The organism is Desulfitobacterium elongatum, from assembly GCF_055378975.1.
The window spans coordinates 4612916-4670586 of record NZ_AP038772.1; the positions used below are offsets into that span (position 1 = coordinate 4612916).

General features: G+C 43.4%; 43 protein-coding genes, 1 tRNA gene, 5 rRNA genes and 1 pseudogene (2 of these 50 running past the window's edge). 9 read left to right on the forward strand and 41 right to left on the reverse strand.

Annotated elements, in window-relative coordinates; all coding sequences use genetic code 11:
- The 18 genes from ACZ42W_RS21715 to ACZ42W_RS21800 all read right to left on the reverse strand — a co-directional run.
- Positions 1-1538, reverse strand: partial view of an ATP-dependent nuclease gene (locus ACZ42W_RS21715; RefSeq protein WP_464167337.1) — the 5' portion only. It extends 232 nt beyond the left edge of the window; the window shows 1538 of its 1770 coding nt (coding positions 1-1538); it begins with the start codon at positions 1536-1538; its stop codon lies beyond the left edge, outside the window.
- An 870-nt stretch (positions 1539-2408) separates the two neighbouring features.
- Positions 2409-4805: a vitamin B12-dependent ribonucleotide reductase gene (locus ACZ42W_RS21720; RefSeq protein WP_464167338.1), complete on the reverse strand. Its 2397-nt coding sequence runs from the start codon at positions 4803-4805 to the stop codon at positions 2409-2411.
- Between the two features lie 271 nt (positions 4806-5076).
- The gene (nrdR, locus tag ACZ42W_RS21725) at positions 5077-5541 is read right to left on the reverse strand and encodes a transcriptional regulator NrdR (RefSeq protein WP_464167339.1); all 465 of its coding nucleotides are present in this window, start codon (positions 5539-5541) and stop codon (positions 5077-5079) included.
- Positions 5542-5815: 274 nt separating this feature from the next.
- A complete protein-coding gene (locus ACZ42W_RS21730; protein WP_464167340.1) occupies positions 5816-6658 on the reverse strand; it encodes a nitrilase family protein in 843 nt (280 codons plus the stop codon).
- A 43-nt stretch (positions 6659-6701) separates the two neighbouring features.
- Positions 6702-7658 (reverse strand): LysR family transcriptional regulator, encoded by a 957-nt coding sequence (locus ACZ42W_RS21735; protein WP_464167341.1) that lies wholly within the window; start codon positions 7656-7658, stop codon positions 6702-6704.
- A 78-nt stretch (positions 7659-7736) separates the two neighbouring features.
- On the reverse strand, positions 7737-8105 hold the full coding sequence (locus ACZ42W_RS21740) for a hypothetical protein (RefSeq protein ID WP_464167342.1): 369 nt from the start codon (positions 8103-8105) through the stop codon (positions 7737-7739).
- 166 nt (positions 8106-8271) lie between these two features.
- Complete coding sequence (locus ACZ42W_RS21745) at positions 8272-9624, reverse strand: YeiH family protein (RefSeq protein WP_464167343.1); 1353 nt, start codon at positions 9622-9624, stop codon at positions 8272-8274.
- Between the two features lie 243 nt (positions 9625-9867).
- Positions 9868-11325, reverse strand: a complete 1458-nt coding sequence (locus tag ACZ42W_RS21750) for a cobyrinate a,c-diamide synthase (protein ID WP_464171134.1) — start codon at positions 11323-11325, stop codon at positions 9868-9870.
- 81 nt (positions 11326-11406) lie between these two features.
- The gene (locus ACZ42W_RS21755) at positions 11407-11724 is read right to left on the reverse strand and encodes a TusE/DsrC/DsvC family sulfur relay protein (protein ID WP_464167344.1); all 318 of its coding nucleotides are present in this window, start codon (positions 11722-11724) and stop codon (positions 11407-11409) included.
- Positions 11725-11771: 47 nt separating this feature from the next.
- Complete coding sequence (dsrK, locus tag ACZ42W_RS21760; RefSeq protein WP_464167345.1) at positions 11772-13112, reverse strand: sulfate reduction electron transfer complex DsrMKJOP subunit DsrK; 1341 nt, start codon at positions 13110-13112, stop codon at positions 11772-11774.
- Positions 13109-13834, reverse strand: a complete 726-nt coding sequence (locus tag ACZ42W_RS21765; RefSeq protein WP_464167346.1) for a respiratory nitrate reductase subunit gamma — start codon at positions 13832-13834, stop codon at positions 13109-13111. Before ACZ42W_RS21765 ends, dsrK (ACZ42W_RS21760) begins: the two co-directional genes overlap by 4 nt.
- 150 nt (positions 13835-13984) lie before the next feature.
- Positions 13985-14206 carry a hypothetical protein gene (locus ACZ42W_RS21770; protein WP_464167347.1) on the reverse strand — a complete coding sequence of 74 codons (222 nt, stop codon included), beginning with the start codon at positions 14204-14206 and terminating at the stop codon, positions 13985-13987.
- Positions 14207-14244: 38 nt separating this feature from the next.
- Entirely contained in the window at positions 14245-15303 is a 1059-nt protein-coding gene (gene dsrB, locus ACZ42W_RS21775; RefSeq protein WP_464167348.1) for a dissimilatory-type sulfite reductase subunit beta, read from the reverse strand.
- A gap of 35 nt (positions 15304-15338) precedes the next feature.
- Entirely contained in the window at positions 15339-16532 is a 1194-nt protein-coding gene (dsrA, locus tag ACZ42W_RS21780; protein ID WP_464167349.1) for a dissimilatory-type sulfite reductase subunit alpha, read from the reverse strand.
- 31 nt (positions 16533-16563) lie between these two features.
- Positions 16564-16752, reverse strand: coding sequence for a 4Fe-4S dicluster domain-containing protein (locus tag ACZ42W_RS21785; RefSeq protein WP_464167350.1), 189 nt, complete (start codon positions 16750-16752; stop codon positions 16564-16566).
- 203 nt (positions 16753-16955) lie between these two features.
- Positions 16956-18650: an FAD-dependent oxidoreductase gene (locus tag ACZ42W_RS21790; protein WP_464167351.1), complete on the reverse strand. Its 1695-nt coding sequence runs from the start codon at positions 18648-18650 to the stop codon at positions 16956-16958.
- Between the two features lie 225 nt (positions 18651-18875).
- On the reverse strand, positions 18876-20486 hold the full coding sequence (dsrK, locus tag ACZ42W_RS21795) for a sulfate reduction electron transfer complex DsrMKJOP subunit DsrK (protein WP_464167352.1): 1611 nt from the start codon (positions 20484-20486) through the stop codon (positions 18876-18878).
- A 79-nt stretch (positions 20487-20565) separates the two neighbouring features.
- Positions 20566-21462: a respiratory nitrate reductase subunit gamma gene (locus ACZ42W_RS21800; RefSeq protein WP_464167353.1), complete on the reverse strand. Its 897-nt coding sequence runs from the start codon at positions 21460-21462 to the stop codon at positions 20566-20568.
- 335 nt (positions 21463-21797) lie between these two features.
- Here ACZ42W_RS21800 and ACZ42W_RS21805 point away from each other — a divergent pair, with 335 nt between their 5' ends.
- The gene (locus tag ACZ42W_RS21805) at positions 21798-21938 is read left to right on the forward strand and encodes a hypothetical protein (RefSeq protein ID WP_464167354.1); all 141 of its coding nucleotides are present in this window, start codon (positions 21798-21800) and stop codon (positions 21936-21938) included.
- 184 nt (positions 21939-22122) lie between these two features.
- On the opposite strand, the gene ACZ42W_RS21810 is transcribed toward ACZ42W_RS21805, so the two are convergent.
- Positions 22123-23127 carry a 4Fe-4S binding protein gene (locus ACZ42W_RS21810; protein ID WP_464167355.1) on the reverse strand — a complete coding sequence of 335 codons (1005 nt, stop codon included), beginning with the start codon at positions 23125-23127 and terminating at the stop codon, positions 22123-22125.
- Positions 23128-23507: 380 nt separating this feature from the next.
- Between ACZ42W_RS21810 and ACZ42W_RS21815 the strand changes: the two genes are divergently transcribed.
- Complete coding sequence (locus ACZ42W_RS21815) at positions 23508-24107, forward strand: sugar O-acetyltransferase (RefSeq protein ID WP_464167356.1); 600 nt, start codon at positions 23508-23510, stop codon at positions 24105-24107.
- Here the strand turns inward: ACZ42W_RS21815 and ACZ42W_RS21820 are convergent.
- From ACZ42W_RS21820 to ACZ42W_RS21855, 8 genes are all read right to left on the reverse strand, one after another.
- Positions 24096-24755 carry a DUF6483 family protein gene (locus tag ACZ42W_RS21820; RefSeq protein WP_464167357.1) on the reverse strand — a complete coding sequence of 220 codons (660 nt, stop codon included), beginning with the start codon at positions 24753-24755 and terminating at the stop codon, positions 24096-24098. The genes ACZ42W_RS21815 and ACZ42W_RS21820 overlap by 12 nt on opposite strands.
- Positions 24756-25612: 857 nt before the next feature.
- Positions 25613-26029 (reverse strand): DUF3795 domain-containing protein, encoded by a 417-nt coding sequence (locus ACZ42W_RS21825; protein WP_464167358.1) that lies wholly within the window; start codon positions 26027-26029, stop codon positions 25613-25615.
- 4 nt (positions 26030-26033) lie between these two features.
- Positions 26034-26417 carry a hypothetical protein gene (locus ACZ42W_RS21830; protein WP_464167359.1) on the reverse strand — a complete coding sequence of 128 codons (384 nt, stop codon included), beginning with the start codon at positions 26415-26417 and terminating at the stop codon, positions 26034-26036.
- A gap of 69 nt (positions 26418-26486) precedes the next feature.
- Positions 26487-27407, reverse strand: coding sequence for a helix-turn-helix transcriptional regulator (locus ACZ42W_RS21835; RefSeq protein ID WP_464167360.1), 921 nt, complete (start codon positions 27405-27407; stop codon positions 26487-26489).
- A gap of 642 nt (positions 27408-28049) precedes the next feature.
- Positions 28050-28166, reverse strand: a 5S ribosomal RNA gene (gene rrf / locus ACZ42W_RS21840).
- Between the two features lie 137 nt (positions 28167-28303).
- Positions 28304-31364, reverse strand: a 23S ribosomal RNA gene (locus tag ACZ42W_RS21845).
- A 118-nt stretch (positions 31365-31482) separates the two neighbouring features.
- Positions 31483-31558: transfer RNA gene (locus tag ACZ42W_RS21850), tRNA-Ala, on the reverse strand.
- A gap of 192 nt (positions 31559-31750) precedes the next feature.
- Positions 31751-33413, reverse strand: a 16S ribosomal RNA gene (locus tag ACZ42W_RS21855).
- The 16S, 23S and 5S rRNA genes sit together here with 1 tRNA gene alongside, the layout of an rRNA operon.
- A gap of 473 nt (positions 33414-33886) precedes the next feature.
- Here ACZ42W_RS21855 and ACZ42W_RS21860 point away from each other — a divergent pair.
- From ACZ42W_RS21860 to ACZ42W_RS21890, 7 genes and pseudogenes are all read left to right on the forward strand, one after another.
- Positions 33887-35488 carry a spore germination protein gene (locus ACZ42W_RS21860; RefSeq protein WP_464167361.1) on the forward strand — a complete coding sequence of 534 codons (1602 nt, stop codon included), beginning with the start codon at positions 33887-33889 and terminating at the stop codon, positions 35486-35488.
- Position 35489: 1 nt separating this feature from the next.
- Positions 35490-36587, forward strand: a complete 1098-nt coding sequence (locus ACZ42W_RS21865) for a GerAB/ArcD/ProY family transporter (RefSeq protein WP_464167362.1) — start codon at positions 35490-35492, stop codon at positions 36585-36587.
- Positions 36584-37771: a Ger(x)C family spore germination protein gene (locus ACZ42W_RS21870; RefSeq protein ID WP_464167363.1), complete on the forward strand. Its 1188-nt coding sequence runs from the start codon at positions 36584-36586 to the stop codon at positions 37769-37771. Before ACZ42W_RS21865 ends, ACZ42W_RS21870 begins: the two co-directional genes overlap by 4 nt.
- Before the next feature lie 4 nt (positions 37772-37775).
- The gene (locus ACZ42W_RS21875) at positions 37776-37985 is read left to right on the forward strand and encodes a hypothetical protein (RefSeq protein ID WP_464167364.1); all 210 of its coding nucleotides are present in this window, start codon (positions 37776-37778) and stop codon (positions 37983-37985) included.
- A gap of 57 nt (positions 37986-38042) precedes the next feature.
- Positions 38043-39140, forward strand: coding sequence for a GerAB/ArcD/ProY family transporter (locus ACZ42W_RS21880; RefSeq protein ID WP_464167365.1), 1098 nt, complete (start codon positions 38043-38045; stop codon positions 39138-39140).
- A complete protein-coding gene (locus ACZ42W_RS21885) occupies positions 39137-40318 on the forward strand; it encodes a Ger(x)C family spore germination protein (RefSeq protein ID WP_464167366.1) in 1182 nt (393 codons plus the stop codon). The genes ACZ42W_RS21880 and ACZ42W_RS21885 overlap by 4 nt, the downstream gene beginning before the upstream one ends.
- Positions 40319-40377: 59 nt before the next feature.
- Positions 40378-40659: pseudogene (locus ACZ42W_RS21890) on the forward strand (DNA polymerase Y family protein); the annotation flags it as partial.
- 363 nt (positions 40660-41022) lie between these two features.
- Here the strand turns inward: ACZ42W_RS21890 and ACZ42W_RS21895 are convergent.
- The 14 genes from ACZ42W_RS21895 to ACZ42W_RS21960 form a co-directional block, all read right to left on the reverse strand.
- Positions 41023-41937, reverse strand: a complete 915-nt coding sequence (locus ACZ42W_RS21895) for a LysR family transcriptional regulator (protein ID WP_464167367.1) — start codon at positions 41935-41937, stop codon at positions 41023-41025.
- Between the two features lie 416 nt (positions 41938-42353).
- Positions 42354-43985, reverse strand: a complete 1632-nt coding sequence (gene fadK / locus ACZ42W_RS21900) for a medium-chain fatty-acid--CoA ligase (RefSeq protein WP_464167368.1) — start codon at positions 43983-43985, stop codon at positions 42354-42356.
- A 78-nt stretch (positions 43986-44063) separates the two neighbouring features.
- Positions 44064-45362 carry an MFS transporter gene (locus tag ACZ42W_RS21905; protein ID WP_464167369.1) on the reverse strand — a complete coding sequence of 433 codons (1299 nt, stop codon included), beginning with the start codon at positions 45360-45362 and terminating at the stop codon, positions 44064-44066.
- A 226-nt stretch (positions 45363-45588) separates the two neighbouring features.
- Positions 45589-46587 carry an electron transfer flavoprotein subunit alpha/FixB family protein gene (locus ACZ42W_RS21910; RefSeq protein ID WP_464167370.1) on the reverse strand — a complete coding sequence of 333 codons (999 nt, stop codon included), beginning with the start codon at positions 46585-46587 and terminating at the stop codon, positions 45589-45591.
- A gap of 14 nt (positions 46588-46601) precedes the next feature.
- On the reverse strand, positions 46602-47390 hold the full coding sequence (locus tag ACZ42W_RS21915) for an electron transfer flavoprotein subunit beta/FixA family protein (RefSeq protein ID WP_464167371.1): 789 nt from the start codon (positions 47388-47390) through the stop codon (positions 46602-46604).
- A 14-nt stretch (positions 47391-47404) separates the two neighbouring features.
- The gene (locus ACZ42W_RS21920) at positions 47405-48538 is read right to left on the reverse strand and encodes an acyl-CoA dehydrogenase family protein (RefSeq protein WP_464167372.1); all 1134 of its coding nucleotides are present in this window, start codon (positions 48536-48538) and stop codon (positions 47405-47407) included.
- 130 nt (positions 48539-48668) lie between these two features.
- Entirely contained in the window at positions 48669-48971 is a 303-nt protein-coding gene (locus tag ACZ42W_RS21925) for a ferredoxin family protein (RefSeq protein WP_464167373.1), read from the reverse strand.
- Positions 48971-50248, reverse strand: coding sequence for an FAD-dependent oxidoreductase (locus tag ACZ42W_RS21930; protein ID WP_464167374.1), 1278 nt, complete (start codon positions 50246-50248; stop codon positions 48971-48973). The genes ACZ42W_RS21925 and ACZ42W_RS21930 overlap by 1 nt, the downstream gene beginning before the upstream one ends.
- Positions 50249-50430: 182 nt before the next feature.
- Positions 50431-51633, reverse strand: coding sequence for a CaiB/BaiF CoA transferase family protein (locus tag ACZ42W_RS21935; RefSeq protein ID WP_464167375.1), 1203 nt, complete (start codon positions 51631-51633; stop codon positions 50431-50433).
- A 124-nt stretch (positions 51634-51757) separates the two neighbouring features.
- Entirely contained in the window at positions 51758-53017 is a 1260-nt protein-coding gene (locus tag ACZ42W_RS21940) for an MFS transporter (RefSeq protein WP_464167376.1), read from the reverse strand.
- Between the two features lie 341 nt (positions 53018-53358).
- Entirely contained in the window at positions 53359-53889 is a 531-nt protein-coding gene (locus tag ACZ42W_RS21945) for a hypothetical protein (RefSeq protein ID WP_464167377.1), read from the reverse strand.
- A 121-nt stretch (positions 53890-54010) separates the two neighbouring features.
- Positions 54011-55195: an acyl-CoA dehydrogenase family protein gene (locus tag ACZ42W_RS21950; protein ID WP_464167378.1), complete on the reverse strand. Its 1185-nt coding sequence runs from the start codon at positions 55193-55195 to the stop codon at positions 54011-54013.
- A 1426-nt stretch (positions 55196-56621) separates the two neighbouring features.
- Positions 56622-56738: ribosomal RNA gene (gene rrf, locus ACZ42W_RS21955) — 5S ribosomal RNA — on the reverse strand.
- 136 nt (positions 56739-56874) lie between these two features.
- Positions 56875-57671, reverse strand: a 23S ribosomal RNA gene (locus ACZ42W_RS21960); it runs 2118 nt beyond the window's last position.

The following is a 57671-nucleotide window of genomic DNA, read 5'->3' on the forward strand; positions in this document are numbered from 1 at the left end:
CTACCTGCAGCAATTGTAGCCGTGTCCAAACCCTTATTATGGAAATAAACTATTTCATTTGAAACCGTCTGACCAAAGACTTGTTCTTTAAAGCTTTCTGTGACTTCCGTCAATATTTCATCGATATTAAAGTCTGGGATAACTGGAATTTTTTCGAACGAATGTCGGACCTTAAGCCTTGCTTTTATGGCTCGGTCTAGGGCACTTGGGATAAGCAAATAGTTTTCAATTTCTTTTCTGGCCAGTACATGACAAAGCGTAATCTGCTTTTCCATTTTTTCACTAAACTCGTTAATTTGTTCGTTACATCTATAATCCCTGTCAAGTAAAGCCCCAATTAATATATTTTCTCCTAATACTCCGCTAAATGCCCATTCTGCATGTAAAATACGATCCCACTGAGAAAAGCCACCAATAGGAACTATGGTGATTTCCCCATCAAAAAGATTTTGATAACCACTAATTGTCGCAAACTTAGAAAGATACTTTTCATCTTTGCCCTCAACAAACAAGACTTTCTTTCCTCTTGCTAATCTTGTTAAATGGATATTTTGAGATGAACCCAAAATGTTTACTGCACGTTGAAGGTCCACAAGGGTAGACAATCTTTGTGCAGATTTTTTTGACTTGTTTATAACCAATACTTCCTTGGGGTCAACTTCGTTAATTATTTCTACTGAGTGAGTCGCTATAAGAACTTTGGGTCCCATCTCTCTTAAGATATCAATGATTTTACGTTGTAAATCTGGATGTAAATATATCTCAGGTTCATCAACGACTAATATGTCGGCCTTCTTGGCCTTCACAATGTGAGTAAGTAGCTGTAACCATATTTGGAAACCGTAGCCGGCCCAAAATACTTCCCTAGATAGTCTATTTTCTAAAAAAAACATATTAAGACTTCTATCCATTATTGATTTTGGTTCCGGAGGGGTAATGCTCATTCCCGGCCAAGTTGACTCCACAAGACCCCTAAATTGTTCAAAATCACTGTCACCAAGGTACCATATGTTTCTAAAAAGTCTTGGTGCTCTATGACTCCTACCCCATCTAGAAACATATCCCTTATCATGAATTTCTTCTTCGTATTCAAGCGGTCCAAGAGTTGGAACAATAGCAAGCTCTAATGGAAATTGGCTTCTAAATGCAGCTGGTGTCTTTACTTGAGTACCCGCCGTATTGAAGTACAGGTAAATAGGCTTGTCCTTATGAAAACCAATATGCAATTTGTTTCCGCCTTCAAAGCGGTAAGTAATTGTTGTAGGATTATCTTCGTAATTAAAGTGGACATTCTCGAGAGCAATTGGAATACTGGACTCTGGGATTATGTAGCCATAGGTTGTTCCAATACCTGGGACCTCCAATAATTGTGGCTTTAATCTAGATGCATATCTATATGCACCGTTTAATATTCGAAACGCATCAAGGATAGTTGATTTACCTGCATTGTTTGTCCCTACTAATACGTTCATCTGTTGTAATGACACAGAAAAATTTTCTAATGATTTAAAATTCTTAAACTGAACTGAAGAAATCATTCTACCTTCTCCTCACATCTAACTGTAAGCCGTTTCACCTAACGTTCCGGATTCCCGACGTCCCACCGCCTTAGATAGCTCTTATCTTAGGCGGGGGGGATGTGGTGCCTGAACCTTCCCCAAACTTTTAACATCTGGCACCCTTGCGGGAATCTATCGTTATGTGCTGTGGTCTAGCTTAAGAGATCCATCTTCCAATATACGGGCTTTGAATCCAAAATCCGAATAAGTTGTAATACCTAAGTTTTAATCCTCCACCACTTAAATAAAAAGTTTTAGAGTCTTTTAGCGAACCCACACGTTATCTAACGATACTGTCGATATTAATGTTCCAATTCGCAGCTGGGTATACCGTAAGTATAAATAATCACCTTCAATATCTGCCTTATTCTGAATTTCAGCTGGTGATAAAATGGTCAAGTTAACCTCTGGTTGATTCGGTATCAATTCAGGAGCAATATTCTCGGTTGAAAATATTATAGGATTCCGTTTCTTTAATATTTTGTAGTCTGGCAATTCCTGCTTAACTAATGCCAAATTTAAACTTCGAGTGATAATTTCATTTTTGGATCGATTTGTAATTGTTGGGAATGCCGTTGCTATCGCTAAATCAAGGAACTCAAGAAAAGCTTTAAAATTAAACAATAAAAAAGAGCCAATAACCGTAAATTTCAGCTATTGGCATAGATGTCGATTAAGTTAATTCCCAAAAACAAGTGATTGACTTTATTATATAGTGACACACTTTATTATTCAGTGGCAAACTTTATTATCCGGTGACAGACTTTATTATCATAAAACATTTATTTGGGCAAAGAAATTAACAACTTTATTTTTTATTTAAGAACTTTATTTTGTAAGAACATTTAATTAACCGCACTTAGAATATCCACAATGCGTACATACGACACAACCACTTTCATGATTGATGGACATACCACACTCTGGGCAGGCATTTTCCTCCGCTACGATGGTACGTGTCTTTTGAATCCCAGAGATTGCAGCACTCTTCGATTGAACGGGTTTTTCTGCTGTATCTTCCTTCTGAGTCTGGGAGAGGACGAGGCCATTCTCCTTCGACTTACCCAATTCCATATGATCTTTAATCACGCGGGCAATCGCATCTGGGCAAGAAGTAACCTTTACCCCTTCACGACGGATACAAGCGGGGCAACGAATCCCTTTCACTTGCTCGATAATTGCATCCACAGATAAACCAGAACGCAGGGCAATAGAGATTAGGCGAGCAGTTGCCTCAGATTGAGAGGAGCAGCCTCCTGCACGTCCAGTATTCGTGAAGACCTCGCAGATTCCTTTCTCATCGGCCATGACGCTGACATATAAGTTACCACAGCCAATCTTGATTTTCTCCGTTACTCCCAAGGTAGTGGTCGGACGTGGACGAGGAATAACGGTATTGACTTCAGGTATGAAGGGAACTTTCGGAGCAATTCCTTCGCTAGCAGGAGCTTGTCCATCGGTTCCTTGAGAAGAAGTGGCTTCTTTGGCCTTTTGGGCAGCCGATGTTCCTGTTGAGAGCACTTGCTCTTCCCGACTTCCATCACGATATACAGTTAAGCCTTTGCAGTTAAGGTCATACGCTAATTCATAGGCCTTGGCAATCTCTTCATGCGTGGCGGAATTTGCAAAGTTAATGGTCTTCGATACCGCGTTATCTGTGTACTTTTGGAAAGCTGCCTGAATCCGAATATGCCATTCTGGCGCTATCTCTTGGGCGGTGACAAATACTTCTTGTACCCAGTTCGGAACTTCTGGGATACCGAGCACTGTGCCTTTATCTGCAATCTTCTTCATGAGCTCGGGGGAGTGGAAGCCGAACTCATCGGCTAGACTTTCAAAAATGGGATTAACCTCGATAAGGGAAGTCCCATCCATTACGGTTTTCGTATATGCAACAGCAAAGAGAGGCTCTACTCCACTTGAGGCACCACAGATCATAGAAATCGTTCCAGTCGGAGCAATGGTGGTCAGGGTTGCATTCCGGAGTTCACGAACACCATCATAGATTGAACCCTTATAGTTCGGGAAGGTACCCCGCTCTTCTGCTAGACGCTGAGACTCCAAGCGAGCCTCTGTCTGAATGAACTTCATGATCTTTTCGGCATACTCGACTGCATCTTCAGAAGCATAGGAGGCTTGAAGAAGAATGAGCATATCAGCAAAACCCATGACTCCAAGTCCGATCTTACGATTTCCTTTGACCATCTCCTCAATCATCGGAAGGGGATAGGTATTCGCTTCGATGACATTATCAAGGAAACGAATCGACATACGGGTAACATAGCTTAGTCGCTCCCAGTTGATAACCGCTTTTCCATCCTTCTCAGTCACCATGAGTTTTAGATTAATGGAGCCTAAGTTACATGCCTCGTTCGGGAGGAGTGGTTGCTCACCACAGGGATTGGTTGCCTCAATCTCTCCAAGTTGTGGGGTTGGGTTATCCCGATTCAGACGCTCGAGGAAGACGATTCCTGGCTCTCCATTTTTCCAAGCATGATCAACGATCATATTAAATACTTCTGGAGCAGAAAGCTTCCCAACGGCTTCTTGCGTATGCGGATCAACCAGGTCGTACTCTCGTCCCTCTTTTACCGCATTCATGAACTCTTCTGTGATTCCGACCGAAATATTAAAGTTGGTGATTTCTTTATTATTTTCTTTACAGGTGATGAACTCCAGAATGTCCGGATGATCCACTCGGAGAATCCCCATGTTGGCACCGCGGCGGGTTCCGCCTTGTTTCACAGCTTCTGTAGCGGCATTAAAAACCTTCATAAAGGAAACCGGTCCGGAAGCTACTCCACCCGTTGAGCGTACTGTGCTATTTTTTGGGCGCAGGCGAGAGAAGCTAAAACCTGTTCCCCCACCGGATTTATGAATAATCGCTGCATACTTAATTGCATCGAAGATTTTTTCCATACTATCTTCCACAGGTAGGACAAAGCAGGCGCTAAGCTGACCAAGGTCACGTCCTGCATTCATCAAGGTCGGGGAGTTCGGCATGAATTCAAGCTTAGCCATCATCTCATAGAACTCTTTCGCTAATTCCTTGACTTCTTTTTTCCCTTTGCCGAATTTCTCTTCCACTTGAGCGATTACGGAGGATACTCTATGAAACATATCTTCCGGGCTCTCGGTTACTTTTCCATTCTCCTGCTTAAGATAGCGTTTCTCCAGGACTACTCTGGCATTTGGTGCAAGGTTGGCTTTAACCCAACTTTTAGGAGCTGATTCTTGGAAACTCAACAAAATCCCCAACTTTCTCTTCTTGTTTCGGAATATTTATCTTAGGCTGCCGACTGATCTCGACATATTATGGCTAACAGCTTGTAGGCACGCTCTTTTTGTCTATTTCATTTTGAAGCAATCCCTAAATTTTTAGAATAGGTCTATAGGCCTATTTTGCACGGGCTAAGGGAGTGAACTACTCTCCAGTGTAATGAAGAGCTTCAAGATTCTAGGCGACAAATGAGGATCCGTCAAACCTGTATATCTTCGGTGTACCCATATTGCCCGCTTAAGAATTTCCCTTTTTTTCAACTAATTCATGAAGTTCCTGTAAGAATCGCTGAATATCTTCAAAATCACGATAGACGGAGGCGAATCTTATGTAGGCCACTTCATCAAGCTTGACGAGTGTATTCATCACTGCTTCACCTATTGCTGTACTTGGAACTTCACGGTCATGACTGTTACGGAGATTTTTCTCAATCTCGTACACGACTTCTTCGATCCGTTCGGTCGAAACTGGGCGCTTTTCACACGCTCTTAAAATCCCTGCCTTAAGTTTGGACCGGGAAAATTCCATCCGCCGTCCATCCTTCTTAACCACAATGAGTGGGGTGTCTTCATACTTTTCAAAGGTTGTGAAGCGCCGAGTACACCGCTCGCATTCTCTTCGTCTTCGGACAGCTGTCCCTTCATCCACTTGGCGGGACTCGATAACTTTAGTATCATCATTCCCACAGAACGGGCAATGCAATTTCTCACCCCCTACATTTAGTGTCTTGTTTATTTTAACCACACTATATGTGGTATGTCAAACTCGTTTTCGTCATTTTTCTGTATTTGCTCTCACCCTATGTCCCTCGTCCCTCCTCTCACTCCCTCGCTTGAAGTTGTCCAAATATTTCTTGCTTCTTTTGGGCAATCTGCTCTTCATCGGAATAGTCCTGCAAAGAAAAAAGAGGAGACTCTGCTCCTCTTAAACACTCTATAGCTCTTAAGAACGGGGTTCACTCCCTTCCAGTAATTCTTTAAACATCAAGTTCCAAAAGTTCCCGATACAGCTCCTTACGGCGATCAGCAAGGAAGAAACTATCTCGCATCGAAGCACGATCAGAGGTGCGCAAGAGATTAATCCGTTCAGCGGAAAGAGTGTGCACGAGAAGCTCTTCTTTTCTATCAAACGTCTCGGCCTGAAGGTCGCCCTTTGGACCGATAACTAATGCACCCCCACTAAACTCTCTTCCTTTTCCATTGGGGCCAACTAAATTACATGCCCCTAAGTAAACCGAGTTATCATAAGCTCTTGCTCCAAGATACCTTAGCCAAATCTCTTTACGGTCTCCCGCGACAAGGGGAGAAGCATGCGGTGCAAACTGAATCTCTGCGCCCTTCAAGGAATAAATGGTAGCCACCTCTGGAAAATGCCAATCCCAACAAATCCCTACCGCGAAACGTACTCCAAAGGCCTCAAATACTGGAAAGCACTCCCCTGGTGAAAAGTGCTCCTGCTCACTCCGTCCGAGATGAACCTTTCGGTATACTTCCGGTTCCCGATTTGGGAAAACGATGAGCTGGGATAGATAGGGCTTTACCTTAGAGTTTGACTGTTCAACCATGCCGACAAGTAGAACTACTTCAAGGTCTTTAGCACACTCCCTTAACCGACGAACGGGAATACTGTCCAAGCAATCTCCCAACTCTAAAGCATCCTGAGGAGAGTAGCCCTGAAGCGAACTTTCTGGAAAACAGAGTAAGCTGACTCCCTGATGTGCTGCCTTTTCAGCCCAGTGGGTAATCCGAGTTAAATTGCGCTCGGCCTCTCCTACTCTGGATTCGAATTGAGCTAGTCCAATTCGAATATCATGTTGCATTCCGTATTCCCCTTCTGTCTTTAGAATTAATAGTGCAAGCTGATTAGCCTATATCATCAATTTCAATTTCGGAATTACAATAATCTCGATTTGATATGTCGGATAAGAGCTTCTGGTCATGTAGCAGATTAATTAAAAATCGTTCATCCTTTGTTTGGGAGGTCTGGGCCAAGGTTAAGATTCTCAAAGGTCTACTTACTGGAGAATCTTGAATTTTTAAGGCTTTGAATATTTTCATATCACACTCCCGACGAACGGTTAAGGATGAAATGATTGTAATTCCAAGTCCAGCGGATACGACTTGTTTAATGGCTTGAGTACTCCCAAGTTCCATCGAAATATTGAGCTGCGCCGGGTCTAATCCTCTTTCTCTAAGGGCCATCTCCATCACCTTGCGGGTTCCTGAACCCACCTCTCGGGTGATAAACCTCTCCTGTGGAAGTTCTGCAAGGGTAATACTATTACGAGCTGCCCAAGGATGAAAGGACGGAACAACGACGACGAGCTCGTCTTCCCAGAAATTTTCTACAACAAGCTCTTTATGCCTAGGTACAAGTCCTTCAATTAATCCAATATGGATTCGTTTCTCAAGAACATCTTGTGAGATAGACTCTGTATTAGCTATCTTAACCTTGAAATCCACATCGGGGCGATTCTTATACAGGTAAGCTAAAATATTAGGCAATACATATTCCCCAATAGTTAAGGTCGCACCCAGATAGATAAGTCCTCTTTGATCCTCGATGAGATCACTCACTTGTTGCTGCACATTGGCAAGGGTATCGAGGATTTGCAGGGTATGATCATAAAAAACTTCTCCAGCTTTAGTTAAGGTAACCCCTTTATTGGTTCGATCAAAGAAACGCGCTCCATATTGGTTCTCCAAGTTCTGAATCTGTAGACTGATACTGGGCTGGCTCATATGGAGTTTTTTAGCTGCTAAAGTAATGTTATGCGTCTCAGCAACTTCTTTGAATACCAAAAACTGCTGCTCGAACACAATCAGTACCCTCCTTACACAGTGTTCTTCCCAGTTTACTCTATCAAAACGCGGAATAGCCTTCATAGCCTACAAGGGTTATAAAACGCCCCATTTGCGTGTGTATTCAACCTTCAGTATGAATTCATCATCCTTGAAACCTTGGTCCTTGAGTGCTTTAATAGCATCATTAAAATCGAAACTTTCCGTTTCTACCTGGATATAATCCTTCCACCCGGTAATGGCCCAATCGTCGTGAACTTCTGTAAGAATCTCGAGCATTCTAGCAATGCGCTCGAGACGGTTTGTTAAGAAACGGTTCAGATTCCGAATCGCCTCCGGTTTAACATCTTTGACCTTTACGATCTCTTGAAGTGGGGGCTTTTCACCCGGTTTCCAATCCTTCATTTCAAAAAAGTAGAAGAAAAATCGTGCTCGTTGAATGCAAGTCTCGTTTTCTGGATGCATTTCTTTTTTCTCCCTTATTTAAAAGTTAGTGCAATTATCCACTAATCCCTTCTTCATTTTACCAGAAAAAATACTACTTATGGCAAAAAACCTTCCTCTACGGAAGGCCTATTTTGCCTTTTAGCCCAAATATCGGATTTCGCTATCCTTTCGAACGAGTTCGAAATTACATAACCTTAGACCAGTAGTCTCCCATAACCACAACGGATAAGATATATCCAAGGGGAACATTGACAAGAACACCTGTGGTGAAGGCTGCAAAGGGTTTCCAGCCAACAGATGTAAGGTCTTTAAAGCGGGTAGTTAGGCCAATACAGATGAAGGTTAAGTTAAAGGCCCAGCCTCTAAGAGTTTTTATAGGGCTAATGATTTGACTATCAGCAGCTTTAGCACCTACTGCATCTAAACTAGAAACCAACAAAGTGATAATAATGGATGCTGCGAAGAACCCAAGTACGAATTTCGGGAAACGTTGCCATATCTCTCCTGGCTTAGGCTTAGAACCATCTTCGCGCTTTTCCCATTTCGTAACGGAAATAAGTGCCATGATGAAGCACCAGATTCCAACGAACATATCGCGACCGACTACCTTCATCAGGGTAAAGGTCTTGATGGCTTGTTCATCGATGGCTGCAGCAGCAGCCATACCGGCAGCATCCGCGAACTCAGAGGTACCAATCCATGCCCCGGCAGGTCCTGAAGGAATACCAAAAGCCTTAATTGCCATTGGAAGTACAAAGATCATGACCATAGCCCAAACAACAACGAGGGAAATCGCAATTGATACATGCTGCTTTTCAGCCTTCACCGAGCCACCAATCGCGATAGAAGCGGATACACCGCAGATTGATCCACCCGCAGCGAGAGTAGCCGCAAATCGCCTGTCCAAGCCAAAGAATCGTGTGCCAGCCCAGTAGATTGTGACGTAGGTCGTGACTGCAATAATCGTTGCTTGCACGAAAGCAGTCGGGCCTGCTTGCATAATCAAAGTGAACGGTAGGGTAGCACCCATAAGTACGATACCCGTCTTTACAAAGAACTCTGTTCGAAGTGCGCTATCCATCCATTTTGGCATTTTGATGAGATTACCGATTATCAGCCCAATCGCAAGCGCAAGGAGAGGTGCCTCAAGATTAAGGTTCTTCATAACATTCCAGGAACCCCAAACAGAAACAGCGACACACAGCACAAATATAATCGTAAATCCAATGAGAAAATCCTTTACTTTGTGTCCAAGGACTTTAAGAGCAAAACCAAAGATTATTGCAAGTAAAACATAGAGGCCAATAAGTCCGCCAAGATGGCTTCCGAGGTATGCCATAGGTTTTGATAGATTATCATAGGAAGGAATGCTAATAGCTATCCACTTCATGAACGTATTTCCGGATAGCCACAATAGAATTGCCGCAAAGGTAAGTCCTAATCCAAGCCATACTGCCCAGTAATCTTCTTTCTTAAAGAGATCTCCCCAACCACCGTTTGGCGTGGTTTGTTTTTTTGCCGTGGAAACATTGCTCATCGAAATATCCTCTCCTTCGTTCGTGTTGTTTAATTTACACTCACTGATAGGGTTACACGGGACAATCTATCCCTTGAGTCAGAATGTTCCTTGTCACCACCTCCTTAGTGTACTTTCATATAAACCATTTTCTCACATATCTATTAAGAAAACGATTTCTTTCACTAAGACAGAGCTTTTTCCCCTTAAATCAGTGGAATAGAGCGAAAAAGTCTCTCCGTCTAATGAACTGCTTAATCAGGGCTATTCCCCGGCGACACGAATCCGTTGTTCCCACTTCTCTTCACGATAGTTAAACGAAATTTGGACAAAACGTTGTGCCCATTCGGGACAGCCGAGAGCATGGAGATGGTTATAGGCTGCTAGTACATTTTTATAACATATACCATCATGGGTCCCATCAAATCCATGACCTTTTTCTATTTCAAAGGCATATTTGACATTATCATCGAGATTAATAACCCGAGAATTGTGAAACTCATGTCCTTTTATAACTTGGGCTTCATCAAACCAGACATTCCCCTTGCACGGGGTCATTATTGTATATCCGTGTCCCTGCGGCTTATGTTCCATCTGGGTATCAAAGGGAAGAAGGCCTACCATCTTATATTCCCCTTTACCGGTACGGATCGAGCGTCCTAGATACATGAGCCCACCACATTCGGCATAAATAGGCAAACCATTTTCTGCTGCAAGATGAATTTCTTCTCTAAGGCTCCGATTCTTTTCAAGTTGTTCGGCAAAGACCTCAGGGAAACCCCCGCCGATATAGAGTCCATCTATTCCTAGGGGGAGTTCTGTAGCTTTCATACTGTCGATATAGGTTAACTCTGCACCAGATTCTGCTAAGGCTTCAAGATTCTCTGGATAGTAGAAGCTAAAGGCTTGATCCCTTAAAACTACAATTTTGGAGGGTCTCGTCCAGTTTCTCGGTGTAGATAACTTTGTATTCGCTTCGAACCCGATTGTAGGGAGTTCAGGGGCAGCCTGTGCTAGCTCTGTGATCTTGTGCAAATCCGCATGTTCACAAATAATATCAGCCAACCGATTGATAAATTCCTCGGTCTCTACCATTTCTCCATTTGTTACAAGACCTAAATGACGATCAGGGATGGAGAGATCAGCGTCCTTAGGGATGGCTCCTAGGACAGGAATCCGGCAAAATTGCTCTATCGCTTCCCTTGCCATGCGTTCATGTCGAGGGCGAGCGACCTTGTTGAGGATTACTCCAGCAATCTTCACTTCAGGGTCGAAATGTTGATAACCCATAACCATTGCTGCGATGCTTCTTGTCATACGTGTGGAATCAACGATGAGGATAACTGGAGAATGGGTAAGCTTTGCTACTTCCGCAGTAGAGCTACTCCCCGCTAGATCCAATCCATCATAAAGCCCCATCGAGCCTTCGATGATTGCTATCGATTTCTCTGATGTGTTTTTGGCGATAGATTGACAGATATCTCTCTTATTCATAAAGAAAGAATCTAGATTCCTACAGGTTACCCCTGCTGCAGCTGTATGCCAACTTGAATCAATATAATCAGGACCTTTTTTATAAGGTTGGACCGGGATTCCTTGTCTCGATAAGGCTCTGAGTAAACCCAAGGTAAAGGTCGTCTTACCACTTCGCCCCTGGGGTGCACCGATGACCAGACGAGGAATTACTTTGTTACTTTCTCCTGTCCTCTCTATAGTTGTCAACAACGCAACCCATCCTTTCTGCATCGGTTTCCACAAGGGCTACGCCCCGGAATAAACCCGGGGCAATACATTAAACTCGAATCAGACGCAGCCCGTTGGTTTTAATAGGCCTGCTATTTTACAAGCACCTTTTGCAGGGCCGCTCGGGAAAAGCTCATAGATTGTTTTCAAATCACAGCCGGTCTCTTTGCAGAGTTTACGAACCATTGGAGCAACTCCAAATTTTTTGAAGTAGTCACGAAGATAGTATATGACCTTCCAATGTTCTTCAGTTAATTCCTCAACGTCTTCAGTCTTCGCTAAGGCTAAGGCAATTTCTTCATTCCATACATCTGAATCCTCAAGAAAACCGTCCTCATCTAGTGCAACCACTTGGCCATTCACATTCAAATCTGCCATGTTAATCGTCCTCCTTAAATATGCTAATTCCCAGTTTCATGCCTTCATCACAAGATTAGGGCTCTTCCCATGAGGTCACTGAGTCCCTTAACTTTCACATTGACTTTATGATGAGCCATCACGACTGGCAGTTGAGCCTTACAAATCGCGCACGGTGCGCAAAGAATTTCCGCATTCGTGTCTCTAACGGATTCTGCCTTCGGTTGACCAAGAGCCATTCGGAGTTCCATGGCCTCATCCATCAAGATTCCTGATCCACCCCCACAGCAGTAGGAATACTGGGCTGTCGGAGTCATCTCAATAAAATTCTCGACACAGGCGCGAAGGATTTCACGAGGCTGTTCAATAAGATTTCCACCTCTGGAGTAGTTACAAGGATCATGATAGGTAACCACTTCAGGGTTTTTGCTCTTATCGAACTGAATCCGTCCTTCCCTCATATACGCAAGCACCTCTTCAAAGAGATGAACTACCGGGAAAGGTAACGGCCCATTGATAGTATCAGTAAACATCCGCCAGGTTCTCCAACCATGACCGCACTCACCGGCCACAATTCTCTGGACTCCAAGTTCCTTCCCTGCCTCCATGAGCTTACGATTGTGTTCACGCATCGTAGGCTCGTGGAAGAACAGTCCAAAGTTTGCCGTTTCCGCGATTCTAGAACTTAAGGTCCAAGAGATACCTGCACTGTAGAAAATCTTAGCAACCGCCATCATTCCATCCGTATTCGTGAAGAGATCGGACGAGGAGGGGTTAAAAAGTATTTCGGCGCCCTTTTTATCCACAGGGATGGGAATGTCTAATCCCGTCTCTTCTTTTAACTCTTCTTCAAGAAACTCTATTCCATCGAGAATAGCCGGAAGGGGCGTTCCCATGTTGTTTCCGGTGTTCTTCATGTTCTTCGTAATACCTGCATGGAACTTAGGTACGAGACCAAGATGAGCCAAGAGCTCACGCATCGCAATGGTTACCTCTGCAGTATCGATTCCTTTGGGACAGTAGACCGCACAGCGTCGGCATTGATTGCATTGGTAGAAGTATTTATACCATAGATCAATCGTTTCTTGGTCGATGTCTTTAGCTCCATCCCACGCACGAAAGACCGAATGACCTGGAGCAAAAACCTTCTTGTACACCCGGCGAACGAGGTCCACTCGAGCAACCGGCATGTTGTAAGGATCCTTAGTCCCGAGATAAGAGTGACATTGCTCTGCACAGGCCCCACAATGCGTACAGACATCCAGGTATAATCTTAAGGAGCGTTTATACTTTAGCATTTCCCCTAGAATCTCTAAGGCCGCTTTAGGACGATCTTCCGTCGGTACAACGGAGAGGTTCATGTGGCTAATATCCTTTGCCTCAAAGGGGATTCGCACTTGCTCACTCATTTAAGAATCACCTGTCTTTCATGTGGGCGTGTGATCAACCAGCGACTGAAGAAGATCCCGCAGGAATGCATAAGCTTAGAGGATGGGAAGTACAAAAGAAGGAGTTCGACCAAAGTAAGATGGAACATAAATGCTGGATGATTAGGCGATGCGATTGGATGTAATGTTAGAAGGCCCACAAGGTACTCCTGAACCACGCTATAAGGAATTTCTGCAAACCACCGCATGTACATTCCACTTCCAGCGATTCCGATAAGCAGAAGGAGCACTAGATAATCTGCAAAGTTTGAAATAAATCGTACAGTGGGCGAACTGATTCGACGGATAGTTAACATCAGTAGCCCGAGTACTAAAGCAACACCCGCATAAGTCCCCATAAGGACAGATAAATGCTCACTTTGTTCAGTTGATACGCCAAATATGGTAAACTGCTGGCCGAGAAGCCCTATTCCAAAAAAATGTCCAATGATGATAAAGGCGAGAGAGATATGGAATAGCCAGGACATAAACCATAACCCCTTTTTCCCTCTCCAGAGGCTTCGGAACCCAATTGCTTCCTTGGCCAGGTCTGCGACTGCCCCACCCGTTGTGTCTAGGCTAGGAAACACCGTGAGTTTGAAAGGAACCGGGACATGAGCCCAGACCAGCATGCGGTGGATCATCCCGCCTAGAAAAACAATAAGTACAATATAGGGTAGAACCCACCCGAAGAGAACGCTCATTATTCCCTACCTCCAAATCACATTTTTGATTGTTTACATAGCACAGAGCTGGAGTTGGAATGAAATTTGAGTTCAGAGGGAGAGACCTAAACCTTATAGACCCAGGGCTCTCCACACTTTCAATGCTCCAATGAGTAGTGGGTCGAGATTTTATTCTGGAGCTCCAACTTTTCCTTTGAGTGCGATAAAGGTGGTTGTAATGTAGAGATACTCTACGACATCCTCCATCGCGAGATCTTTGACAGCTAGATCAACGTCAGATTTCTTTTCACCGATTGCTGCTGCAATCTCCTTACTTTTCGCTTTCTGAACGGTCTCTAAGAAAGCAACTACTTTTTGTTTAACTTCGGGGTTAGCAGGCCCTTTTTCCATGTGGCTTTGTCCCCTTTCTTTAAGCAGCTCGCTTAAGATTAATATTTGAAGGCTGCGGAAGTACGGAAGGTCTCTCTTGAGAAGATGTAATCGTCGATAAGCTTGTCTGAGAAAGGAATTTCAGTAAGGCTGAAGAAGCGCTCCCAACCAATCCGCTCAATCCACTCGCCCATACGCTCGCCTTGGCGGGCATTAGCCATCCAAACTTCAACAATGTGGCGAATGGCTGTTGTTACTTCAGGCCAACGTGGTGCATTATTTGGGAGAAAGGGGATAACCATACGGGAGAAGCTTGGCGCAGTACGAGCATTGGAGGTTTTTCCTCCGACAAGAATCGCGCAACCATCGTTCTTAGGATCGGCGATTTCCATACCAGGGGACATGGTATAACAGTTTCCACAGTACATACATTTTTCTTCGTTAACGATAACACTCTTAGTTTTTGGATTCGGACGAATCGCACCTGTCGGGCAGCTTGCTACGAGGCTAGGAATCTCAGTGCCCTTCTGGATTTTCTCGTCGTTAATGCGAGGAGGTGTCCGGTGAACACCGACGATTGCGATGTCACTGCAGTGTGCTGCTCCACACATATTCAAACAACAAGCTAGACCGACTTTAAGTTTTGCAGGAAGCTTCATAGATCCGAAGTACTCATAAAGATCATCCATGACTGCTTTTACGACACCCGATGCATCCGTAGCTGGAGTGTGGCAGTGTACCCATCCTTGGGTGTGTACGACATTACTAATGGAGGCGCCAGTCCCCCCTACGGGGAGACCTTTAGCTTCAACCGCTTTAATCAAGGCTTCTACTTTGCTCTCATCGGAGAGAAGGAATTCCACGTTATGACGTGAAGTAAAGCGAAGGAATCCATCACAATACTCGTCCGCGAGATCGCACAATTCACGGACGAAGTCAATGCTGATTAAGCGAGGGGAACCGACGCGGACACTGTAAAGCGCTGCACCGTTCTCCGAGACGTGTCTTAATACACCGGGACGGGGAATTTCGTGATACTTCCATTTCCCATAGTTTTCAAGAATTACCGGGGGAAGCATTTCCTTATAATACGGAGGTCCTTGATCAATCTTAGCCATCAAATATCCACCTCTCGATTCGTTAGAATTTTAATTTACTTTATAATCTCATCCTGTGGCCAGAAGACATAGGGATTAGCACGCGGGCGGAAGACCATCTGTGGTACCGGAGGAAGACCTACACCACGAAGGAAATTCCCCATCCCTAAGCGATAAATCGTTTCCCCGATACGCTCACGGGTCTTACCATTCTCATCCCACCATTCCCATATGCGATTAGCAAGGTCCTTGAACTCAGCATAATCGTCTTCGCTTTCCATTTTCATGAAGGGAACAATGACCCAAGCCATGAAAGCGGATTGAACGATGGTGGATTTTCCACCGAGAAGAATAGTTGCACCCTTTTCTTTGCCCGGTTGAATTGCTTTTGGCATGATGTTGATGCAGTGCATGCAACGTGAGCAATCTTCAGCGATAACCGTAAGTTCCTTGGTTTCGTAGTTGAACTTTAAAGCTCGGGTCGGGCACTTATCACAGACGCGGTCCTGAATATCCATGCCAGCTTCTGCATATTCCTTAACTGCGGCTTGGTCAATTCTCAAGCTATCTCGCCAAGTTCCGATAATCGAGCAGTCAGAGCGAGCGATTGAAGCGGTACAGTCGTTAGCACAACCAGAGAATTTGAACTTGAATTTATAAGGCCACATAGGGCGATGAAGCTCATCTTGGAAGGCGTTCGTGATGTTATGGCAAGCCTCCAAAGTATCATAGCAAGCGTGCTCGCAACGAGCAGGTCCTACGCAACAGCTTGGGGTTCTTAAGTCTGAACCCGATCCGCCAAGGTCAAAGCCTGCTTCACTAAACTCATCAAACGCGGGTTGAATATGTTCGGTTTTCATCCCAAGCATGATGGCGTCCCCGGTTGCGCCGTGGAAGTTGGTTAACCCTGATCCATGTTTCTCCCAAATATCACATATGCTACGGAGGGCTTTCGTGTCATAAAACCAACCCGAGGGTTGATTGATACGCATGGTATGGAATTCAGCGAGGTTCGGAAATTCTTCGGGAAGATCGGTATAGCGCCCGATAACGCCACCACCATAACCTTTGACTCCCACGATACCACCGTGTTTCCAGTGTCCTTTGCGCTCTTCATAGGATCTCTCCAAGAGATGCAGCAAATCATTGGCAGCCGCATTTTTCACAGCAGCCTTCTTGATTTCCGTCACGAAACTGGGCCACTGTCCCTTTTGTAGTTCGTCCAGTAGCGGCGTTTTCTTTTCAGTCATGGCACTACCTCCATTGTCTTATTTCTAGGAATTACATTTCCATGATGCTAACAGCACCGGAAGGGCAAACTGTCGTACAGGATTCACAACCCATGCACTCCGTTTCATCCCCACTTACCTGAGCTCTTCCATTATCAAAACTGAGGAGACGAGCTGGACAACCTTCAGTACATGCATTGCAACCTGTGCATTGGTCCTCGTCGATTGATACAATGAACACAAACAACACCTCCTTAGACTACAATCTATACTTAGTTTTAAAATTGAAAGAATAATTATTACTTTGTTCTTGTGTATATTTACACTTTTTAATTATGTTTTAAATTTACCAGCTTGAACCCTATTCGTAAAATACAGAAACATTATTGTACCTATATGAGAAACTAATTATGAAATAATGAACACTATAGGATTTCCTTATGGCTATTTGCCTAATTGTGCAGCATATGCTCCGAAGGTTGACATTCCACCTTCTAGGTAAGCCACCTGACTTCGGCCTTTCCCCTTCAAGATACATGCGGCTTCATAGCCACGTATTCCAAGTTCACATAGGGTTACCACTCTTGAAGCCTTAGGCACTTCTACCCAGCGGTCACGAAGCTCTCTTAAGGGAATGGTCAGTACATGATCTACAGGAAGTGGGTTAGCCCCAACCTCCTCGAGTTCACGAACATCTACAAAGCAGATTTCCTCTCTGGCAGCTAAATGCTGAAGAACCATATCCGGTGTGATTCCTTGGACAAGACCCTGACGCTTATTCTCTAAGGTATTTGCAGCATGAATCAGGACGTCGATGGCTGTTGCAAAGGGCGGAGCGTACCCTAAGTCGAGACTACCTAAATCCTCGATTGTTGCGCGGAATTTCAACGCTGTTGCCAAGACATCTAGTCTCTTGATCCCTTCCCCTGAACCGCAAATCTGCGCACCGAGCAACGACCCACTATCTCGGTCCGCAATAAGCTTAATCGTAATGCTCTCATGCATGGGGTAGTAGTGGGTCGCATCCAGTCCGCTACTTAGACTTGTAATCACGTTATATCCTAGCTCCTGAGCCTCACTCTCCCCCAAGCCAGTACGCCCAACATTCAGGTCAAAGGCCTGGAGTACTGAGGTCCCAATCACAGTGGAGAATTCAACCGGTCGTCCAGAAATATTGTCCGCGATTACACGCCCTTGCTTATTTGCTGTCGAAGCCAGGGGAATATACACAGGTTTACCAGTAATAAGATGAACCTGTTCAGCACAATCTCCACCGGCAAAAATCAAGGGATCATTGGTTCTCATTTGCTTATCAACATGGATTGCACCTGTTACTCCGATTCTGAGTCCAGCCTCTTTCGCCAGTTCGACCTCAGGGCGTACTCCGGCGGAAATAACCACAGCCTCCGTTTCAATGCATCCCTGATCCATAATGACTCTACGAACATTTCCTTCTTCATCTCCCTCAAAGGCTTGGATTCGGCTGGATAGTCGGATATCTACGCCACGCCCCCGCATTTGCCGCTCCACAAGTTGAGCCATATCTGGGTCAAGAAGTTTAGGTAAAACATAAGGTCCTGCTTCACATACCGTCACTTTTAACTTCGGTCCAGCCAGAGCATCTGCCACTTCAATACCAATTAGACCTGCTCCAAGAATCGTTACATGCTTGAACTTTTTAGCTTGCATAATCTGTTTTAGTTTTTGCGCATCCTGGGGGCTATGCAGAGTGAAAACCTGTCCCAAATTTACCCCGGGTATAGGAGGAACAAATGGTTTAGCCCCCGTAGCTAAAACGAGGGTATCAAAAGATAGTGTTTGTTCTACTCCAGATTGGAGGTTTTGGACAAGCACTGTTTTCTCTACCCGATTGATTTTCAAGGCTTTAGTTCGTGTTAAAAATTGAACTCCTTTTTGATCTCTGAAGAACTGAACGTCTCGCTTTAGCCCTGAAGAGGTCATCATGAGTTCATCAAGCTGTGGAACTAGATTCCCCAGATAAAGGGGTAGTCCACAGGCACCATAAGAAATAAGCTCACCCTGTTCAACAATGGTAATCTCTACTTCGGGCTGTAGTCTTCTCAATCTAGCAGCCACCTTAGGCCCTGTAGCTACTCCTCCAATAATAACGACCTTCATATTATGGTCTCCTTTCCTGATGCGGCTAATTATGTAATTGAACGTCCTGGCAGAGATAAATAACCCCATACTTGTGATAAATATTACTTATCACAATAGTTGTTAGGTATGACAAAGGTCAGATGAACCTTCTCCTAGGAGAAAGGCCCATCTGATCAGACGCCCAATCCATTTAATCTATGGACAGGAATAAGATAGTTGCTATTGTTTTACGCCTTCCTTGAATTACTCTTCGTTAAACTCCAAGAAAGGTTTTTTCATGCTGACTAAGGCATTAACCATGAGCTCCACTAAGCCGCCGTAATGGACATTAAACTTTGATGTTGCACTATAGTACTCTAGTATATCTCGAATCGTCCCCTTACAGTTGGAGCAGGGTGCACAGACATACTTGACAATGGATGGATCCTCGATTGTATCTTGGAAGGCACCTAAAATCTGGTCGAATTTCATCCGGGCACTGACCTTATTTCTGAACTCTCCGAAGTTCATGGAATTCATAATGGCAAAGCCACTTCCGCCCCCACAACAGTAGTTATCTACGCCATGAGGGGTCATCTCCCGGAATTGAGGACAAATCGCTTTTAAGACATTACGCTGTGGCTGGACAATCCCCATTTGGCGGACGACATTACAGGGGTCATGCAAGGTAACCGGGAAATTATTTTTACTGGGGTCTAGCTTCAAGCGATTATTCTTCACCATATCCCAAAGTAAGGGCAAGCAGCTCTCCACAGGAACTCGATCATCACCATAAGACATACGGTCGGAAACAACCGCAGAGGCTTTATGAGCATGGCCGCACTCTCCGATGACGATACGTCGAACCCCTAATTCCTTGGCTGTTTTCATCTGCTGCAGGGCTATCTTCTTAGCTTGAGCATCATCATACCAAAGACCATAGTTCACGTTATCATAACCCATCATCTCGCTGCTTAACGTCCAGTTCAAACCAGCTTCTTCAAACAGAATTGCAAAAGCAATAGGGTTCTCAGGCCATGCCATATATTCCCCTGCATTATGCAGCAAGAGAATATCTGCACCCTTTTTATCCACAGGGAATTTGATTTTGAGACCATAGTGTTCTTCGATATCTTCTTCCAAAAACTCGAGGGTATCCAAGAAGACTGGCTTACTGATTCCTGTCGAAGACCCCGTTTTTAATTGATTAACAGTACCTTTGGCGTGAATAGGACTTGGCGCAATCCCCATCTCCTGACTAAAGATCTTACGGATCTCTTTGGCAAGAATGGAATTATCCAAGCCCAGTGGGCAGGTTTGGGCACAACGGCGACAGAGATTACACCGATAAGAGAGTTCTCCGAGTCGCGCAATGGTTTCCCAATTAACATCGATGTCCGCTCCAACGAAGCCTCCAAGGAGTTTTCCACTCTTCGTAAAATACTTCTTCACGATTTTGCGAAGGACTTCCGAACGGAAGATAGGGCGATAGAGCTCATTGTTCCCTGAAGCTTTAAACGTGTGGCAAGCATCAGAGCAGGTATTACATTTTGCACAGTACTCGAAGGATAAAAGGAGCGGTTGCAGCGCTCCATTATTGGCATCGGTAAAAATCTTTTCTAAGCCCTTAAGGAACTTTTGTACGAACTCGTCTTCTTCCTCTTTGCTTTGTGGTCGAATCAAGGTATCAATTCCTATATATCCATCTAACGATGCACAATATTTTTCTTTCCAGGTGGGTTTGGGATCGGTTAGCGGCGGTTCCATTTCTGGTTCGTCATAAGGTGCCTTGAGTGGCATTAAATTATCCAGCTTAATAAGCTGCTCCTCTGGACGCCCCATATCTCTCGTGCGTAAATCCTTTTGATTAATCATAATTTGCTCTCCTTCTTCCACAAATTCCTTTTTCCCAATAGCTTCATTTGACTTGAGTTGGAGTAAAACTCCACGTGTATCAAGTCTCTTTATTTTTTTGGGGGTATTGCCCCGTAATATGGGGTGCCGACCAGGAGTTTGCGGGACGATAAGATGTTGCTTGCTGTATTTTTTTCTCTATCTCACTGCCTTTTAAATTCGGGTCATTCTCCCAAAGGACTTTATGGAAGGTAAAATATTTACCTACATAGTGACTCATTTTACTAAGAGGAATATAGGTAAACATAATAAATAGCAAAATGAGGTGGAGCACAAATAAACCACTTGCTTCAAAAGGGGTAAAAGTGAGGAGGTTCGCCGTGATTTCGCGAGCGGAGTCAAAACTTAAATCACTGACCCAGACAAAGATTCCAGTGACAACGGCAAAATAAAGCAAGGCCAGATTAAAGTATTCTTGTGGAGTTGTATACTTTCTCAAGGTATCATCAAATAAGCGCCTCAGAAGTAGCATTCCAGAACCAAAGGTTGCAAGAATAAGCCCAACGAGTCCAGTAAACGCCGTAAGATAAAAGACTAAGCTTCCCCATACTCCACTCGAAGCACTAACTTGACCTCCACCGAGGAGTGTTACCGCTCCAACCACAAGCAGAAGCGTCCAAGCCATTAGAAAATAGATTCCTAAATGCAGAGCGTATGAGATCCACCATAAAGGTCTTTGGTTATCAAATAGCTTTTTAATAAAGAGCATTTCCTTAAGCATTTCAATCAGTTCAGTACCATGAGAAACGTGACGTTCTTTATTCCACCACTCTACCTCTTCATAGTAAGATCCACCGTATTCATGTCCTTTTTCTTTAGGGACAGGGTAGAGCTCCATGCGCCCGTGCAAGGGCATCTTGGCAAATTGATAAGCTTTGTAGGCGGATATTCCTACAAAGAGGAATATTGATAGATAAGCTATGAGACCGAGTAACAAAGGCCCCAACCTCCTTTTATTTGTTCCTTTTATCACTATTAAGTTTAAAATAACTAGGGGCAAGTTGTAAAATTCCCTTTTCTAATCGCCACAATTTAAGAATCTCATGGTTGAATTAATGTTTTTAAGTATAATCCAAGTGTCCTAAAAACATATATATTTTTCTTGTTCCAGATACTTATCATTAGATATAAAACCTGAATAGATATATGTCCCTCGAAAATAAACGGAAGTACTATTAAAATCAGCAAGGCGTACATGGAAACTATCTTATTACGGGTAAAATAATCTAGAGTTTTACTTAACTTAAATTAACGAAAGGCAGGTTAGCTCTAATGGATAAAAAGTTTCCAAACAGAGCCTCTAATCCAGATACTAAACCCTCGCAGAATCATAAGCCGGACAAGGCACCCAGCATGGATTCCCGGAACGGACATGGATTATCCAAGGATCAAGTCCTTCAAGGGAAAGACTAATCTAAAGACAAACGAATGACCTTTGCCTCAAACCGAGTCTTTCGGTGATTCTCTATTTTGGTTGATTCCCTATATTAAAAGGAAGATGGAAGGCAATCGCCTTCCATCTTCCTTTTCTTTGATCTATACAATTAGGAATAGAGGCTATTCTCAATACCCTAACACCTAACAATTCATAAAGGATTTAAAATCTATCTGCCATAGGAATCAACATTTTGTACATTTCAGGTGCGATGCTTGATTCCCAGTATCCTGTTACCTTAGCAACTCCTATAAATGCAAGCCAAAAGAGGACCACTACAATAGCCAGAGTCCTTTGCGACAGGGCAACGGATGATTTCGGCAGATCAAAGGTTAACGTATCACTTACAGGACATTGCTCTATGCAATTCAGGCACCCAGAGCACTCGGGTGACCTTACTACTAGCGCCTTATCCACTTTAAGTCGATTCGGGCATGCCACTGTGCATCTTCCGCACGAAATACATGAAGTTTCGTTCCTCCGTATTTTCCAAGGACTTAAAACACTCAATATCCCCAGTAACGCTCCATACGGACACAGATATCTACACCAGAAGTTCTGAATGAGGACCGAAAGGATCATAAGTGCTAGAATAACAGTAATCCCGACCCAAGTGATTCCTTTGAAAAATCCTAGCATTTTTACATCTGCGATCATGTTATAGGGTGTCTGTAAAAATGAATAAGCTGATTCCCCATCCATAAGTACGAAAATGAAGACAACGAAGAAACCAAGGATTACATATTTAAGCGATCTTAAACTATTATCTAGCCAACGTGGTGGAGTGAAATTCCTCTTAAACACCTTCTGTCCCACTAGGGCTAAGCCTTCAGATAATGTCCCAAAAGGACAGATCCAGGAGCAGAACGCTCTCTTGAGTAATAGGGATAAGCTCATAGCTGCTAGAAATATCACGAGTCCTGCTGGATGTATGCGGTCAAAAATGCCATTCGCAAGCCAAGACTTCAAAGCAAGCAATGCACTGATGGGAAGAAATGCATCTACCCCGGCTGGCCTTGCTACAAACTGTACTGAATTCGGATCAGAATAAGCATTAACGAAACGGATAAATTGAAGACCTATAACAACGGTAATAAGTGCAAATAGGTTCTGCACCCCCCTACGCCAAAGGTAGCTCTTATTATGTTTTGATAAAAAATTCTTCATCCTTTACAAACCCCTTCTGTCCAAGTAAGCACCTAGGTTCCTGTACAAAAAATATTTCTTGATAAATGCCGTACAAAATCTGAATTACAGTACAGAACTCCCTTAGTCTGTTTATCCTCGCCAATTGCTCACGACGCTACAGAGTCAATATAAATTATACTCTAAGGGTAATAGCAAGGGTGTGACAACAATCACAATTTGAGTTGAATATCTTCTTTCAACTTAAATTGACACACAGCAGAGTACAAACAAAATACCTTTATCCAGCAAATGAATTATAGCCGCACATTCCTGTGCGGGTTTTCGCAGGAATAATATTATTGCTATTCTCTAATAGTAGAATATTAGAATGCTATTACAAGATTGGAAGGAAGTAGCTTATGACAGAAAAAGAAAAAATGTTGAATGGAAAACCGTACAAAGCATCTGATGAAGAACTATTCGGTGAGCGCCAATCTGCTAAAGGAATGATCTTCGACTTTAATTCCTTACATCCAAGCGAAATCGAAAAACGAAATGAAATTATAAGAAGGCTATTAGGAAAGGTTAGTAATAATTTCTTTATAGAGCCGCCCTTTAGATGTGACTACGGATATAACATTACAATAGGTGAAAATTTTTATACGAATTACAATTGCACTATCTTAGATTGTGCTAAGGTCATAATTGGTAATAATGTAATGTTCGGGCCAAATGTAAGCCTTTTTACAGCAGGTCATCCTATACACTCTGAGACGCGTAGAATAGGTCTCGAATATGCCTTTCCGATAGTTATAGGTAATAATACTTGGATAGGTGGAGGGGTTATAATCAATCCAGGCATTGCCATTGGTGACAACGTTGTCATTGGCTCTGGAAGTGTGGTAACTAAGGATATTCCATCTCATTCTATTGCCGCGGGAAATCCTTGTAAGGTGATACGCAAAATTACTGACGAGAACAGACAGTACTATGTTAAACATAAGGCATTAACCCTCTAAGGACCTAATCTTCTCCATACCTTCTAGTGCCTCATGCAATGGCAAATTGCCTTTTTCTAATTCCTCTGGGCTTTTTAGACTTAGCCTTTCATAAAAAGCAATCCCTATGGGTAAAACAATGTTTCGGTGGACATTTTGGTCCAACAACTCAAAAAGCACGTCTTCGGCCTTGCCATATTCGGCAATGCTTTCATAATAACGAAAAAGCAATATCTGTGTTTCATAGGGAATTGAGAATTGCTTTACTTTATTGATGATTTCATTAATAAAATTGAGATTCGGACGTAGATAGGAACTGTTGCTTGATAACATCGTCTCGGCATAGATATTGAAACTTTTAAGGTATAAATTTAATGACTTATCCGGATGTTCTGAACCCAAATAAATATCGGCTTTTACTTTAAGTAACTCGGCTAACATAATACATTTTTTCGAGTTAACTTCATTAATACCACCAACTAACTTGATTAAGTCTCTGTACGCCAATCTTTCTATTGCTGCTTCACTCAACCCCGTAAATTGTTTCAGCGCCTCATTCAAAACCTGTTGTGCCTCTTCAATCTTCCCAGACGATTTCAACCCCATAATTTTAGCCAATACTGCAGTGAACTGCTCGATCATTCTCATAATATAATCCTTTTGAAACATGAGACCTCCAGAATTCTCTTCTTTTAAATACTTATCTTTGACTCTATTCTTAAACCTTATCCTCAAACGAATACTTATATGTCAGATAACATTCTGTGTTCCTACAAGTATTATATACTCCGCTTTTTACGAAGTAAAAAAGAAAGAGACAAATAAATTGATGGTCTTTGCAGTCACCTGGCAACGACATCTATCCTAAGAGGCCGCGCCAATTAGTCATTTAATGTGGATGTAGCGAGCCCAGCCGTAGAGCTATTCTATTGTACAATTACATAAATGAAGTTCCCTAAAAAATATGATTAGAATCACAGACCACAGGCGATCGTTAGCTTATAAAGTGACTTCAAAAAGGTTGAAAGCGATTCTATTGGTTTAGGCCAATAAAAATAAGTATCTGGAGCAAATTAAGGAGCTAAAGTCAATCTATTCTTAAACTCTATGTGAAAACCGCTGAAAGCGTTATTGCTTTCAGTGGTTTTCTATAATAGCCATTGGGAGTGTAATACTGATGTCATTCCCTGCATAATTCATCATAGTTCTCACTCCAGATGCAATTCCTCTCCTTTGAGGAGGTACGGCACCCATAATCGCACTGGGTTTCGGGGAAAAACATTTCTGAGCCCAAACCGGTAATAAATAAGACTGAAATCAAATAACATACTTTCACAGACAAGGGGGCTAGCAATTAACTGGAAATCCTACGTTTGATGAGAATGATACGCAACAAATTTACTGACAAGCATGTTAACCTTCCACTTTAAGCCATCCGTCAAAATGGTCAAATCAAGTTAATATTTAAAGCACTCTTTGTGATATCATTTATAATTTACCCACTTGTTAGCCTGTACAACATTGGCCTAGATTTCCTTATTTCTTTTCCCGCAATTATAACAATATCCTTTATGAACACAAATAATACCTCCGCACTCGGAGCAAGACCATCTTGATTTTTCATTTATTAGAAATCTTCTCATCCCCATTTGTTTTATATTTTCTAGATTCTCAATCATGCTCATTTTGTATTTGGTACGGTATCTTTTATCCAAATGTCTTAAATTATTACAGGGAAATTCTTTACATTCATAACAAAAATTCTTTTCATTTCTTTTAACCGTTTCGCAGTTTTTAATTTTGCATTCAACACGGGTGACAGGTTTTTTTAGGTCCGTCCCCTTACAACCAGGACATTTATTTTTTTCTCTCAAGTAAGCCATACAAATGCTGCAATTCATTCCGCAGGGAGCAATAATTAAAATTTCGTTCAATGATTCCATGATCTTATAATCCCTTATTTTTCAATACTGTTCCGACTGTAATGCTCATTGCAGGAATCACAAGATACCTTATTCCTATCTGTGTAAAATAATTTGCAATAGACATTCCTGACATTGGGATCAAAATCAACAAATCCAAGAGAATATTTATGCCAAACCATATGACTCCGGCGATGACTCCTTCCTTTAAATAAGACTCATTGATTTTTTTGAAATATAAAACCAATAGAATTGCACCAGAAATTGAGCCAACAACAATCATTATTGACTTAAAAAAGAAAACATCAATTATCAATTTTCCTTCCTTTGTGTAAAAAAAGATAGAGACCACAAAAGGTATAAGCCAAGCTAAAAAACCATAAAAGATATTTCTTAAATACTTTTTCATTGGAAGCCCATCTCCCTCTCATTTTTGTCTCTATAATACTGCACTAAACCTGACAACAGTATGTCATGTTTATGCGTAGGTGTTATAAACATTTTCTGCGATAGACTTAATCTTATTTCGCAGACTAACAGGTTCCAAAACCTCTATTTTGTCGCCAAATCCCAGCAGGAATCCATAGAGCCACCCGCCTTCTCCCATGTAGAAAGTGACTTTCAACCTGCCATCCTCCAAAATTTCGTAGTTATCCGTTCCAAAAATGTCTTCTACCAGATGTTTCATAGACTTATCAAACAATACTACTATTGACAAATGCTTATCTTTGTCAAATTCGTCGTCCCACTTTACCTTATCGATAGAAAATTCCCTGGCATTATAGCCGATATCTGTGACTATCAATTGGCTCATCCTTTTTAATTTAAACAGTCTGAAATCCTCCCTGAGCAGACAATATGCATAAAGATACCAGTTTGTTTCCTTAAAAACAATAACGCAGGGTTCCACTTTTCTTTCGGTAAGCTTTTCATTGGTGTAGTAGGTAAACTCTATTATTTTCCGCTCACGAATGGCTTTCTGTATTTCTCGTATTCTCAAGCCTAATTGGTCATTTTTGTTCCAGGATGACAAATCAATCATAATCTCATTACCAGTCGGTATGTATTCAGATTTATCTGCAATAGCAGTCATTTTGTCAATTAAAAGTTTAATTTTGACATCCTCACTGATACTGTGTAACCCTTTCAAACCAGTAACTATGTTGGAAACCTCATGGGAGGTGAGGAGATTCTTGTCAAGCTTGTATCCCTCAGCGATGCCAATACCGCCATCTGCTCCCTGATAAGTTACTATGGGTATCCCGGCCAGTGAAATTGCGTCTATGTCCCTATAAATTGTCCGCACCGACACCTCAAACTTGTCCGCTAATTCCTGTGCTTTTACTTTTTCATGGTTTGAAAGAAACATGATTATTGCCAGCATCCTATCAAGCTTCATCTTATTACATCATTCCATTCTTTTCCTCTCTTCAAATATAATATCATAAAAACCTGACACATATATGTCAGGTTAAAGAAACAATTGTTGCTGTCCAGCATCATCGGTAATGTCTACTTTTTCGGGTCACAAGCCGAATCACTAAATCACCATTTCAGTTGCTCCTTGCTTCGCTATATTCTACAAATGTACATCAAAGTTTTGTTCAATTCACTGGATGTTACGTCGCAGTCCAAGTAAGGCTGCACTTCTTAGTATGCGTTTGTAGCTTGGCGAACCCTCTGCCGATGAAGTCGCTAAGTATCATCAGCCCAGGAGCTCTTAACTTCCGTGTTCGAGATACGAAATACGAAAGTGTCCAGTGGACAGTTTCGCCGAAGCGGCAACTCTACAAAAAACACTTAGCCGCTGAAGTTGTAGTACATCATTTCGGCCAAGCCGCTGTGCTGGAGAACAACGCTACGCGGCGCCACGAAACAGTCCGGTGGACTGTTTCGGCCACACGGCAAACTGTCAAAGGAATACTATTGCCGTGTGAGCCGTACGGGTGGAACCAACCCCAGAGCATCATGCACACTCCGTAGTTTTTTACGCCGTAAAAAAGCAAAAAGACCATCTAAAATAGACGGTCTCTTTACGCTTACCTGGCAACGACTTACTTTCCCAGGACCCTGCGGTCCAAGTATCATCAGCCCTGGAGGTCTTAACTTCCGTGTTCGAGATGGAAACGGGTGGAACCCCTCCGGCATAATCACCAGATCTTTGAAGTTTCAAGCTCCTTTCGGAACCCTATTCCCTCAAAACTGCACAGATGTAATGTCTTAACTGTAATTAAGATAATCTCTTCCTCACTCAGACTTTCGCCCAAAGTGAGTGAACCGCTTGCCTGCGTTTGTTAGGTCAAGCCCTCGACCGATTAGTACCCGTCAGCTCCACGCGTCACCGCGCTTCCACACCGGGCCTATCAACCTGATCATCATTCAGGGGTCTTACCAGCTTATGCTGTGGGAAATCTCATCTTGAGGTCGGTTTCGCGCTTAGATGCTTTCAGCGCTTATCCGCTCCGGATATAGCTACCCAGCTGTGCCTCTGGCGAGACAACTGGTACACCAGTGATCCGTCCAACCCGGTCCTCTCGTACTAGGGTCAGATCCTCTCAAATTTCCTGCGCCTGCGACGGATAGGGACCGAACTGTCTCACGACGTTCTGAACCCAGCTCACGTACCGCTTTAATGGGCGAACAGCCCAACCCTTGGGACCTACTACAGCCCCAGGATGCGATGAGCCGACATCGAGGTGCCAAACCTCCCCGTCGATATGGACTCTTGGGGGAGATAAGCCTGTTATCCCCAGGGTAGCTTTTATCCGTTGAGCGATGGCCCTTCCACTCGGTACCACCGGATCACTAAGCCCGACTTTCGTCCCTGCTCGACTTGTTGGTCTCGCAGTCAAGCTCCCTTTTGCCTTTACACTCTACGCGCGATTTCCAACCGCGCTGAGGGAACCTTTGGGCGCCTCCGTTACTCTTTAGGAGGCGACCGCCCCAGTCAAACTGCCCACCTGACACGGTCCTCAACCCCGATTCAGGGGTCTAAGTTAGAACTTCAGTACAAAAAGAGTGGTATCCCACCGGCGACTCCACCAAGGCTGGCGCCCTAGCTTCTCTGTCTCCCACCTATCCTGTACATTTTATACCAAAATCCAATGTCAAGCTACAGTAAAGCTCCATGGGGTCTTTCTGTCCTGTCGCAGGTAACCCGCATCTTCACGGGTATTACAATTTCGCCGAGTCCCTCGTTGAGACAGTGTCCAGATCGTTACGCCTTTCGTGCGGGTCAGAACTTACCTGACAAGGAATTTCGCTACCTTAGGACCGTTATAGTTACGGCCGCCGTTTACTGGGGCTTCAATTCAAAGCTTCGCCTTGCGGCTAACCTCTCCTCTTAACCTTCCAGCACCGGGCAGGCGTCAGCCCCTATACTTCTCTTTTCAGATTGGCAGGGACCTGTGTTTTTGTTAAACAGTCGCCTGGACCTCTTCTCTGCGGCTCCACTTGCATGGAGCACCCCTTCTCCCGAAGTTACGGGGTCATTTTGCCGAGTTCCTTAACGAGGGTTTTCTCGCGCGCCTTAGGATTCTCTCCTTACCTACCTGTGTCGGTTTGCGGTACGGGCACTCTCTTGCTCACTAGAGGCTTTTCTTGACAGCTTGGAGTCGGTTACTTCGCTACTTATTTTCGCTCCCCGTCACCTTTCAGGCTTCTCGCGAGACGGATTTACCTGTCTCACACCCTACGGGCTTGGGCGTGCTCAACCAACGGCACGCTTAACCTATCCTTCTGTGTCACCCCATTGCTCAAACGCTTAAGAGTGGTACTGGAATCTCAACCAGTTGTCCATCGCCTACGCTTTACGCCTCGGCTTAGGTCCCGACTTACCCTGGGCGGACGAGCCTTCCCCAGGAATCCTTAGGTTTACGGCGGGTGAGATTCTCACTCACCTTTTCGCATACTCATACCGGCATTCTCACTTCTAAACGCTCCACCATTCCTTACAGAACAACTTCGCTGCATTCAGAACGCTCCCCTACCCCTGGAATGGAATTATTAAATCCTTAGCATTGACTTTACGCTGAGCCCCTAAAGACATTTGGGAATTTTGCTTTGATTAAAACTTTTGTCTTCCTTTGTGGAAGCAAAATTCCTGAAGTAACGTCTTTTGTGTTCTCTATCTAAAGACTTAATAATTCCATTCCAAGCCATAGCTTCGGTGATACGCTTGAGCCCCGTTACATTTTCGGCGCAGAACCACTCGACCAGTGAGCTATTACGCACTCTTTAAATGGTGGCTGCTTCTGAGCCAACATCCTGGTTGTCTGTGCAATTCCACATCCTTTTCCACTTAGCGTATACTTTGGGACCTTAGCTGATGGTCTGGGCTGTTTCCCTTTCGACTATGAAGCTTATCCCCCACAGTCTGACTCCCGATCTAAATTATTGGCATTCAGAGTTTGATAAGGTTCGGTAACCCGGTAAGGCCCCTAGCCTATTCAGTGCTTTACCGCCAATAATCATCGATTCGAGGCTAGCCCTAAAGCTATTTCGGGGAGAACCAGCTATCTCCGTGTTCGATTGGCATTTCACCCCTACCCACAGCTCATCCCCTGCCTTTTCAACGACAGTGAGTTCGGGCCTCCAGTAGGTTTTACCCCACCTTCACCCTGTCCATGGGTAGATCACACGGTTTCGGGTCTACAGCATGTAACTTATCGCCCTTTTCAGACTCGCTTTCGCTCCGGCTCCGGCTTCTCGCCTTAACCTCGCTACATACCGTAACTCGCCGGTTCATTCTACAAAAGGCACGCCATCACACCTCTAGGGTGCTTTGACTGCTTGTAAGCGTACGGTTTCAGGTTCTTTTTCACTCCCCTCCCGGGGTGCTTTTCACCTTTCCCTCACGGTACTAGTTCGCTATCGGTCGCTAAGGAGTATTTAGCCTTGGGAGGTGGTCCTCCCGGTTTCCCACGGGGTTTCTCGTGTCCCGCGGTACTCAGGATACCCTCACAGAATGTGCAACTTTCGCCTACAGGAGTGTTACCTTCTTTGCTCGATCTTTCCAGATCACTTCGGCTAGAAATCCATTCCTAAAAGAGGGTCCTACAACCCCGATCCCCGAAGGGGTCGGTTTGGGCTCTTCCCGTTTCGCTCGCCGCTACTCAGGGAATCGATTATTCTTTCTCTTCCTCCGGGTACTTAGATGTTTCAGTTCCCCGGGTTGTCTTCGTTAACCTATGAATTCAGTTAACGATATCCAGATATGACTCTGGATGGGTTGCCCCATTCGGGTATCCACGGATCAATGCATGCTTACTGCTCCCCGTGGCGTTTCGCCGCTCGCCGCGCCCTTCTTCGACTCTTAGCGCCTAGGCATCCACCGTACGCCCTTAGTAGCTTGACCAAACGTCCCGCCACATTAGGTTCTCAGATGTTTATCCTAATTTACAGTTAATTACTTTCTCTGTGCAGTTTTCAAAGAACACTTTAGAAAGATACCATACACGATTACTAGATAATCATGGTGGAGGTAAGCGGGATCGAACCGCTGGCCTCTTGAATGCCATTCAAGCGCTCTCCCAGCTGAGCTATACCCCCAACGACTGGTCTCTCAAAACTAAACAACAAGTAGTTTGCACTCAAACAGCTCTTTACAGGTTTCCCTGTTTGCCTCTTCGGCATTTGAGTCTTGCGACTCATCACCTTTGAACTCTTAATGCTAAAGCATCAGCTTTTTCAAAGGATCGACCATAGGATACGCTCACTACTAGAGTGAACCGTTCTCCTTAGAAAGGAGGTGATCCAGCCGCACCTTCCGATACGGCTACCTTGTTACGACTTCACCCCAATCATCGGCCCCACCTTCGACGGCTAGCTCCCTTTCGGGTTACCTCACCGGCTTCGGGTGTTGCAGACTTTCGTGGTGTGACGGGCGGTGTGTACAAGGCCCGGGAACGTATTCACCGCAGTATGCTGACCTGCGATTACTAGCGATTCCGACTTCATGTTCTCGAGTTGCAGAGAACAATCCGAACTGAGACCGGCTTTCTCGGATTCGCTCCACCTCACGGCTTCGCTTCCGTCTGTACCGGCCATTGTATTACGTGTGTAGCCCAAGACATAAGGGGCATGATGATTTGACGTCATCCCCACCTTCCTCCGGTTTGTCACCGGCAGTCTATCTAGAGTGCTCGACCTTACTCGTTAGCAACTAAATATAGGGGTTGCGCTCGTTGCGGGACTTAACCCAACATCTCACGACACGAGCTGACGACAACCATGCACCACCTGTCTCACAGCTCCCCGAAGGGCACTCCTAAGTTTCCTCAGGATTCTGTGGATGTCAAGCCTTGGTAAGGTTCTTCGCGTTGCGTCGAATTAAACCACATAATCCACCGCTTGTGCGGGCCCCCGTCAATTCCTTTGAGTTTCAACCTTGCGGCCGTACTCCCCAGGCGGAGTGCTTATTGTGTTAACTGCGGCACAGAAGGGGTCGATACCCTCTACACCTAGCACTCATCGTTTACGGCGTGGACTACCAGGGTATCTAATCCTGTTTGCTCCCCACGCTTTCGCGCCTCAGCGTCAGTTACAGTCCAGAAAGTCGCCTTCGCCACTGGTGTTCCTCCACATATCTACGCATTTCACCGCTACACGTGGAATTCCACTTTCCTCTCCTGTCCTCAAGATACCCAGTTTCCGATGCACTCCCAGGGTTGAGCCCTAGGTTTTCACACCAGACTTAAATATCCGCCTACGCGCCCTTTACGCCCAATGATTCCGGACAACGCTTGCCCCCTACGTATTACCGCGGCTGCTGGCACGTAGTTAGCCGGGGCTTCCTCCTCAGGTACCGTCATGTACAGGCATTATTTACACCCATACCGTTCGTCCCTGAAGACAGTACTTTACAACCCGAAGGCCTTCGTCGTACACGCGGCGTTGCTCCGTCAGACTTTCGTCCATTGCGGAAGATTCCCCACTGCTGCCTCCCGTAGGAGTCTGGGCCGTGTCTCAGTCCCAGTGTGGCCGTTCACCCTCTCAGGCCGGCTACTGATCGTCGCCTTGGTAGGCCTTTACCCCACCAACTAGCTAATCAGACGCGGGTCCATCCATTATCGGTAGCATTTTCAGAGGCCACCTCTCCTTAAGTGCTGATGCCAGCTCTTAAGCGTATCCGGTATTAGCCCTCGTTTCCAAGGGTTGTCCCGATTTAATGGGTAGGTTACCCACGCGTTACTCACCCGTCCGCCACTATCCAGCATCTAACACCCAGTATTCTCTGCTTCGTGTTGGTACTTATTGAATGCGTGGAGCGCTCATTCTTCGCGCTCTCGCTAGGCACCACTTACGAGCTCCAAAATACTCGGTGTTAGACACTGGACCGTTCGACTTGCATGTGTTAGGCACGCCGCCAGCGTTCGTCCTGAGCCAGGATCAAACTCTCCATAAAATTTATGAAGAAAATTTGATTGCTCAAATTATCTAATTCTTTAACTCTTGACGAGTCATTGGCTGTTCCTTGTTGTTTAGTTTTCAAAGACCATTTGTCGGCTTTCACCGTGTGTCGCACTTAGTGGCGACAGTTTTTAATTTTACCAGAGTGACTTCGGAAAGTCAACTCTTTTTTCCGTTCAAGCCTTTCGACTCTCGCGACGGAATCTTATATTAGCATGTTTACTCTCCCGAGTCAACACATAATTTTTAATTCCGCTTTGCAATCATGCCTTGAGGTCTTACCCCCAGTGCCTTTGAACGTTTCCGTCCGTTGACGCTTAGTTATAATACCACTTGCATGTTTGTCTGTCAACAAAAAAATCTGCAAGGCCCACCCCCTTTAGCGTTGTGATACGCCTGATGAATCTTGCGGCATAAAAATTACAGTTTTACAGAAGCTATAGAGAAATACATTGCTTTGGAGTATCTATGCAAATCAGAAGAATAATCAAAGGGATAATGAAGCGGGATTCTAAAGGAAGGCGTCAACAAGGGAATAATTCGGTCCATAATAATCAGTCAGAGGATCAAGATTCCCTTTCACTGACTCTTGATAAGAACCTACAGAAGGTCAAAAACATCTTTGATGAATCCAGTGATTTGGTTATTCGGGAATTTAAGATTGGGATCCACAACTCGATTAACGCCTTCATCGTTATGCTTAATGGATTAATCGATGAGAAAGCCGTGAATGCCGATCTCATTAATCCACTCATGTTTTTATCCCGTGATTTCAATAAGGACAATGCTTTAGCCGTCATTAGGGAAAGTGCTCTTTCTGTTGCCCTCGTGAAGGAGGGCAAATCCCTAGATGAGATAGTTGACGCCATATTGTCGGGAGATACAGTTCTATTTATAGATGAATCAAACATTGCCCTAATCGTCTCCTTGCGAGGCGCGAAAGTTCGAAACGTTGAGGAACCGGATACTGAGGCAGTAGTCAGAGGACCTCGTGAAGGTTTCGTGGAGAGTATAGGCACCAATATATCTCTTCTTAGGAGAAAAATGAGGAATCCAGCTCTTAAATTTTTTCCTTTGAAGATCGGCCGGCAGACAAAAACTGATATCTGTGTTGCTTACTTAAAGGGAATTGCCAATGACAAAATCGTGCAAGAAGTTAAGAATCGACTTACTAGAATCGATACGGATTCCATCTTAGAATCAGGCTATATTGAGGCCTTCATCGAAGATGCACCCCTGTCCCTTTTCCCGACCGTTGGCTCGACTGAAAAGCCCGATATTATCAGCGCCAAACTATTGGAGGGGCGTATAGCCATCTTAGTGGATGGCACTCCCTTTGTTCTAACTGTTCCTTATTTATTTATTGAAGCTTTTCAAAGTTCTGAAGATTACTATGCCCGGCCGTATTTCGCCACATTTCTTCGTTGGCTCCGCTGGATAGCCTTCTTTTTCGCCACGACGTTACCTGGGCTATATGTTGCCATCACGACCTTCCATCAGGAATTTTTACCACCCGCACTCTTGGTGAGTATAGCAGCAGCCCATGAGGGAACACCTTTTCCCTCTGTTGTAGAAGCCCTCTTGATGAATACGATTTATGAGATTTTGCGGGAAGCTGGGGTACGTCTACCTAGGCCCATCGGCCAGGCTATAAGTATCGTGGGCGCACTCGTAATCGGGGAAGCAGCGGTCTCTGCTGGACTAGTCGGCGCTCCCATGGTTGTTGTAGTTGCCCTCACTGCCATCTCCGCCTTCGTGGTTCCGACTCTGATTGACATTAGCACTCTCATTCGATTTATCCTGATTATCTTGGCAGGCTTTTCCGGTTTATATGGAATGGTGTTAGGATTTATCTTTTTTCTTACACACCAAATATCCCTTCGTTCTCTCGGGGCACCCTACATGTCCCCTTTAGCCCCATCCACTCTTTCTGACTATAAAGATATCCTGATTCGAGCCCCCTTATGGGCGATGCGCACGAGGCCCCGTGTTCTTGGCGAGAAAGACTCTAATAGGCAAAAGCCAAACGGCATGCCCGCTCCCCCGAAAGATCATAAAGGAGAAGAATAGCATGTCGGAAGAAGGACGAGTTACAGCTAAACAATTGATCTTACTGATCGTCCTAAATCGAATTATTATAACGATTACGTATCTCCCAGCATTGAATGAACCCCCAGCGAACCAGGATGTTTGGTTATCCATACTGCTATTTTTCCCTCTGCAATTGTTACTTGCACTCCCTATTTACTTACTATGGAAAAGGTTCCCCAATCAAACAATCATTGAGTATAGTCAGACGGTTGCTGGCAAAGCAGGTAAACTGGTAGGGTTCTTGTTAATTGCGTACATTCTACAATCTACTGCCATTACTTTAGCTCCGTTTGGTCTCTTCTTTACGAGTACCATCATGCCCGAGACTCCTATTCTTTTCTTTTATGTGACGTTAGTTCTCATCTGTGCCTACGCCACTCAAAAGGGACTTGAAGTGATTTGCCGTTTGTCCGAATTTTTCGCACCCATCGTTCTGATAGCCATTACTACGGTTTCCATATTCCTTGTTAAGGATATGGACTTGAAGGAACTTACCCCAGTCCTGGAAAAGGGACTACTTCCTGTACTTCAGGGAGGATTAATCTATACGGCTCGTACCGTCGAAGTTTTAGGGTTAGCGATGCTACTTCCCTATATAAATGACCGTCAGAAAGTTAAAAGGGTCTTTATCATTAGTTTTGCCTTAATTACTCTTTTGTTTCTGATTATTGCTCTCCCCGTACTCACAGTTTTCGGATTAGAGGAAAGAAAAGCCCTCAACTTCCCGTTCTTCTCTTTAATTAGGCTTATTAATATCGGTGATTTTCTTGAGCGAGTGGAATCCATCCATATGATGATTTGGGTTTTAGGTATTTCCGTCAAACTATCCTTTCTATACTACTTAAGCGTGTTGGGATTAAGTCAACTCTTGAATCTAAGAGACTATAAATCACTTATTCTACCGATAGGGGCGATTATTATTCCGCTAAGCATTTTAATGGCTCCTAGTATTGTTGAATTACAAGCGTTTACCTCCTACAAAATTTTCACTGGGTATAGCCTCTCTTTTCTCTTCATCCTACCATCCCTTCTTCTTCTAACTGCAATCATCCGTAAAAAAGGAGTAAGGCAAAAATGAAGAAATCTATTCCTCTCTACATTCTGTGTGTAGTTCTGTTCGTTATGTTAACAGGCTGTTGGAATCGAAGAGAATTAAATACTCTAGCTGTCGTTCAAGCCTTAGGGATTGATCGTACCGAGAACGGACAAATCAGCATTACCGCTCAAATACTCAGACCGAGTGAGGTCAAAGAAGCATCAGCGACTGAGGGGGGAGCAGTCTGGGTGGTAACAAGTACAGGCGATACCGTTTTTGATGCGATTCGGAATGCGTCTCTCAAAACGACTCGTAAATTATATTTCTCCCATAATAAAATCATCATTATCGGGGAAAAAGCAGCGCGAGCTGGTGTTATACCACTCCTTGATTTTCTGAGCCGGGATCCCGAGGTTCGAGAGCTTTCCTATATTTTCATTGCACAGGGAAAAGCAGAACCAATTCTCCAGGGAGTGCATGAACAAGAGAATAACCCAAGTCATGCTATCGAAGGCTTAGTCGAAGCGACAAAATCCTCCTCTAAGCTACCTAAAAGAAATTTAAAAGATTTTATTGGCACCTTAGATAGTCCAACGATTAGCTCTGTTGTACCTGGCATTAAACTCTTAGATAAAAAAAGTAATGGAAAATCTATAGGGGTGATTGATCTTGACCAGACGGCCATTTTCAAAAAGGATAAACTTATCGGTTGGTTTGATGGGAGAGAAACTCGCGGGCTTCTTTGGGTATTAAACGAAGTCAAAAGTGGGATTATCATCGTCAATTCCCCCAAAGAGGAGAATAAAAATGTCAGCTTGGAGATTATCCAATCTACCAGCAAGATCAAGCCGGAAATTACGGATGAAAAGTTAACCATAACAGTTGAGGTTAAAGAAGAAGGGAATCTGGCTGAGCAAATGTCCGCAGTGAATTTAACCCAACCCGATACCTTTCACGAACTTGAACTCAGGCAAGCTGCTACCATTGAAGAAGAGATTACTGCTGCCCTCACAAAAGCTCAAGCCTGGGGAGTCGACATCTTCAAATTCGGAAAAGAGTTCCATCATAAATTTCCCCGAGAATGGTCAGGACTTGAAGAAAATTGGGAGGAAGAATTTAAGGAGCTTGCGGTTAATGTGGAGGTTGTCGCTAAGCTTGAACGTGTAGGGCTTACCACTACCCCACTAGAAACAGAGGAATCGGAAAAGAAAAAAGGTGAGAAATAACAGGATGAAAATATTAATATTAGTACTTTTGTTTGCCGGCCTAGCGCTTATAGATATTCCAAAACTTATGCGCAAGAAGCAATGGCCCGAGCTTATAACATCTTCTGTTCTTCTAAGCATTGGCTTTCTACTAAGCCTTCTTCAGATTATCGGAGTGGATGTGCCCAATCCTAATAAAGGAATCGAGAATCTAATTAAAATGATAACCCAATAGCCTCCGCGAAATTTCAACACTCTTTTTCAAAGCGTTTAACAAAGCGAGGTCTAAAGCATGTTAGAAGGTGGCAAAATCTCCGCTAGACAAGTGATCTTGCTTGTTTTTAGCGGCAGGATTACGATCTTAATTGCATTTCTCCCGATACTTGTCGCCCCGCCTGCTAATCAAGATGTCTGGCTAAGTGTTTTAGTTATGGCCCCCATTAATTTAATCATAGCCATCCCTATTTATCTCTTAGTTAAAAGGTTTCCTAATCAGACACTTTACGAGTACTGCCAAACCATTATGGGCAAAGCAGGTCAAGTGCTAGGACTCCTTTTCGTCTGGTTCTCTCTTCATACGAGTGCACTATCGCTAAGCAATTTTTCTAAGTTTTTTACAACAACGATCATGCCTGAAACGCCTTCACTTTTTTTCATCATTACTTTAACTCTTGTTTCTGCTTATGCCGTCCATCATGGAATTGAAGTTCTGGGCCGTTTTTCAGAATTTATAGCCCCGTTTATCATGCTAACGATTATCACGATTTTCCTATTACTGTCTAAGGATATTGATTTCCACGAGTTAACTCCTATCCTAGAAAAAGGGATCTATCCTACACTTTTGGGTGGCCTATACGCTTCTTCCCTGATGATAGAGACATTAGGGTTTGGCATGATTCTTCCCTTTCTTAATGATCAAGGAAAAACCAAGAAAGTTATTCTATTTAGCACCCTACTTCTAGTACCCTTTATATTAATCATAACCTTCGCAGTACTTATGACTTTCGGATCGGAATTGGCTAAAACCTTTGTTTATCCACCCTACAATGCAGTACGATTTGTCCATGTGGGGGATTTTCTAGAGCGAATTGATGCCATTTATATCGGTATCTGGATTCTTGGAATGTTTATCAGAGTCTCATTTACTTACTATCTAGCTGTGCTTGGAGTAAGCCAGCTTTTCCATCTCAAAGACTATAAACCCCTTATCCTTCCAACTGGAACCATTGTTGTCTCCTTAACAACTCTCATTAATACCAGCGTCGTTGAACTGAGGGAGTTTGTTTCCTATCGAGTCTATACCTGGTACAGTTTGTTTTTTATCCTGTTTATCCCCTCTCTTCTGCTTCTAACTGCCAAAATCCGCAAAAAAGGAGAACGCTCGCGATGAAAAAGCGGATCCTTATCTATATCCTATGTCTATTATTACCCCTCCTCTTGTCCGGTTGTTGGAATCGAAGAGAACTTGATGCAATTTCTGTGGTGGAAGCAATAGGTATTGATAAGCTTGAAAATGGTCAAATCAGCCTAACCTATCAAATTCTTAGACCCTCTGGAGTGAAGGGATCCTCAACAAGCGGGGGAAAAGGGGGAGGGGGGAAAAGCGTTTGGGTCGTAACAGCTACAGGGGAAACTGTTTTTGATGCCATTCGAAATGCCACAAAACAGGTGGATCGGAGATCCTACTTTGCTCATAATAAGGTAATCGTCATTGGTGAAGAATCAGCCAAATCCGGGATTGCACCACTCCTCGACCTGGCTAACCGTGATCCAGAGCTCCGCGAGCTGGTCTATGTCTTTATCACGAAGGGCAAAGCAAGGGATATCATAGAAGCCGAGCATCCACAAGAAAAGATTCCGGCTAAAGGGATCGAAAACTTAGCTAAAGCAACGAGGGCTTCCTCTAAGGTTCCCCAAGTAGTTTTGGTTGACGTCTTAAAAAACCTTGTAAGTAAAACAAATGACCCTTTCATTCCAGGGATAGAATTGACAGAACGGAAGGAGGACGAAACCGTAGGAAAGATTGTCGAACTCCATGAGACGGCGATTTTTAAGGACGATAAACTAGTCGGTTGGTTTAGCCCTGAAGAAACTCGAGGATTGCTCTGGATTTTAGGAGAGGTTAAAAGCGGGATTATCGTCGTTAGCTCACCGGGTGATGAATCGAAAAATGTAGCATTGGAGATTATCCGGGCCTCTAGTAAAGTAACCCCTGAGATGGACGAGGGTAAACTCACCGTTACGGTTGAGGTAAAGGAAGAAGGTAATCTTGCCGAGCAGATGTCTCAAGTCGACTTAAACAAACCGGACGCTTTTAAGCAATTGGAAGAAAAACAAGCAGCTGTAATTGAAGAGGAAATTCGAGCCGCCATAAACAAAGCCCAAAAATGGGGAGTTGATATCTTCAAATTTGGAGAGAAGTATCACCGTAAATTTCCTGCTGAATGGCCAGAACTTGAAGAAAACTGGGATGAGGAGTTTCCAAACATTGAAGTTAACATCGTCGTTGATGCTAAACTCCGTAACATGGGTATAACTTCCAAGCCTATAGGAGGAGAAGGGGAGTAAATATTGGTTACTACTAAGAGTAGTTCAAAGCTTCTATTCTGATGCGCAGTTATTGTGGGATGGAGAAGTTGTTCGGGGATCCGATAGAAACAGCTCATATTATCCGCGAGAGAATTCAGAATGAACTTGGTTTTACTGTAAATATAGGAATATCATCAAATAAGCTACTAAGTAAGGTAGCCTCAGATTTTACAAAGCCGAATAGAGTTCACACACTATGGCCCGAAGAAATTCCTGAAAAGATGTGGGTCTTGCCGGTCGAAGATTTGTTTCTAGTCGGCAGCGCAACTTCTAAAAAACTTCGTGCAAGGAATGTTAAAACAATTGGTGATCTGGCTCACTGATACGCAACCGGTCCGGGGCTAAGGTAATTATCCGATCGACGTATTTAAACTCTGGGCTTAGTCCAATGACGGGCGGCGTTCCCGAAGAGGATTATCCAATGATGACATCTATCCTCTAAAAGTATTGCAGACATAGAAAAATGATTTATCAGTAAAAAATTTTCATTGGGAATGTAGTTTCTTAGAATTTTAGAATACAACAAAGTATAGAGACCATCTTTAAAGGACGGTCTCTAATAGGAAGATTAGGAACATAGCCTAACACCGTGACAATACTACTGGGGCAAACCAACATCATGTCCCGATCAACTTGCTTGCGCACCAAAGTAAATATCGTCTTCCCTGCCTCAATTATCAAAATTAAAGGACTTGCCGAAATTCTTTGAAATTCTCAATGACATACTTTTTGAATCGCTGAACAGGCAAGGTATCCTGTCTATTTTTCATATAGCCAAGGTATATTATTCGTTTATACATTGGATTACCAATAGGCAGAACTTTGATATTGAAATTCCGAAAAGTAGGACTTTCTGGGACAATAGCAATTCCGATTTTGGCAGCAACCAAACCTGCCATAGAGCTCTCATCTTCTACCTCGCAACAAACTTTAGGAATTATATTGACCTTTTCATACTGACGATTGATCTCTTGTTTCAATCCATGTTTACCGGAATAATGTATCAATGGATAAGGCTCCGTATCCTTTAAATCAATCTTATCAAGTTTGGCAAGAGGATTATCATAGGGTAGAAGAGCAACTAAACTTTGATAGCAGATAGGAATAAATTCTACATCAGGATCCTTTGGTATTAGAGAAGCAAAAACCAGATCAAGTTTTTCACTCTTTAAGCGTATGATTAAATCAGCCGTGCATTCATTTTTTGTCGATCCTTCGTGTAACGCAAATTGTATATTTGAATTCTGTTCGTCTTTCATGAAGCCAGAAATTAAGTCGGGGATAAAATATGAGCTAAGCGTATAAATAAATCCAACATTGATGGCACGTTGTGCATTACTAGTTAATTCTTTAATCTTTTTAGAGCCCTGCTCTAACTCATCTAGTGCATTTTCAACATAAGGTAAGAATAATCTACCGTATTTTGTAAGAGCCACATTGCGCCCGTGCTTTTCGAATAACACAGTCCCAAGTTCACTCTCTAAAGATGATATAGCATTACTTAGACTGGGTTGTGTTAAACAAAGCTGTGCAGCAGCTTTTGTGTAATGCTCTAGCTTAGCCAGAGTCCTAAAATAATATAGCTGGTAAAGATTCATTTTTTAATCACCCCACAAAAAATATCTGAAGCTTCATACCCATAGAATCATCAAAGTTTTGTGCATATAATCCCAATCACAAAGTCTTTTAATATGATTACAGAGTCCTCCAGTTGGTAATGGGTAATGATTAGCACCGGGCAGTGATCACTTATATATTACAATTTATTATATCATTACATAAATAACGATTATATATGTAAATGTGATGGAAGTTAACATAATTACTCTAATAATCCGACAGTAGGTAATTGCTCGAAAAGAAAGGTGTCTCAATCCCTCAATTCAATGGATTGAGACACTTGTAGATAAATTACGCCTTCTAGTAATGTTTAAATTTTTAGTATTGCGATTATGCTTTAAGCCATTGATCGAGTTTCGTTTGGCAATGCTTTAGCTATCAAAACTTCCGAAGGTTATTCTAAAACTATTTTTTCTTTCTCTAGTTTAGTTTTTATATCCTGACGCAACTCGAATTTCTGGATTTTTCCTGACGCTGTACGAGGAAGATTCTCCATAATTTCTATTCGTTCAGGATATTTAAACTTACTTACACTCTTCTCCTCAAAAAAAATCCTGACTTCCTCTAAGGTTAGTCCCTTTACCATATCATTCAGTACCACATATGCGCAAACCCTCTCACCCAACCTCTGGTCGGACATTGCCACTACACCCGCCTCACGAACATTAGGATGTTGAAGTAAGATATTTTCTAGTTCGACACTGCTAATGTTCTCTCCTCCACGGATAATAATTTCTTTTTTTCTACCCGTAATTCGGATATATCCGTCATCATCCATCACACAAAGGTCGCCACTATAGTACCATCCATCATCATCCAAAACCTTTACTGTCAATTCGGGTTCCTTAAGGTAACCCACAAAGACCGCTGGACCACGGGATGCCTCTTCTCCCTGAACCCCTACTGGCACTGATTGCCGCGATTCGTCAACAACTTTTACGTCAACACTTGCTACAGCTACCCCATCTGTACCAATTATTTTCTCAATGGTATCATCCGGCCTTACGGCCGTATGTGGAACACTCTCAGTTGAGCCATAAACACCTGTTACTTTTATGCCTGCTTCACTAGCTTCCTTAACTATATGCCTAGGTATAGGCGCCCCGCCACACATGAAAAGGCGCAGTGAAGAGATATTACATTCTCTTTTCTGTAATGCAAGTAGTATGTCGTAAACAACTGGTGTGGCTCCCATACTACAGGTACATTTTTCTCGCTCAATTAACATAAGCGTAACTTCTGGTTTAAATATATCCTGAAGAACACTTTTAGCCCCTAACATAAATGACATAGTCACACCGTGGTGAAAACCAATGGCATGGGCCAATGGTGCTGGCATTAACATTACATCGAGATGGGTAATATTCATTGCAGTAGCCAACGCTTTTTCGGCAGCAATAATGTTATTGTGAGTTAACATAACTCCTTTGGGATAGCTTTCTGTTCCCGAAGTAAACAGAACTGCTGCTAGCTCGTCCGAACTTCGCTTACAATTACTAACCAAGGGAGGATAATCCCTTATTATCCTGCTTAAAGTAGTACCCTCATTAACCTTTCTTTCTTTTTCTACTATAACTACTTGCTTCAGGCTGGGAATTTTTTGAGATAGCGAATGTAACATAGAAGAATACTCAAATCCTCTAAACTCAGAGGGGATAAACAATACTTTGGATTCACACTTATTGAGAATGTATAATAATTCATCAGCGCGATAACCCCAGCAGATAGGGTTTACAATCGCCCCTACTTTAAGACATGCTACATAAATTACAGTAAATTCAGACCATCCGGGTATTTGAAAAGATACAAAATCACCTGGCATTACTCCTATATCTTTTAAATAGGTTGCTAGCCTACTTGCAGCGTCGTCTAATTCAGCATACGTATAGCTCGTTCCCTGAAGATCGATTACGGCCACTTTTTCTGGGGCGCACAACACAGACATCTGCCAATAATCAGCCAAAGTTGCGTCACCCCAGTAGCCGGCTTGACGGTATTCCCGCTTTCGATCTTCATTTATTCTCATCTCCAGTGACATCCTCTCAACCCCTTTAGCTGGGTTTATAATTATTCCTCAATCACCCAGTAGAATTAATTCAGTAAATTAAATAGGATTAGTCCGTTCCAGTTCTGGTATATCTTTAGGCACAATTTCTTTAACCCTAACAGTCAACAACAATATAATCGAGCCCACGATGGATATACAAGCACCTAAATACAGGGCAAAGTTATATCCGTAAGCGTCAACGACTACACCGGTAAGAAGTGGCGCCGTTATTCCACCTATTGTGGCAAAAGTGGACCAAAGCCCTGTTATTTTACCAGCATTCTTTCGGGAAAAGACCATAGGCATCGAATAATATCCTCCCATGGTAAGGCATAATAGACCGTTCGAAGCAGATATCAATGCGACGGCATTCACTGCATTCGCTGCTTGAGACCCTAGTATTAACAAGACTCCTGCAGAAATCATACCGATAACTGGGAATATTTTACGACCAATATTATCCCCAAATTTTGCAGCAGCCTTATCCGCTAAATAACCACCGATCGGATATGTGAACACTGCCACAATGTAGGGCATCATTGTATATAGGGCACTTTGCCCCAATTGGAGGCCACGCCCCCTCATAAAATAAGTGGGTAACCATGTCATAAATAGGTAGAAAAGATAGTTCGTACAGAAAAATGATACAGCACCTGTCCAAACCGATGGAGTCGAGAAAATATCCTTCGGAGTTAAGTCTACAGACTGACCTACAATTTCCTGCGAATCACCCTGGGCTGACTTAATATATGCTAACTCTTCTTTGCTTAGAGTAGGGTGATGTTCCGGCTTGTCCTTACCAAATTTTAACCAAATCAAAATCCAAACTGGAGCAGTAAAAGCAAATGTCCAAAATACCATTTCCCAACTATGACGCTGTATGATCCAAGCCGCTAATGGCATAGTGAGTGTAATACCAAGGGGAACCCCTACAAGACAAATTCCTTGTGCTAAACCTGCTTCCCTTTTAGGTATCCATTTAGCGACCATCGATGAGATCGCAGGCAAAGCTACACCTTCACCCATCCCCATCATCATACGTATGATCACCATCAAGCCTAGTGATGTACCAAAAGGTGTCAAAAATACGAATACTGACCACCATAATGCTCCAAAAATAATGACCTTGCCACCGCCAAATCGGTCGGCTAACCAACCACCAAGAATCATCGTACATGCATAACCCATGAAAAATGCTGTCGAAACTAAACCAAACTGAGTTGCACTCCAGTTAAATTCTTTCATCATTGATGGGCCAGCAATTGACATATTCGATCTATCCATATACAGGACTAAATAACATAACAGAAACTGAACTATGATCAACCAACGTTTATTACCTATCATTGGATTCATCTTAATTGCCCCTTTTTAATTTATTTGAAGCAGTATTTATCCTTTTAAGTAAAAACTCTAAAATTAAATTGTTGACATAGTTTCATTATTGTTTTTTGCAGAAGTTCTTATCCAGCAGTTTGAAGCAGGAGTACTCCTTTTCACCTCCTAAAGTTAAATTTTTATAACATTATTGAGGTAATAAGGAGGTACTCCTTTTCAATTTAAACCAGTAAAACTTATTTATTTAACTTGCTTTAATCTTCTTAAATTCCTCTGTAAGGACAGGAATAATCTCAAACAAATCTCCTACTAGACTGTAATCCGCCATATCAAAGATAGGTGCATCCGGATCTTTATTTATAGCTATAATTGTCTCTGAGGAAGACATTCCTACTAAGTGCTGAACAGCTCCAGAGATCCCAGCAGCAATATAAATTTTCGGTCCAACAACTTTACCTGTTTGTCCGACTTGTTGATGCACTGACATCCATCCTGCATCGACTGCAGCTCTCGATGCACCCACGGCTCCACCAAATACATCGGCTAGTTCTTGAAGAAGTGCAAAATTCTCGGGTTTTCCAATTCCTCTACCACCAGAAACAATGACTTCTGCTTCTTCAAGTTTTACACCCGAAGCACTGACAGCTTTAATAATATCAATAATCTTCGTTCTGATTGATGCTGCAGGAGTCTTAATTTCTTCTTTAATAACTTCTGCTGTACGAGAAGCATCGGGCTCAGCCTTTTTAAATACTCCCGGTCTAACCGTTCCCATCTCAGGTTTACGTTCACACAAAATGGTCGCCATAAGATTTCCGCCAAAAGCCGGTCTAGTCCATGCAATAAGTCCATCATCATTAACGTCTAGGGAAGTGCAATCAGCTGTTAAACCTGTATTTAAGCGAATCGCTGCTGTTGAAGCCAAGTCTCTTCCGTTAATGGTCGCACCCAATAAGATAGCATTAGGGAGATACTTCTCGACTAACTGCACCATGACATTGGTATATCCATCAGTGTTGAATTCTTGGTATTCTTCACCTTCGACGCTGATAACCTCGTCAGCTCCATAAGCAATTGCAGATTTGACAGCAGCGTCATTATCTTTACCAATAACAACGGCTACAACTTTCTCTTGTTTAGCTTGAGCAAGTCTTTTACCTTCGTTTAAAAGCTCTACGCCGATATTTTTCGCTTCGCCATTTACAGTTTCTAAAAATACCCAAATATTTTTATAGTCACTCATTTCTTAACCCTCCATTATACTAGCTTAGCCTCAACTAGCATTCCGACTAACTTAAGCGCTGTGTCTTTACCAGTTTCTTCCTTGATCCGAGTACCTGCCTCTCTTTTAGCTGGTACAAATGTTTTCTTTACTCGGGTAGGAGAACCTTTTAATCCAATTTTAGTTGTATCAATGTCTGAAAGTTCAGCAGTTGTCAACACTTCGAACTTAGCTTTATTAGCTGCCATTTTACTCTTAACCGTGGGGAATCTTGGCTCATTGATGGATTTCACGACGGTACATACAGCGGGAAGATTCGCTTCAACGATATCGTATCCCTCATCGGTTTCCCGATTGATGCATACCTTATTATCTTTGACTTCGATTTTAGCTGCATAAGTGAGTAACGGCATTCCAAGATGTTCTGCAATAGCCGGGCCAACCTGAGCTGTATCTCCATCGATCGCTTGCTTACCACAGATAATTAAATCAAAATTTCCGAGTTTTATTATAGCTTGGGATAAGATATAGCTCGTAGCATAGGTATCTGACCCACCAAAAGCGCGATCACTAACTAATACAGCTTTATCAGCGCCTACAGACACACATTCCTTTAAGGCATCTTTAGCTTGTTCAGGACCCATTGTAATGACTGTAACGGTCCCGCCATGTGCTTCTTTGAGTTGTACTGCTGCTTCAAGCGCATTTTTATCAAAAGGGTTTACAATACTCGGTACACCAGCGCGTATCAAGGTATTAGTAACTGGATCAATTTTAATTTCAGCAGTATCAGGTACTTGTTTAACACAAACTAGAATATCCATTTAAAAATTCCCTCCTACTTAAGCATATCTCTTGCAATTGTCATCCGTTGAATTTGGTTGGTTCCTTCGAAGATTTGGAATACTTTGGAGTCTCTCATCAATTTTTCTACAGGATATTCTTTGCTCACGCCGTAACCTCCGAAAAGCTGCACAGCATCGGTGGTTACTTTCACTACAGCATCACCACAGAAGGTTTTTGTAATTGATCCTTCTCTAACACAAGGATCATGAGCATCCATCAACACCATGGAATGCTTAACTAATTGACGAGCGGCTTCACATTGGATTTCCATATCAGCCAAGATCATTTGCACAGCTTGCTGTTCAGCCACTGGTTTTCCAAATTGTTTTCTTTCTTTAGTATACTTAACGCTCTCATCGATAGCAGACTGCATAATTCCAACTGCTAAAGTACCTACGAATGCACGAGAAATGTTTAAGGTAGCCATAGCAATTTTGAAGCCGTCACCTTCATTACCAATCAACGCACTAGCAGGTACTCTTACATCAGTAAACGCTACATCGCAAGTATTAGACAATCTAAGACCCATTTTATTTTCGTGTTTACCTACCATTATTCCAGGGCGGTCTCTTTCTACGATAAATGCTGATATACCTTTGGAACCTTTGCTCTTGTCAGTAGAAGCGAATACCACATATACGCTAGCAAACTCACCATTTGTAACAAAAGTTTTGCTGGCATTGATGATATATTCGTCTCCGTCTTTAACAGCTGTAGCGCGAATTGATCCAGCATCTGATCCTGAATTAGGTTCTGTTAAACAGAATCCAGCAAATGCCCCTGGCTCAATAATATCAGCAAATAATTGCTTTTGTTGATCATTTCCGCACAGGAGAACTGACCTTAGGGCCACAAAAGTTGTAACTAGGGAAATAGCAAAACCTGCATCTACCTTTGCTAATTCTTCAAATACTACAGCATTTGTTACATTACTTAATCCTGCACCACCAAATTCCTCAGGAATCTCCAACATGTGCAGACCCATATCAAAAGCTTGTTTTAAGAGTTCTAAAGGGAACTCTCCTGTTTCATCAAATTCCTTAACATGCGGTTTTACAACTTTTTGACCAAATTCCCTTACCATTTCAACTAAACCTTGTTGTTCTTCATCAAGAATATGTCCCATTTTTAAAATCCTCCCATTAATAATATAGTGGCGAGTTACTCCAGAGGGAGTTTTAACTGCAACTGAAGTTATCATCTAATTATCCAAGGAATTAGCGGTTATTCATTGGATAAATCTTAATTTAATATCCTTAGCCTTCTCTGTAGACAATCCCCATGCCTTGTCCGGGATAGTTCCAGGAATATCCCGGGAGGTTCTGATTGAGTCTCTCACAAATTAGACGACAATTTCCACATTCAAGACATCCTACATGATCAAAGCTTAACTTATCGTTTATTTGATCCCACTTATACCGTTCTGCCGGACAAGAAAAAGTACAAGCTCGGTGTTCACAGGTCTTGCAGGCTGTCTTATCGACAATGATATGTGAATTGTGATCATCACTGTCAAAGCGATTCGCGACTAAACGGTCATCCATCGAAAGTTTTTTCATTATAATGACCTACCCCCTTTCACAATGTCCTTAATGACATCGAAATAAGGTAGCTTACCTGAAGTTGATTGTTTCATAATTGCCATTGCTGATTTTAATGGATTACCATCTACATTATATAAATTCTTCATTAAGCCTGTTGCTAGTGCTGGATACGTTGTAAACATGTGGTTTGTATGGGCAAGATAGTCATGTGAATTCTTAAGGGTTTCAAAATCCTTCAACACCGGCTGGAGTTTGTTACGATAGCTATTCAGAAAGCCCTTAGTATAGTCGCCAGCATCAATTGCCTCATTTGCTGTTTCAGCTGCAGCTATTCCGGAGAGAATAGCATAATCCATGCCACGAACGGTGAATCCTCTATTGATACAAAGTCCTGCTGCATCCCCAGCCAGGAGAAATCCGTCTGCACAGAGTTCTGGGAGTGCTTTATATCCTCCTTCAGGGATAAGATGAGCCGAATACTCGATTAATTGGCCACCTTCAATATATCGTGCAAGTGCTGGAAGCTGTTTTAGTTCTTCCACAACATCTGCTAAGGGTAATTTGGACTTTTTCCAACTACTTGAGTCAACAACAAGGCCTAAGGAGATGCTTTCTTTATTAGTGTACATAAAGGCTCCACCGAAAATCCCCTTGTTGCACTCTCCAGCTGCTAATAAAGCTGCGCCTTTTCCGCTGACTGTATTAAACCGGTCGTTGATCTTCTCTTCAGACAATTTATATACATATTTCGCGGCAACGGCAATATCCTTAACGTCAATTTGCTTAATCAGCCCAGCTCGCTCAGCGACAATAGCGTTAACGCCTTCAGCGCTGATAACTAAATCAGCCTCGAGTTCCTCATCCCCGGTTTTAACTCCGACTACTTTTCCATCTCTAATGAGTAGGCCATCAACAGTGGTGCCGGATATCATCATAGCACCAGCTTCTTCAGCCTTTGCAGCTAGCCACTCATCAAACTTGCCTCTCAATACCGAATAAGATTGGCTCACTGATGGAAACAACGAGTCGATTGTGAAGCTGTCTTCTCCCGACATCATCATCATCATCTCTCGGGTTACTTCACGCTCGAGCGGAGCATCCGCCCATTCCCCAGGCATTAATTTTTCCAAAGCATGGGTATAGATCCGGCCACCGGATACGTTTTTCGCTCCTGGAGTTTTGCCTCGGTCAACTACCAAAACCTCCCGACCAGCCTTCGCCAGACGATAAGCAGCAGCGGATCCAGCTAAGCCTGCACCAATTATGATGACTTGAAATCTTTCGTCAGACAAAGTGTTTACTCTCCTTCCACAACCCTGATTTTTATATAGGGGTTTAATCAGTGAATACTCCATTTATTTTTGGCTATACTCCGTAAACCCCTTATAATCTTTCTTCCTATATTTAGTAGTGCTGAATCGTCTTAGATTTTCTCATGTTCCTATAGCCTCTGAGTTAATTAAAACTCTGTTGCTTAGGCAAGAGGTTCCTTTGCTGATGTTTTTTCGAGTTTATTGAATCGTAATTCCTCACCCTTATACGTTTTAACCGCACCATTTTCGATTAACTTGTTGATTTCTTCTTCTGAATAACCATGTTTCTGCAAATACTCCCGTGTATCATACCCGATGGGCTTTGATGTCCAAAGCTCAGGATCTCCAACACTACTAAGTCGGATAGGACTTGTAGGTATAACTCGATCCCCATACGAATCGTATTTCACACGTCTTAGAATATCATTGTCATATGCTTCTTCATCAGAAAGAACATCGTCAAGTGTGAAGGCTTTTTGGTAGGGAATATCGTATTGTCTAAAAATCACTTCCCATTCAGCAAAAGTCTTTTTCGCGAATGCGTTTTCAAAGAGTTCCACGACATAGCCATTAGTATTATTGGCCCTCAGTTTATCCAAAGTATTATACTCTTCGTTACCTATCAGTTCTTCAATTTCAAAGGCTTTAGCCATATCATCATAGGCACTGTTATAGGCAGCATGGCAAATCAAGAACCAAATTCCATCTTGGGATTGATAGCAATTATTTGAAGGAGTGGGAACGAATTTTCTCGATCTTGGATACAGAGCTCCGGACTGGCGAGAAACGAGCGCAATCTGCATTGCCCATAAAGCGACATGATAGAGGTTAACTACAACTCTGTCCCCAATTCCTGTCTTCCCTTTTTTTACTAAGGCAGCCAAGATACCGGAGGTCAAGAAAGCACTTGCATTCCAATCACCAAAAGCAGCAGGAACGTTTACAGGACTTTCACCGAGTTGCGGGAAGGATCTTAATATACCTCCGCGTGCGGAATACGCTGTAGCGTCAAATCCCCTGGAATCCCTTTCTGGACCTCTTTCGCCATAGCCCCTCATCTGAGCGTAAACGATATGCGGAAACTTTTTATGAATTGTTTCATAATCAAGACCTAATTTGATTAAAGCTTTATCCCTAAAGTTTGTTACAACAACGTCCGCAGATTCAATCAGCTTATAAGTGAATTCAATGCCCTCTGGGCTTTTAAGGTTGATGCTTACCCAGTTCTTGTTAAGACCACCCATATCAAATGATGGATCTTCGATATCATCACGCATCATACCATAGCCAGGCCCCTGGGTACGTTGATCATCCCCGCCAAATGGTTCAATCTTAATAATTTCTGCACCCAACTCAGCAAGCATTCTTGGGCTTGCCGGAGCAGCGATAAAAGAAGCTAACTCGACTACCTTAATTCCTTCTAAACCTTTCAGGTTGCAACTCTCCCTTCCTGATAAATTCTCAAGCTCCTAACTAACGGAGAATGGTTTAAGGTTCAATCGGTTTAACCTTACATATTGTCAATAATACAAGCGCACCGAGCACAGACATTGCGGCACCTAAGAATAAGGCATAATTATATCCATAAGAGTCAACTACAACACCTGTAAGAAGAGGGGCAGAAATTCCGGCAAATGTCCCAATAAAACCATATAGACCAACAATCGAACCTGCATTCCTCGGGGCAAAGATGATTGGCATTGAGAAAAATCCCCCCTGAGTCATGGTTAGGAAACCCATCGAAGCGGCGATTAAAGCGATAGCCATAACTGCACTACTTGCCTGAGCTCCAACAAACAAAGCACATCCGCCAAAGACTAAGCCAATGATAGGAAACATTTTTCTACCAACATTTTGACCATATTTTTTAGATGCCCAGTCTGCTAAAATACCGCCAAGAGGATAAGTGAAGATTGCTACGAGATAGGGAATCATTGTAAAGTATCCACTTTTGACTAATGTGAAGCCACGACCTACCGCTAAGTAAGTGGGCAACCAAGTTAAAAGCAAGTAAAAGACGTAGTTGTAACAGAAATATGCGATTGTTGCACCCCAAACATTTTTGTTTGAGTAAATTTGTTTATTGGTTAAACTTACAGCATTACTTACATCCTGCTTCTGACCCTGATTTGCTTTGATGTAATCTACTTCAGCCTGACCTATTGTTCGGTGTAGTTCTGGCCGATCCTTACCAAATTTCAACCAAATCAAAACCCAAATGGGTCCAAGAAATGCGAATGAATAGAATATAGTTTGCCAGCTAAAATACTTTATAAGGTTAACTCCAATGAGCATGGTTAAAGCCGTTCCAAGAGGGACCCCAGTAAGTGTTAATCCTTGTGCTTTTCCAGCTTCATGTTTTGGCACCCATTTCGATACCAGTGAAGAAGCAGATGGCAAAGTGACACCTTGGCCTATCCCAACCAAAATACGGATGAACATTAAAGCACCTATTGTGCCGCCAAAGGGACTGAAAAATGTAAATACCGACCAAAACAGTGTTCCGATCACAATTACTTTAGTGGCGCCAAACTTGTCAGCTAGCCAACCCGCAGGTAACATCGTCATGGCATAACCTATGAAAAATGCAGTTGAAACTAAACCAAACTGTGTGGCACTCCAGTTATTAGTTTTCATCATTGCTGGACCCGCAATGGATATTGCAGATCTGCCAAAATACATAAAGGTATAACAGATAACAAGTAGAGCGACTACGGACCATCGTTTATTGCCAATCTTTTGCTCCATTTGGATTTCCCCCTTTTTTTTCTTGAAGAATAGATCCGGCCGCAGTCAGGTCGTGTATAGTTGCGAAAACTCTACGATTAAGACTGACAATTGGCCTTCATTCTTTCTAGCGGGATAGTAACTAATCCACTTCCATTTATAAGTGTATAAATTTCAAATCCCCTTTTACAGCAAAACGAAACGTATATTTTGGACAGGGATCTTTATCACAGTAGACATAGGGATCTTCATCTGCCAGGGTGACACAAAGGATTTTTTCTTTTGGATTTGTTACACACTTTTATTCTCCACCTGTAAATGTAGATAAATCCATTCTATAGAATTGGTTTAGCTTACCACTTCTAAGACTTAAAGTAGTCCGATACCTTTTCCAAGGGAACCTCCAACAGCCCCCTTGTTTTGATATATAAATAAATAATAAATCCACGCTTGCAACGAAAGACACACTCTTGACAGGTGCTTCTGTCGCAATACACATAGGCGTCCTCATCGGCCAAAGGGAATACCATTGGGGAATGCTTCTTTGAAGTGACATACTTGATGTAACCCCCGGTGAAGGTCTTAAGTAAAATCCATTCTGGATTGTCCTCCAGTTGTTTCGTTTCCCAGAATACCTGCACCGCGCTCTGGTTGAAACCGCCAACAATCTTGTAGTCCACATGAATCTCGGGCAACACGTCTTCCAAATGCAGAGGCTTCAGCCGTTCCATGGAGGTGCCACAGCAAGTAGGCTCTTGCGCTGGAACATCATAGCCCAACTCTTGGTACAGCCTGACGCAATGATTACAGCGGTAGATTATAATATCGGGGCATTCCGGCCAGGGTTTTCTGGCAGCCCTGCTTCTTAGCGGTCCAAATTCCTGCTCTGCCAAATTCCTGCCCTCCCATTACATTCTGAAACCGCCTCTTATGCCAGTTTTTTTTAAAAAGAGGGGCACCGGCGACGTCATGCTGATACCGATACCCCTCTGGCGATCTACAGATTGCTTAGGATTATGCGTTGTACTTTAATACGCCACCGTGTTTGATACACTGACGAGAAATGGTGATACGTTGTACAGTAGGAGTACCTTCTTCTAACCACATTGCGCGGGTATCACGATACAGGCGCTCAGTAGGACCATATTCGCAATCTTCGAAGTACCCAATACCACCAAAGATCTCCAGCATCTCATCGCTGACTAATTTAGTAACGTGAATACTGAACAGTTTGCACATAGCAGCCTTTTCTTCAATGTATTCTCCTACGGGATCAATTTCGTAGTCCTTAGCAAAGTCATAAACCATGGTACGCAGGGCATGGATATAAGTAGCCATGTCCGCAATCTTCATTCTGATAGCCTGACGTTCAATAATGGGTTTACCAAAAGTAACACGATCATGGGCACGTTTCAGGGAAATTTCATACATGCGCTGAGCCATACCTAAATTACTAGCTGCAATGTGGACACGAGAAACAGACAGGGAATGAATCGAGATATGAAGACCATCGCCTTCTTTACCGAGCAAGTATTTCTTGTTGACTCTCATGTTGGTAAATTTTAAGCCGGTATGACCTGACCCACGGCAGCCCATCATGTGGGGCATTGGAGTAAGTTCGTAGCCTGGAGTGTTACAAGGTACCATGAAGGTGGAGAGACGGTGATCCTTATCTGCATCAGGGTTGGTAACACAGGTAATATAAGAATAATTGCTGCAGTCAGTGTGGGAGATTAAGAACTTTTCTCCATTGATGACGTAATCGTCACCGTCTTTTACAGCCCGTGTTCGAAGATCGGCACCCGTTCCGCCTGTTTCCTCGGTAACGGCCCAGTTGGTGAAGACTGTTCTATCCTGGAACCCGGGCATTAACTCTGCCTTGAGCTCTTCAGTACCAAAGTCATACAAGGGGCGCCAGTTTAAATCCATTGCATAGTGTAGATGCATACGCATTCCGCCTGGGCCGCGGCTAAACTCTTCCTGAATCTTCAAGATTTCCGTCTCGGAGAGACCCCAACCGCCGTACTCCACTGGAAGGGGAGCACGATAGAGGTTATTTTTTATGCCCAGTTGATAGAACTCCTCAGGGAACACATTAGTGACCTCAATGGCTTTCTGCATCTCATCGAACGGGCCCTCTGTTAATTCTCTGATCTGCTTCAGGTACGCTTGGAATTCTTCTTGACTAAGTTTACCCACTTTTATTTCCTCCTTGTTAATTTTTTAACAACTTCGACACCTTGAGTATACTTCTCTTTTATATTCGGGTCTAATTCCTAAAAGTTTGGTATTTTCAGTCATTCTATAAGAAACATCTATGGATTTGTGATAACTATCTCAAATCCATAGATGTTCCCAATCGTCCTTTTTGTTCTTATTCGAAAAATCTCTAAAACGCTCTGGATTTATTCCAGTTTTATATCTAAATCCCACTAAAGATTTGCTCCTTTAATGCATCAATTTTAGTCGTGTTCACAACTCGGACATCGCTTTGATATTCATGCCACTCCGGTAGAGTCATTTTACGGAATCTAGTCCTGCACATCTTTGATTCCAATAAAGAACTCCCGTTTAAAAGCAGTTATTTTGCTTAAACGGGAGTAATCTTTGTATCTTCTCTTCATCAACCTTCAGATCTCCAAGAGGATATTTCCTGATTTCATTTTACCAGACACTTTCAAATTTTATTTGTACGTGTTCTTGATCTATAGCTTGCAAGTTAACTAAAAACTCATCACCAAACCGCCATTAGGGCTAATCATTTGACCGATCATATAATTACCATCGTCTGTCGCCGGCGAACGTGTGGAACTAACCCCAAAGCATCATGCACACTCCGTTAGTTTTTTACAAAGTAAAAAAGCAAAAAGACCATCTAAAATAGACGGTCTTTTTGCACTTACCTGGCAACGACTTACTTTCCCAGGAGGCCGCGCCAATCAGTATTTCTATGGGGATGTGGCGCTGGCCGCGTAACAGTCCACTGGACTGTTACGTCTGCGGTCCAAGTAGGGCGGTGCCTCTCAGAATGCGTCTGCAGCCCTGGAGGTCTTAACTTCCGTGTTCGAGATACGAAATACGAAAGTGTCCAGTGGACAGTTTCGCCGAAGCGGCAACTCTACAAAAAACACTTAGCCGCTGAAGTTGTAGTACATCATTTCGGCCAAGCCGCTGTGCTGGAGAGAAATACTACGCGGCGCCACAAAACAGTCCGGTGGACTGTTTTGGCCACACGGCAAACTATCAATGGAATACTATCGCCGTGTGAGCCGAACGGGTGGAACTGACCCCAAAGCATCATGCACACTCCGTAGTTTTTTACGCCGTAAAAAAGCGAAGAGACCATCTATAAAAGACGGTCTCTTCGCTGTTACCTGGCAACGACTTACTTTCCCAGGACCCTGCGGTCCAAGTATCATCAGCCCTGGAGGTCTTAACTTCCGTGTTCGGTATACGAAATGATATGGGATATCATTTCGGCTAAGCCGCTGTGCTGGAGAACAACGCTACGCGGCGCCGGCGTACGGGTGGAACCGACCCCAGAGCATCATGCACACCCCGTTTAGTTTTTTACATCGTAAAAAAGCAAAAAGACCATCTAATAAAAGACGGTCTCTTCGCTGTTACCTGGCAACGACTTACTTTCCCAGGACCCTGCGGTCCAAGTATCATCAGCCCTGGAGGTCTTAACTTCCGTGTTCGGTATGGGAACGGGTGGAACCCCTCCGGAATAATCACCAGATCTTTGAAGTTTTGCGTTCCTTTCGGAACTCATTCCCTCAAAACTGCACAGATGTAATGTCTTAACTGTAATTAAGATAATCTCTTCCTCACTTAGACTTTCGCCCAAAGTGAGTGAACTGCTTGTTAGCGTTTGTTAGGTCAAGCCCTCGACCGATTAGTACCCGTCAGCTCCACGCGTCACCGCGCTTCCACACCGGGCCTATCAACCTGATCATCATTCAGGGGTCTTACCAGCTTATGCTGTGGGAAATCTCATCTTGAGGTCGGTTTCGCGCTTAGATGCTTTCAGCGCTTATCCGCTCCGGATATAGCTACCCAGCTGTGCCTCTGGCGAGACAACTGGTACACCAGTGATCCGTCCAACCCGGTCCTCTCGTACTAGGGTCAGATCCTCTCAAATTTCCTGCGCCTGCGACGGATAGGGACCGAACTGTCTCACGACGTTCTGAACCCAGCTCACGTACCGCTTTAATGGGCGAACAGCCCAACCCTTGGGACCTACTACAGCCCCAGGATGCGATGAGCCGACATCGAGGTGCCAAACCTCCCCGTCGATATGGACTCTTGGGGGAGATAAGCCTGTTATCCCCAGGGTAGCTTTTATCCGTTGAGCGATGGCCCTTCCACTCGGTACCACCGGATCACTAAGCCCGACTTTCGTCCCTGCTCGACTTGTTGGTCTCGCAGTCAAGCTCCCTTTTGCCTTTACACTCTACGCGCGATTTCCAACCGCGCTGAGGGAACCTTTGGGCGCCTCCGTTACTCTTTAGGAGGCGACCGCCCCAGTCAAACTGCCCACCTGACACGGTCCTCAACCCCGATTCAGGGGTCTAAGTTAGAACTTCAGTACAAAAAGAGTGGTATCCCACCGGCGACTCCACCAAGGCTGGCGCCCTAGCTTCTTTGTCTCCCACCTATCCTGTACATTTTA

What these genes read in the sequence shown, in the direction of transcription:
- ACZ42W_RS21730 (WP_464167340.1), bottom strand. Translation starts at nt 6,658, where the DNA reads ATGCAACATGATATTCGAATTGGACTAGCTCAATTCGAATCCAGAGTA.
- ACZ42W_RS21740 (WP_464167342.1), bottom strand. Translation starts at nt 8,105, where the DNA reads ATGCATCCAGAAAACGAGACTTGCATTCAACGAGCACGATTTTTCTTC.
- ACZ42W_RS21745 (WP_464167343.1), bottom strand. Translation starts at nt 9,624, where the DNA reads ATGAGCAATGTTTCCACGGCAAAAAAACAAACCACGCCAAACGGTGGT.
- ACZ42W_RS21755 (WP_464167344.1), bottom strand. Translation starts at nt 11,724, where the DNA reads ATGGCAGATTTGAATGTGAATGGCCAAGTGGTTGCACTAGATGAGGAC.
- dsrK (WP_464167345.1), bottom strand. Translation starts at nt 13,112, where the DNA reads ATGAGTGAGCAAGTGCGAATCCCCTTTGAGGCAAAGGATATTAGCCAC.
- ACZ42W_RS21765 (WP_464167346.1), bottom strand. Translation starts at nt 13,834, where the DNA reads ATGAGCGTTCTCTTCGGGTGGGTTCTACCCTATATTGTACTTATTGTT.
- ACZ42W_RS21770 (WP_464167347.1), bottom strand. Translation starts at nt 14,206, where the DNA reads ATGGAAAAAGGGCCTGCTAACCCCGAAGTTAAACAAAAAGTAGTTGCT.
- dsrB (WP_464167348.1), bottom strand. Translation starts at nt 15,303, where the DNA reads ATGGCTAAGATTGATCAAGGACCTCCGTATTATAAGGAAATGCTTCCC.
- dsrA (WP_464167349.1), bottom strand. Translation starts at nt 16,532, where the DNA reads ATGACTGAAAAGAAAACGCCGCTACTGGACGAACTACAAAAGGGACAG.
- ACZ42W_RS21790 (WP_464167351.1), bottom strand. Translation starts at nt 18,650, where the DNA reads ATGAAGGTCGTTATTATTGGAGGAGTAGCTACAGGGCCTAAGGTGGCT.
- dsrK (WP_464167352.1), bottom strand. Translation starts at nt 20,486, where the DNA reads ATGATTAATCAAAAGGATTTACGCACGAGAGATATGGGGCGTCCAGAG.
- ACZ42W_RS21805 (WP_464167354.1), top strand. Translation starts at nt 21,798, where the DNA reads ATGGATAAAAAGTTTCCAAACAGAGCCTCTAATCCAGATACTAAACCC.
- ACZ42W_RS21810 (WP_464167355.1), bottom strand. Translation starts at nt 23,127, where the DNA reads ATGAAGAATTTTTTATCAAAACATAATAAGAGCTACCTTTGGCGTAGG.
- ACZ42W_RS21815 (WP_464167356.1), top strand. Translation starts at nt 23,508, where the DNA reads ATGACAGAAAAAGAAAAAATGTTGAATGGAAAACCGTACAAAGCATCT.
- ACZ42W_RS21820 (WP_464167357.1), bottom strand. Translation starts at nt 24,755, where the DNA reads ATGTTTCAAAAGGATTATATTATGAGAATGATCGAGCAGTTCACTGCA.
- ACZ42W_RS21825 (WP_464167358.1), bottom strand. Translation starts at nt 26,029, where the DNA reads ATGGAATCATTGAACGAAATTTTAATTATTGCTCCCTGCGGAATGAAT.
- ACZ42W_RS21830 (WP_464167359.1), bottom strand. Translation starts at nt 26,417, where the DNA reads ATGAAAAAGTATTTAAGAAATATCTTTTATGGTTTTTTAGCTTGGCTT.
- ACZ42W_RS21835 (WP_464167360.1), bottom strand. Translation starts at nt 27,407, where the DNA reads ATGAAGCTTGATAGGATGCTGGCAATAATCATGTTTCTTTCAAACCAT.
- ACZ42W_RS21860 (WP_464167361.1), top strand. Translation starts at nt 33,887, where the DNA reads ATGCAAATCAGAAGAATAATCAAAGGGATAATGAAGCGGGATTCTAAA.
- ACZ42W_RS21865 (WP_464167362.1), top strand. Translation starts at nt 35,490, where the DNA reads ATGTCGGAAGAAGGACGAGTTACAGCTAAACAATTGATCTTACTGATC.
- ACZ42W_RS21870 (WP_464167363.1), top strand. Translation starts at nt 36,584, where the DNA reads ATGAAGAAATCTATTCCTCTCTACATTCTGTGTGTAGTTCTGTTCGTT.
- ACZ42W_RS21875 (WP_464167364.1), top strand. Translation starts at nt 37,776, where the DNA reads ATGAAAATATTAATATTAGTACTTTTGTTTGCCGGCCTAGCGCTTATA.
- ACZ42W_RS21880 (WP_464167365.1), top strand. Translation starts at nt 38,043, where the DNA reads ATGTTAGAAGGTGGCAAAATCTCCGCTAGACAAGTGATCTTGCTTGTT.
- ACZ42W_RS21885 (WP_464167366.1), top strand. Translation starts at nt 39,137, where the DNA reads ATGAAAAAGCGGATCCTTATCTATATCCTATGTCTATTATTACCCCTC.
- ACZ42W_RS21895 (WP_464167367.1), bottom strand. Translation starts at nt 41,937, where the DNA reads ATGAATCTTTACCAGCTATATTATTTTAGGACTCTGGCTAAGCTAGAG.
- fadK (WP_464167368.1), bottom strand. Translation starts at nt 43,985, where the DNA reads ATGAGAATAAATGAAGATCGAAAGCGGGAATACCGTCAAGCCGGCTAC.
- ACZ42W_RS21905 (WP_464167369.1), bottom strand. Translation starts at nt 45,362, where the DNA reads ATGAATCCAATGATAGGTAATAAACGTTGGTTGATCATAGTTCAGTTT.
- ACZ42W_RS21910 (WP_464167370.1), bottom strand. Translation starts at nt 46,587, where the DNA reads ATGAGTGACTATAAAAATATTTGGGTATTTTTAGAAACTGTAAATGGC.
- ACZ42W_RS21915 (WP_464167371.1), bottom strand. Translation starts at nt 47,390, where the DNA reads ATGGATATTCTAGTTTGTGTTAAACAAGTACCTGATACTGCTGAAATT.
- ACZ42W_RS21920 (WP_464167372.1), bottom strand. Translation starts at nt 48,538, where the DNA reads ATGGGACATATTCTTGATGAAGAACAACAAGGTTTAGTTGAAATGGTA.
- ACZ42W_RS21925 (WP_464167373.1), bottom strand. Translation starts at nt 48,971, where the DNA reads ATGAAAAAACTTTCGATGGATGACCGTTTAGTCGCGAATCGCTTTGAC.
- ACZ42W_RS21935 (WP_464167375.1), bottom strand. Translation starts at nt 51,633, where the DNA reads ATGCTTGCTGAGTTGGGTGCAGAAATTATTAAGATTGAACCATTTGGC.
- ACZ42W_RS21940 (WP_464167376.1), bottom strand. Translation starts at nt 53,017, where the DNA reads ATGGAGCAAAAGATTGGCAATAAACGATGGTCCGTAGTCGCTCTACTT.